Origin of the sequence: Psychrobacillus psychrodurans (assembly GCF_050209195.1) — a bacterium.
GTDB classification, from domain to species: Bacteria; Bacillota; Bacilli; order Bacillales_A; family Planococcaceae; genus Psychrobacillus; species Psychrobacillus psychrodurans.
The window spans coordinates 3,342,479-3,400,149 of sequence record NZ_CP189791.1 but is presented as its reverse complement, the minus strand read 5'-3'; the positions used below and the strand labels follow the sequence as shown (position 1 = coordinate 3,400,149).

Annotated in this window: 62 protein-coding genes and 2 pseudogenes (2 of these 64 running past the window's edge); 46 read left to right on the top strand and 18 right to left on the bottom strand. The window is 34.7% G+C overall.

What is annotated here, in order from left to right; genetic code table 11:
- Positions 1-21, bottom strand: partial view of an acyltransferase family protein gene (locus ACQCPR_RS16770; protein WP_427137609.1) — the start only. It extends 1,026 nt beyond the left edge of the window; only the first 21 of its 1,047 coding nucleotides appear in the window; the start codon lies at positions 19-21; its stop codon lies beyond the left edge, outside the window.
- Positions 22-132: 111 nt separating this feature from the next.
- On the opposite strand from ACQCPR_RS16770, the gene ACQCPR_RS16765 reads away from it, so the two are divergent.
- The 9 genes from ACQCPR_RS16765 to ACQCPR_RS16725 all read left to right on the top strand — a co-directional run bounded on the left by ACQCPR_RS16765 (position 133) and on the right by ACQCPR_RS16725 (position 6,724).
- Positions 133-744, top strand: coding sequence for an SGNH/GDSL hydrolase family protein (locus tag ACQCPR_RS16765; RefSeq protein ID WP_427137608.1), 612 nt, complete (start codon positions 133-135; stop codon positions 742-744).
- Positions 745-804: 60 nt separating this feature from the next.
- Entirely contained in the window at positions 805-1,215 is a 411-nt protein-coding gene (locus ACQCPR_RS16760; protein ID WP_090568897.1) for a YugN family protein, read from the top strand.
- 381 nt (positions 1,216-1,596) lie between these two features.
- A complete protein-coding gene (gene tsaE / locus ACQCPR_RS16755) occupies positions 1,597-2,049 on the top strand; it encodes a tRNA (adenosine(37)-N6)-threonylcarbamoyltransferase complex ATPase subunit type 1 TsaE (protein WP_427137607.1) in 453 nt (150 codons plus the stop codon).
- Positions 2,046-2,732, top strand: coding sequence for a tRNA (adenosine(37)-N6)-threonylcarbamoyltransferase complex dimerization subunit type 1 TsaB (gene tsaB / locus ACQCPR_RS16750; protein WP_090568903.1), 687 nt, complete (start codon positions 2,046-2,048; stop codon positions 2,730-2,732). Before tsaE ends, tsaB begins: the two co-directional genes overlap by 4 nt.
- On the top strand, positions 2,722-3,177 hold the full coding sequence (gene rimI / locus ACQCPR_RS16745; RefSeq protein WP_090568906.1) for a ribosomal protein S18-alanine N-acetyltransferase: 456 nt from the start codon (positions 2,722-2,724) through the stop codon (positions 3,175-3,177). The genes tsaB and rimI overlap by 11 nt, the downstream gene beginning before the upstream one ends.
- The gene (tsaD, locus tag ACQCPR_RS16740; protein ID WP_427137606.1) at positions 3,174-4,193 is read left to right on the top strand and encodes a tRNA (adenosine(37)-N6)-threonylcarbamoyltransferase complex transferase subunit TsaD; all 1,020 of its coding nucleotides are present in this window, start codon (positions 3,174-3,176) and stop codon (positions 4,191-4,193) included. The genes rimI and tsaD overlap by 4 nt, the downstream gene beginning before the upstream one ends.
- A 549-nt stretch (positions 4,194-4,742) precedes the next feature.
- Complete coding sequence (locus tag ACQCPR_RS16735; protein ID WP_093495944.1) at positions 4,743-5,228, top strand: DinB family protein; 486 nt, start codon at positions 4,743-4,745, stop codon at positions 5,226-5,228.
- 412 nt (positions 5,229-5,640) lie between these two features.
- On the top strand, positions 5,641-6,483 hold the full coding sequence (locus ACQCPR_RS16730) for a serine hydrolase domain-containing protein (protein WP_427137605.1): 843 nt from the start codon (positions 5,641-5,643) through the stop codon (positions 6,481-6,483).
- Positions 6,443-6,724, top strand: a complete 282-nt coding sequence (locus ACQCPR_RS16725) for a hypothetical protein (protein WP_427137604.1) — start codon at positions 6,443-6,445, stop codon at positions 6,722-6,724. Before ACQCPR_RS16730 ends, ACQCPR_RS16725 begins: the two co-directional genes overlap by 41 nt.
- A gap of 57 nt (positions 6,725-6,781) precedes the next feature.
- Here the strand turns inward: ACQCPR_RS16725 and ACQCPR_RS16720 are convergent, their stop codons facing one another.
- Positions 6,782-8,713, bottom strand: coding sequence for an ABC-F family ATP-binding cassette domain-containing protein (locus ACQCPR_RS16720; RefSeq protein WP_340880522.1), 1,932 nt, complete (start codon positions 8,711-8,713; stop codon positions 6,782-6,784).
- 130 nt (positions 8,714-8,843) lie between these two features.
- Here ACQCPR_RS16720 and ACQCPR_RS16715 point away from each other — a divergent pair, with 130 nt between their 5' ends.
- Positions 8,844-9,485, top strand: coding sequence for a redox-sensing transcriptional repressor Rex (locus ACQCPR_RS16715; protein WP_093495947.1), 642 nt, complete (start codon positions 8,844-8,846; stop codon positions 9,483-9,485).
- 45 nt (positions 9,486-9,530) lie between these two features.
- On the opposite strand, the gene ACQCPR_RS16710 is transcribed toward ACQCPR_RS16715, so the two are convergent.
- A complete protein-coding gene (locus tag ACQCPR_RS16710; RefSeq protein WP_090568926.1) occupies positions 9,531-10,268 on the bottom strand; it encodes a CPBP family intramembrane glutamic endopeptidase in 738 nt (245 codons plus the stop codon).
- A gap of 187 nt (positions 10,269-10,455) precedes the next feature.
- Here ACQCPR_RS16710 and groES point away from each other — a divergent pair, with 187 nt between their 5' ends.
- From groES to ACQCPR_RS16680, 6 genes are all read left to right on the top strand, one after another.
- Positions 10,456-10,740 (top strand): co-chaperone GroES, encoded by a 285-nt coding sequence (groES, locus tag ACQCPR_RS16705; protein ID WP_090568929.1) that lies wholly within the window; start codon positions 10,456-10,458, stop codon positions 10,738-10,740.
- Positions 10,741-10,778: 38 nt separating this feature from the next.
- A complete protein-coding gene (groL, locus tag ACQCPR_RS16700; RefSeq protein WP_090568932.1) occupies positions 10,779-12,413 on the top strand; it encodes a chaperonin GroEL in 1,635 nt (544 codons plus the stop codon).
- Positions 12,414-12,506: 93 nt separating this feature from the next.
- Positions 12,507-13,418 carry a tyrosine-type recombinase/integrase gene (locus ACQCPR_RS16695; protein ID WP_427137603.1) on the top strand — a complete coding sequence of 304 codons (912 nt, stop codon included), beginning with the start codon at positions 12,507-12,509 and terminating at the stop codon, positions 13,416-13,418.
- Positions 13,419-13,892: 474 nt separating this feature from the next.
- Complete coding sequence (locus ACQCPR_RS16690; RefSeq protein WP_427137602.1) at positions 13,893-14,861, top strand: hypothetical protein; 969 nt, start codon at positions 13,893-13,895, stop codon at positions 14,859-14,861.
- Between the two features lie 599 nt (positions 14,862-15,460).
- On the top strand, positions 15,461-16,636 hold the full coding sequence (locus ACQCPR_RS16685; protein ID WP_427137601.1) for a DUF262 domain-containing protein: 1,176 nt from the start codon (positions 15,461-15,463) through the stop codon (positions 16,634-16,636).
- Between the two features lie 150 nt (positions 16,637-16,786).
- Entirely contained in the window at positions 16,787-17,026 is a 240-nt protein-coding gene (locus ACQCPR_RS16680; protein ID WP_427137600.1) for a hypothetical protein, read from the top strand.
- A gap of 343 nt (positions 17,027-17,369) precedes the next feature.
- Here the strand turns inward: ACQCPR_RS16680 and ACQCPR_RS16675 are convergent, their stop codons facing one another.
- From ACQCPR_RS16675 to ACQCPR_RS16650, 6 genes and pseudogenes are all read right to left on the bottom strand, one after another.
- A complete protein-coding gene (locus tag ACQCPR_RS16675; protein WP_427137599.1) occupies positions 17,370-17,891 on the bottom strand; it encodes a hypothetical protein in 522 nt (173 codons plus the stop codon).
- A 175-nt stretch (positions 17,892-18,066) separates the two neighbouring features.
- On the bottom strand, positions 18,067-18,408 hold the full coding sequence (locus tag ACQCPR_RS16670; protein ID WP_090565145.1) for a cell division protein FtsK: 342 nt from the start codon (positions 18,406-18,408) through the stop codon (positions 18,067-18,069).
- Between the two features lie 661 nt (positions 18,409-19,069).
- Positions 19,070-19,783: a hypothetical protein gene (locus ACQCPR_RS16665; RefSeq protein ID WP_427137598.1), complete on the bottom strand. Its 714-nt coding sequence runs from the start codon at positions 19,781-19,783 to the stop codon at positions 19,070-19,072.
- Entirely contained in the window at positions 19,764-20,294 is a 531-nt protein-coding gene (locus tag ACQCPR_RS16660) for an RNA polymerase sigma factor (RefSeq protein WP_427137597.1), read from the bottom strand. Before ACQCPR_RS16660 ends, ACQCPR_RS16665 begins: the two co-directional genes overlap by 20 nt.
- Before the next feature lie 758 nt (positions 20,295-21,052).
- Positions 21,053-21,244 (bottom strand): annotated as a pseudogene (locus ACQCPR_RS16655) (CPCC family cysteine-rich protein); the annotation flags it as partial.
- Positions 21,245-21,322: 78 nt separating this feature from the next.
- Positions 21,323-21,601 (bottom strand): hypothetical protein, encoded by a 279-nt coding sequence (locus ACQCPR_RS16650; protein ID WP_427137596.1) that lies wholly within the window; start codon positions 21,599-21,601, stop codon positions 21,323-21,325.
- A 442-nt stretch (positions 21,602-22,043) separates the two neighbouring features.
- Between ACQCPR_RS16650 and ACQCPR_RS16645 the strand changes: the two genes are divergently transcribed.
- The 5 genes and pseudogenes from ACQCPR_RS16645 to ACQCPR_RS16625 all read left to right on the top strand — a co-directional run bounded on the left by ACQCPR_RS16645 (position 22,044) and on the right by ACQCPR_RS16625 (position 27,180).
- Positions 22,044-22,622, top strand: a complete 579-nt coding sequence (locus ACQCPR_RS16645; protein WP_427137595.1) for a recombinase family protein — start codon at positions 22,044-22,046, stop codon at positions 22,620-22,622.
- Positions 22,623-22,886: 264 nt separating this feature from the next.
- Positions 22,887-23,831 carry a hypothetical protein gene (locus ACQCPR_RS16640; protein WP_427137594.1) on the top strand — a complete coding sequence of 315 codons (945 nt, stop codon included), beginning with the start codon at positions 22,887-22,889 and terminating at the stop codon, positions 23,829-23,831.
- 504 nt (positions 23,832-24,335) lie between these two features.
- Entirely contained in the window at positions 24,336-25,748 is a 1,413-nt protein-coding gene (locus ACQCPR_RS16635) for a hypothetical protein (RefSeq protein WP_427137593.1), read from the top strand.
- Positions 25,749-26,118: 370 nt separating this feature from the next.
- Positions 26,119-26,262: pseudogene (locus ACQCPR_RS16630) on the top strand (hypothetical protein); the annotation flags it as partial.
- Between the two features lie 348 nt (positions 26,263-26,610).
- Positions 26,611-27,180, top strand: a complete 570-nt coding sequence (locus ACQCPR_RS16625; protein ID WP_427137592.1) for an SF0329 family protein — start codon at positions 26,611-26,613, stop codon at positions 27,178-27,180.
- 204 nt (positions 27,181-27,384) lie between these two features.
- Here ACQCPR_RS16625 and ACQCPR_RS16620 read toward each other — a convergent pair whose 3' ends face one another.
- From ACQCPR_RS16620 to ACQCPR_RS16610, 3 genes are all read right to left on the bottom strand, one after another.
- Positions 27,385-27,888 carry a GNAT family N-acetyltransferase gene (locus ACQCPR_RS16620; RefSeq protein ID WP_427137591.1) on the bottom strand — a complete coding sequence of 168 codons (504 nt, stop codon included), beginning with the start codon at positions 27,886-27,888 and terminating at the stop codon, positions 27,385-27,387.
- A gap of 215 nt (positions 27,889-28,103) precedes the next feature.
- Positions 28,104-29,135: a DUF4030 domain-containing protein gene (locus ACQCPR_RS16615; protein ID WP_427137590.1), complete on the bottom strand. Its 1,032-nt coding sequence runs from the start codon at positions 29,133-29,135 to the stop codon at positions 28,104-28,106.
- Positions 29,132-29,686 (bottom strand): RNA polymerase sigma factor, encoded by a 555-nt coding sequence (locus tag ACQCPR_RS16610; protein ID WP_090568943.1) that lies wholly within the window; start codon positions 29,684-29,686, stop codon positions 29,132-29,134. The genes ACQCPR_RS16615 and ACQCPR_RS16610 overlap by 4 nt, the downstream gene beginning before the upstream one ends.
- 434 nt (positions 29,687-30,120) lie before the next feature.
- On the opposite strand from ACQCPR_RS16610, the gene ACQCPR_RS16605 reads away from it, so the two are divergent.
- Complete coding sequence (locus ACQCPR_RS16605; RefSeq protein WP_427137589.1) at positions 30,121-31,263, top strand: hypothetical protein; 1,143 nt, start codon at positions 30,121-30,123, stop codon at positions 31,261-31,263.
- Between the two features lie 50 nt (positions 31,264-31,313).
- Here ACQCPR_RS16605 and ACQCPR_RS16600 read toward each other — a convergent pair whose 3' ends face one another.
- The 3 genes from ACQCPR_RS16600 to ACQCPR_RS16590 are packed head-to-tail and all read right to left on the bottom strand — an operon-like array spanning position 31,314 to position 33,240.
- Complete coding sequence (locus ACQCPR_RS16600; protein ID WP_427137588.1) at positions 31,314-32,102, bottom strand: ABC transporter permease; 789 nt, start codon at positions 32,100-32,102, stop codon at positions 31,314-31,316.
- The gene (locus ACQCPR_RS16595; RefSeq protein ID WP_427137587.1) at positions 32,099-33,004 is read right to left on the bottom strand and encodes an ATP-binding cassette domain-containing protein; all 906 of its coding nucleotides are present in this window, start codon (positions 33,002-33,004) and stop codon (positions 32,099-32,101) included. Before ACQCPR_RS16595 ends, ACQCPR_RS16600 begins: the two co-directional genes overlap by 4 nt.
- A complete protein-coding gene (locus ACQCPR_RS16590) occupies positions 33,001-33,240 on the bottom strand; it encodes a PLD nuclease N-terminal domain-containing protein (protein WP_241600244.1) in 240 nt (79 codons plus the stop codon). Before ACQCPR_RS16590 ends, ACQCPR_RS16595 begins: the two co-directional genes overlap by 4 nt.
- A 123-nt stretch (positions 33,241-33,363) precedes the next feature.
- On the opposite strand from ACQCPR_RS16590, the gene ACQCPR_RS16585 reads away from it, so the two are divergent.
- The 24 genes from ACQCPR_RS16585 to ACQCPR_RS16470 all read left to right on the top strand — a co-directional run bounded on the left by ACQCPR_RS16585 (position 33,364) and on the right by ACQCPR_RS16470 (position 54,975).
- Complete coding sequence (locus ACQCPR_RS16585; RefSeq protein ID WP_427137586.1) at positions 33,364-33,903, top strand: helix-turn-helix domain-containing protein; 540 nt, start codon at positions 33,364-33,366, stop codon at positions 33,901-33,903.
- Between the two features lie 33 nt (positions 33,904-33,936).
- A complete protein-coding gene (locus ACQCPR_RS16580; protein ID WP_427137585.1) occupies positions 33,937-34,401 on the top strand; it encodes a hypothetical protein in 465 nt (154 codons plus the stop codon).
- Positions 34,402-34,410: 9 nt separating this feature from the next.
- A complete protein-coding gene (locus ACQCPR_RS16575) occupies positions 34,411-34,944 on the top strand; it encodes a hypothetical protein (RefSeq protein WP_427137584.1) in 534 nt (177 codons plus the stop codon).
- Between the two features lie 186 nt (positions 34,945-35,130).
- Positions 35,131-35,949: a class I SAM-dependent methyltransferase gene (locus ACQCPR_RS16570; RefSeq protein ID WP_427137583.1), complete on the top strand. Its 819-nt coding sequence runs from the start codon at positions 35,131-35,133 to the stop codon at positions 35,947-35,949.
- Positions 35,950-36,104: 155 nt separating this feature from the next.
- Entirely contained in the window at positions 36,105-36,464 is a 360-nt protein-coding gene (locus ACQCPR_RS16565; RefSeq protein ID WP_427137582.1) for a helix-turn-helix domain-containing protein, read from the top strand.
- A 286-nt stretch (positions 36,465-36,750) separates the two neighbouring features.
- Positions 36,751-37,449: a peptidase E gene (locus tag ACQCPR_RS16560; protein WP_340931116.1), complete on the top strand. Its 699-nt coding sequence runs from the start codon at positions 36,751-36,753 to the stop codon at positions 37,447-37,449.
- An 18-nt stretch (positions 37,450-37,467) separates the two neighbouring features.
- Positions 37,468-37,797 carry an antibiotic biosynthesis monooxygenase family protein gene (locus ACQCPR_RS16555; protein WP_427137581.1) on the top strand — a complete coding sequence of 110 codons (330 nt, stop codon included), beginning with the start codon at positions 37,468-37,470 and terminating at the stop codon, positions 37,795-37,797.
- Positions 37,798-38,527: 730 nt separating this feature from the next.
- Positions 38,528-39,631 (top strand): sugar ABC transporter substrate-binding protein, encoded by a 1,104-nt coding sequence (locus ACQCPR_RS16550; RefSeq protein WP_093495965.1) that lies wholly within the window; start codon positions 38,528-38,530, stop codon positions 39,629-39,631.
- Between the two features lie 83 nt (positions 39,632-39,714).
- Positions 39,715-41,235 carry an ATP-binding cassette domain-containing protein gene (locus tag ACQCPR_RS16545; RefSeq protein ID WP_427137580.1) on the top strand — a complete coding sequence of 507 codons (1,521 nt, stop codon included), beginning with the start codon at positions 39,715-39,717 and terminating at the stop codon, positions 41,233-41,235.
- Positions 41,236-41,248: 13 nt separating this feature from the next.
- A complete protein-coding gene (locus ACQCPR_RS16540; protein WP_269922467.1) occupies positions 41,249-42,424 on the top strand; it encodes a sugar ABC transporter permease in 1,176 nt (391 codons plus the stop codon).
- Between the two features lie 298 nt (positions 42,425-42,722).
- Positions 42,723-43,703, top strand: a complete 981-nt coding sequence (locus tag ACQCPR_RS16535) for a substrate-binding domain-containing protein (RefSeq protein ID WP_427137579.1) — start codon at positions 42,723-42,725, stop codon at positions 43,701-43,703.
- On the top strand, positions 43,700-45,163 hold the full coding sequence (locus tag ACQCPR_RS16530) for a sensor histidine kinase (protein ID WP_090568984.1): 1,464 nt from the start codon (positions 43,700-43,702) through the stop codon (positions 45,161-45,163). Before ACQCPR_RS16535 ends, ACQCPR_RS16530 begins: the two co-directional genes overlap by 4 nt.
- Positions 45,138-46,685 (top strand): response regulator, encoded by a 1,548-nt coding sequence (locus tag ACQCPR_RS16525; RefSeq protein WP_090568987.1) that lies wholly within the window; start codon positions 45,138-45,140, stop codon positions 46,683-46,685. The genes ACQCPR_RS16530 and ACQCPR_RS16525 overlap by 26 nt, the downstream gene beginning before the upstream one ends.
- A 12-nt stretch (positions 46,686-46,697) precedes the next feature.
- On the top strand, positions 46,698-47,759 hold the full coding sequence (xylF, locus tag ACQCPR_RS16520) for a D-xylose ABC transporter substrate-binding protein (RefSeq protein WP_090568989.1): 1,062 nt from the start codon (positions 46,698-46,700) through the stop codon (positions 47,757-47,759).
- Positions 47,760-48,243: 484 nt separating this feature from the next.
- Positions 48,244-50,148: an endonuclease MutS2 gene (locus ACQCPR_RS16515; protein ID WP_427137578.1), complete on the top strand. Its 1,905-nt coding sequence runs from the start codon at positions 48,244-48,246 to the stop codon at positions 50,146-50,148.
- Positions 50,149-50,238: 90 nt separating this feature from the next.
- Positions 50,239-50,415 (top strand): hypothetical protein, encoded by a 177-nt coding sequence (locus ACQCPR_RS16510; protein ID WP_175496323.1) that lies wholly within the window; start codon positions 50,239-50,241, stop codon positions 50,413-50,415.
- Positions 50,416-50,567: 152 nt separating this feature from the next.
- Positions 50,568-51,275 carry a nucleotidyltransferase domain-containing protein gene (locus ACQCPR_RS16505; protein ID WP_090569001.1) on the top strand — a complete coding sequence of 236 codons (708 nt, stop codon included), beginning with the start codon at positions 50,568-50,570 and terminating at the stop codon, positions 51,273-51,275.
- Between the two features lie 16 nt (positions 51,276-51,291).
- Positions 51,292-51,615 carry a hypothetical protein gene (locus tag ACQCPR_RS16500; protein WP_090569003.1) on the top strand — a complete coding sequence of 108 codons (324 nt, stop codon included), beginning with the start codon at positions 51,292-51,294 and terminating at the stop codon, positions 51,613-51,615.
- Positions 51,616-51,630: 15 nt separating this feature from the next.
- Complete coding sequence (locus ACQCPR_RS16495; protein ID WP_427137577.1) at positions 51,631-51,963, top strand: NUDIX hydrolase; 333 nt, start codon at positions 51,631-51,633, stop codon at positions 51,961-51,963.
- Between the two features lie 130 nt (positions 51,964-52,093).
- Positions 52,094-52,549: an SRPBCC family protein gene (locus ACQCPR_RS16490; RefSeq protein WP_427137576.1), complete on the top strand. Its 456-nt coding sequence runs from the start codon at positions 52,094-52,096 to the stop codon at positions 52,547-52,549.
- 73 nt (positions 52,550-52,622) lie between these two features.
- Positions 52,623-53,255 (top strand): lysozyme inhibitor LprI family protein, encoded by a 633-nt coding sequence (locus ACQCPR_RS16485; RefSeq protein WP_427137575.1) that lies wholly within the window; start codon positions 52,623-52,625, stop codon positions 53,253-53,255.
- A 104-nt stretch (positions 53,256-53,359) separates the two neighbouring features.
- A complete protein-coding gene (locus ACQCPR_RS16480) occupies positions 53,360-53,824 on the top strand; it encodes a hypothetical protein (protein ID WP_427137574.1) in 465 nt (154 codons plus the stop codon).
- Between the two features lie 66 nt (positions 53,825-53,890).
- Entirely contained in the window at positions 53,891-54,373 is a 483-nt protein-coding gene (locus ACQCPR_RS16475) for an N-acetyltransferase family protein (protein WP_427137573.1), read from the top strand.
- 71 nt (positions 54,374-54,444) lie between these two features.
- A complete protein-coding gene (locus ACQCPR_RS16470; RefSeq protein WP_427137572.1) occupies positions 54,445-54,975 on the top strand; it encodes a D-glycero-alpha-D-manno-heptose-1,7-bisphosphate 7-phosphatase in 531 nt (176 codons plus the stop codon).
- A gap of 154 nt (positions 54,976-55,129) precedes the next feature.
- Here ACQCPR_RS16470 and ACQCPR_RS16465 read toward each other — a convergent pair whose 3' ends face one another.
- The 3 genes in view from ACQCPR_RS16465 to ACQCPR_RS16455 are tightly spaced (at most 16 nt apart) and all read right to left on the bottom strand, a layout consistent with a single transcriptional unit that may run on beyond the window.
- Entirely contained in the window at positions 55,130-56,227 is a 1,098-nt protein-coding gene (locus ACQCPR_RS16465) for a GerAB/ArcD/ProY family transporter (RefSeq protein WP_427137571.1), read from the bottom strand.
- Positions 56,228-56,243: 16 nt separating this feature from the next.
- The gene (locus ACQCPR_RS16460) at positions 56,244-57,407 is read right to left on the bottom strand and encodes a Ger(x)C family spore germination protein (RefSeq protein WP_427137570.1); all 1,164 of its coding nucleotides are present in this window, start codon (positions 57,405-57,407) and stop codon (positions 56,244-56,246) included.
- Positions 57,408-57,671 carry the 3' end of a spore germination protein gene (locus tag ACQCPR_RS16455; RefSeq protein WP_427137569.1) on the bottom strand. 1,233 nt of this gene lie beyond the right edge of the window, so the window shows 264 of its 1,497 coding nt (coding positions 1,234-1,497); its start codon lies off the right edge, out of view; the stop codon is at positions 57,408-57,410.

The window sequence follows — 57,671 nt, the reverse complement described above, 5'->3', positions numbered from 1 at the left end:
TGTTAAACGTTTGTTAGCCATAAAACTTCCTCCAAAACATTAATTTCTATGTTTGTTTATCCGTTTTTGGGTAATTATAAACGTATAGTGTGTTTCAATTATATTACATATTGTTAAAAGGAGTTTTGTTATATGTTGGAAATAATTTGTTTTGGGGACAGTATCACTGCTAGAAAAGAGGGCAATCCATCCCCCATTTTAACTCATAAATTGACGTCAAAAATGCCTAATTATGAATTTATTAATGCCGGAGTATCTGGAAATACAACGGAGCAAGCAATGTTCCGTTTCAATAAAGATGTGTTATCTAAGCGCCCTGATGCGGTGACTGTACTTTTTGGAGCGAATGACTCAGCGACTCATAAGTTTGTAGATTTAGAAACGTTTAAGCGTAATATTTCTTTATTTGCAAAGCAGGTGGGTCCTGAAAAGACAATATTGATCAGCCCTGCTCCTGTGGATGAGTCTCTTCAGCAGAATAGGACGAATGAACGTATGGAGCAATATGCACAGGCTGTTCAGGAGGTTGCCGAAGAAACGGGTAGTTATTTTATCGATTTCTTTCATATTTTTTATTCCAAACCAAACTACAGGGATCTACTAGTCGGGGAGAAGAATGATGGTCTGCATTTTGGTGAAGCTGGCTATGAATTGCTTTCTGATTTAATAGTGCAAAAAGTGGAGGAAATGGAGATTGAGGATGGTTTCTTTAAAAAACTAGTAGACAGATTAATGAGAGGCTAGTATTTTTAAGCCGATTCTTGGAGATGATAGGATGAAGATTCGAACGAGGAGTGGATTATTTTGCTGCAATTACAAACAGAGTTGGAAGGAAAAGAAATTGGTTTCGGTGATTTAAGAAGTAGAATAGATAGCCTAGGCTACACGATTGGCGGAAATTGGGATTACCATAAAGGTAGTTTTGACAATGTATTATGGAGAGATGAAGCGGAAACAATCTACTTGCGACTTCCATTCGAAGTGGTGGAGGGAGAGCTAGACAATTACGATGCCCAAATTAAGTTCCAAACCCCTTATGTCATCAAGCATGTAGTTAATATAGGTTTAGACGAGGATGAAAATTCTTTGCTTACATCGACTGGCTTCAATCAATTCCAAGATCCAGTTGATAAGGACGGTCAAATTGCCAACAAAAATAAATGGACAGTAGCTGGAGAGCAAGCAGTTGAGAAAATCGTACGGTTAGTCCAATAAAAAAGAGATCATTTCGTAGTGGATGCGAAGTGATCTTTTTTAATAGATAGCGTATATAAAATTGTCTTGTGAACACTGGGATTTGTGGCATTTTTAAGAATGAATATAACGACTGATTTCCGTTTTAGGAAGTAAAATAGCGAACGAAATTGCATCTTCGAGAGCAATAGGAAAGTAGCTTTTCTCTAGTTATCCAAAAACGTACTTACCGGTTTCTAAAAGTTGTAGGAGGGTGTGGACACTGGGCTCAGAGGACCGGGCGTCTTTTTATGGGGTTTTTCTTAGCCTACTAAGCTACCCTAAAGACCCCACACTTACAATATTAGATATATTTCATTATAATAGAAGCATTAGAGATGTAACTGGAAAGGAAAGCAACCGATGAAATATGAACGAATGATTAATTCGGAGCAAGAAACAAAGGCTCTTGCTGAGCAATTGGCAGTCCGCTTACATGCTGGAGATGTACTGACTCTAGAAGGCGACCTAGGAGCAGGTAAAACGACATTCACAAAAAGTGTGGCGAAGGGTTTAGGAATTACACGAAACGTAAATAGCCCAACGTTTACTATATTAAAGCAATATGAGGGCAGGCTGCCGTTAAACCATTTAGATGTCTACCGACTTGCGGATAGTGATGAGGATTTAGGCTGGGACGAGCTGTTTTACGGCGATGCGGTAAGCATCATTGAGTGGGCACATTTGATAGAAGAGGATTTGCCAGCAGAACGACTGGCGATTCAGATTCTTCGTCTAGATGAGAATGCTAGAAAATTTACGTTTATGCCCTATGGCAAACGATATGAACAATTATGTGAGGAGCTTTTTGAATGATTTGGTTAGGAATAGATACATCAAATACACCTCTTGCGATAGCTATTGTAAAGGATGAACAAGTACTTGCTTCGTTTCAGTCATCAATGAAAATTACGCACTCGATTGGCACGATGCCAGCTATTGAAGAATTAATGGAAAAAGCAAATATTAAGCCAAATGAAATAGAAGCGATTGCTGTAGCGAAAGGACCGGGTTCCTATACAGGAGTTCGTATTGGAGTAACGATTGGAAAAACACTCGCTTGGACACTAAAAGTGCCAATATATTCGGTGTCAAGCTTACATGTACTTGCTGAGAATGCTCCGTATTTCCAAGGTGTTGTTTGTTCCATTATGGACGCGCGTCGTAGTAATGTATTTGCTGGAATTTATGCAAACGGTGAAGTAGTAAAGGAAGCGCATATGTCATTAGTAGATTTACTAACAACTCTAGATAATCTGGAACAGCAAGTGTTATTTGTCGGCATGGACGTTTCGATTCACTGGGAGCAAATAAAAGAAGTACTTGGAGATAAGGTTCAGCGGGTGAATGCCGCTTTTGATTTACCAAATGCAGCTGTTTTAATAGAAATGGCGAAAAAAATGGAGCCTTCTGAAGTGCATACAGTAGTGCCTGAGTATTTGCGTATTACCGAAGCAGAGGCAAACTGGATGAAAGAGCAGAAGAAAAATGGAAACTAATATAACGTATCGAAAAATGACTTTAGATGATATAGATCAAGTACTGTTGATCGAACAGGAGGCATTCGACACACCTTGGACGAGGGAAGCCTTTGAGCACGAAATGACGACAAATTTGTATTCACATTATCTTGTTGCTGAAACAGAAGCAAAAGATATAATCGGGTACTGTGGCATGTGGGTAGTGATGGATGAAAGTCATATTACTAATGTGGCAGTAGCTGAACGTATGCGTGGAAACAAAATTGGTGAAGGATTGATGCGGGAGGCTATCCGTGTAGTAACAGAGCAAAATGTAGTACTCATGACACTTGAAGTTAGAGTATCAAATGATGTGGCGAAAAACTTATATTATAAACTTAACTTCCAAGACGGAGGCATACGGAAAAATTATTATTCAGACACCGGAGAGGATGCACTTGTGATGTGGGTGGAATTTAAATGAGAAAAGACCAATATATATTAGGAATTGAAACGAGCTGTGATGAAACAGCAGCATCGATTGTAAAAAATGGGCATGAGATTATATCCAATGTAGTAGCATCACAAATCGAAAGTCATAAACGATTTGGTGGAGTAGTACCAGAAGTCGCATCGAGACACCATGTGGAGCAGATTACAATTGTTGTCGAAGAAGCATTAAAACAAGCGGATATGACACCGCAGGATTTAGATGCAGTTGCAGTTACAGAAGGCCCAGGGTTAGTCGGAGCACTTCTGATAGGTATAAATGCTGCGAAAGCATTCGCTTTTGCAAATGGGCTTCCACTAGTTGGAGTCCACCACATCGCGGGGCATATTTACGCTAATGCACTAGTACAGAAGATGGAATTCCCACTTTTGGCATTAGTTGTTTCTGGAGGTCATACGGAGCTTGTATTAATGAAGGAAGATGGACAGTTCGAATTAATCGGTGAGACTAGGGATGACGCTGCAGGTGAAGCGTACGACAAAGTAGCTCGAGTATTGAATCTTCCATATCCAGGAGGTCCACATATCGATAAACTTGCTAACGAAAGTGATGAAGCATTGCAATTCCCTAGAGCATGGCTAGAGGAAGGGTCATATGATTTTAGCTTCAGTGGATTAAAATCTGCAGTTATCAATTATCAGCATAATGCCGAGCAACGTGGGGAAGAAATAAACCCGAACCACCTAGCGGCAGGATTCCAGCAAAGTGTAGTGGAAGTGTTAACGACAAAAACTATACGTGCAGCACGTGAATTTAAAGTGAAGCAAGTTATTGCTGCGGGTGGAGTTGCTGCAAATAAAGGACTTCGTAATTCACTAGAGAAAGCTTTTACAAAAGAGAATATACCTTTTTATGTACCGCCCATCAAACTGTGTACAGACAATGCTGCCATGATTGCTGCCGCTGGAAATTCTAAGTATTCAGCAGGGCATTTAAGTGATATGTCGATGAATGGTAGACCAGGTCTAGAATTAAATAGTTGGAATTAAGAAAAACAAATGCGCCTATTTTAGTTCCGAGATTCTGAAACGAGTCAAAGCCTATTCGCTTGTAGTCTAGACTCTAAACAACTAAATGAAATACTCAAATCCTCTTTTCTTCGACAAGAAAAGAGGATTTTTATCATGGAATTTAGAAGTTGTCAATAGAGAACATTCGTACTTATGCACATTTTGTGGATAACATGTGCGTAACTTAGACGCAAACTATATATAGTATGATTGTTATACACATCAATGTGGACAACTTATTTTTAAAATTGTGGACAATGTGGATAAACCTGTTGATAGATTGATATAACTAGTTTTTCTTTGTGAATAAATATGTGGAGAAAAGTTATTATAAAATAGTACTTGACCAACATATATGTATACTATTCGACACTGCAACAATTATAAGATTAAAACATAAGAAGGATTATCGCTGAAATTGTAGAATTCTAGTAATAGGTGGAAAATATCAGAATAGGTTGTAAGGTTTCATTCTGGCCAATAAAAATAAGATAAAATATTATTACTCAATTTTAGGGAGGAAACTTAGTGAAGATGTTTTTTCAGTATAATTGGTTGGTTAGGGAAGACTGGTATCTATGGTGTGAGAGATTAAGTGAAGAAGAACTGTTATGCAAACGCACAGGTGGAGTAGGAAGCATTTTAGAAACATTATTTCATATAGTAGATGTGGAATGGAGTTGGATTCGTGTTTTGCAGGATCAGCCCGATTTTCAGGAGAGTTTTGAAAATTATAGTACTCTGGAGAAAGTAAGGCAATTAGACGCAAAATTTCGATTGGAAGTCGAAGCCTTTGTAAACAACTGGAATGATAGCATGGAAAGTCGCATACTTTACGATACGTTGCCAGATGGAAGAATTGAACGGGATACTTGGGGTGAAGTTATTCGACATGTAATTGCTCATGAGATACACCATATCGGACAATTATCTATTTGGGCAAGAGAATTAGGAAAAAAACCGATATCTGCTAATGTAATTGGACGTGGACTTGCTGATTCAGCAAAAGAATAAATGATTCACAAGACAAACGGAGTTGTAATTTACCGAACATATTCGATGAAGTTTTATCTTTATCGGAGGCATCTGATTACCTTAAAAATAAGTGAAAAATCTATTGAGGCAATTATAAGTCAGGATAAAATACAATTGAATAATTATGGTTCATTTTTAGGTATGATGTTCCCTTATTCAAAAGTATATGAGGAGGTTATCTTTTCAAAAAAGCCCTTAGATGCTTGGGTAAATGAGACAGCAAAAAAAGGAACGAGTTTTCTAAAGATAATTAGGAAGAATCAGTTATGTTCTATACACATATTTTTGGATTCAAAGGATTAGGTCATTTTTAGAAAAGGTAAAAGAGTGCAACAGCTAAAATATTTTTCTAACAGCTTTTTTCAAATGTTGTAAAACGATGGAGGACATAATGTTGAATACGACAAGTATAGAGGCCGTAAAGAGGCATTTCGATAAATACTTTAATAAAATTCATCAAAAAAATGCTCAATCAAGCATCCAAATTCTGATTGATAGTGAAAAGTTAGATTTTCAGTATAACTATTCATCAGAAGATTCAAACCAACCTTTCCATATTGCAAGTATTGGTAAAATGTTTACTGCTACTTTAATAATGATTTTAATAGAAAGAAATAGTTTATCCTTACACGATCCGATATCAAATTATTTTACAAATATAGAACTTGAAAATCTCTTTATATTTAAGGATAAAGATTATATGAAAGAAGTTACCGTAGAACAATTATTAGCGCATACTTCAGGAATCGGTGATTATTTCGAAGATCCAGTAAATTTAGGTAGTCCGATGTCTAAATTGATCGTTTCCGAATCTGAAAAGAAATGGACTCCCTATGAATTAGTTGAATTCACACGGAAAAGGCAAAAAGCTGCAGGGATACCTGGGAAGGTCTTTCATTACTCAGATACTGGTTATATTTTAATTGGTTTAATCATTGAAAAAGTTTCAGGAAAACCATTTCATGAGAATCTACATGATGAAATCTTTACCCCACTTGGAATGCAGGACTCTTATATGCTATTCTATTCGGAACCTAAAAATCCCCTACAAAAATTTCAAAAGATTTGGCTTAACGGCACAGATGTAAAAGACTTTCAAAGTCTAAGTGTGGACTGGTCGGGAGGTGGAATAATATCTACTCCAAATGATCTTCTTTCTTTTAATAGAGCTTTTAGAGAAGGAAGATTATTTCATGAAGAAAAAATACAGTTTATGGAAAAAATTCAAACATAAATTCAGAACTGGTATTCACTATGGAACAGGGCTAATGGAAATCCGATTTGAAGAGTTCTTTTTTCTATTGAAAGGGTTACCAAGAGTAAGAGGGCATATTGGAGTTCTTTCAACTCATTTGTTTTATGACCCATCTACTGAGACCCATATTATTATGAATTTTGGATCGAGTAAACTAATGGTTCAAAGTTTCAAGGCATTAATTGAAATTATTAGACAACTAAAAAGAGTAAAATCATAAGCAATTAGAAAAGGTAGTGAAGCCAAAAAAACGAATTGGTTTCACTACCTTTTTTCTTTATGGGGCTATTTCTTCTAATTGTTCCTGTAATTCTAACCATTCATTTGATAGGTCATCTTGTTTTTCCTTCAACTGATCTAGTTCACGCTGTAATTGTTGGACAGCTTCGTGGTCTTGGAAAATTTCAGGGTCACATAACTTTTCTTCGATAATAACAATTTCCGCATCAACAGTTGGAATCTGACTTTCCAATTCCTCTAGCTGGCGTCGAAGCTGACGTTCTTTTTTCTTTGCTTCTTTATCAATAGTGGATGTGTTCACTTTTGTAATTACTGTATTTTCAACTACTGCATTTTCTAAAGCAAGCTCTTCCATTTCTTCTTTTTTCTCTAGGTAATAGTCATAGTCTCCAAGGAATAGAGTTGCATCTTCGCTTGCTAACTCAATAACCTTTGTTGCAATTCGGTTTATAAAATATCGGTCATGGGATACGAATATGATAGTCCCGGGGAAGTCGAGTAATGCATTTTCGAGAACTTCTTTACTGTCTAAGTCTAGATGGTTGGTAGGCTCATCGAGTACGAGGGTGTTCGCTTTTAAAAGCATTAGCTTTGCAAGAGCGAGTCTTGCCTTTTCACCACCGGATAGTGTAGATACCGTTTTTTGTACATCATCTCCTGAAAACAAGAAACGACCTAATACAGTGCGGACATCTCGTTCATTCATTAACGGCCATTCATCCCATAGTTCTTGTAAAGCTGTTTTGTTGCCAGTTAATGCTGCTTGTTCTTGATCATAGTATCCAAATTGGACATTCGTACCATACTGGATTTTCCCATCAGCGGCATTTAATTGTTTCATAATTGTTTTTAGTAAAGTTGATTTGCCCACCCCATTTGGTCCAACGAGTGCAATGCGGTCTTGCTTGTACACAGAGAAGGAAATATTCGATGAAACAGTTTTGTTTGGATAGCCAACTGCAATTTGCTCCAGACGAAGTACGTCATTGCCACTTGGTCGATCGATAGTAAATCCGAAAGAAGCAGATTTTTCATCACCATCTGGGGATTCCATCCAGTCTGTTTTCTCAATAACCTTACGTCTAGATTGAGCCATTTTAGTTGTAGAGGCACGGGCAAGATTTTTACTGACAAAATCCTCGAGCTTTGCTTTTTCTTCTTGCTGTTTTTCATACTTCTTTCTATCTAACTCATAGTTTTTTGCTTTTTGCGTTAAGTACGAACTGTAGTTGCCAACGTATCTTACTACATTATGCCGAGATACTTCGTAAACAAAGTTGACTACTTGGTCTAAAAAGTAGCGGTCATGTGAGACGATAAGAACTGCACCGCTATAATTTTTCAGATAGTTTTCTAAAAAGCTTAGCGTTTGAATGTCCAAATGGTTGGTAGGCTCATCGAGGATTAGTAAGTCTGGCTTACTTAGAAGCATTTTTGCAAGTGCTAGCCTCGTTTTTTGTCCTCCTGACAATGCTTGGACAGGCTTATCATAATCATCTGGGAAAAACTGCATGCCGTGTAATATAGAGCGTATATCTGATTCGAAGCGATAGCCACCTGCCTCATTAAAGGCTAACTGTAATTCATCGTACGTTGCTGCCACTCTTGCATAAGCTTCAGTATCTTCATATATAGTAGGGTCTGCCATTTGTGATTCTAGGGAACGAAGCTCTTTTTCTGAGTTAATGAGATGACTAAAGATTGTCTTCATTTCCTCCCAGATTGTCAATTTAGATTCGAGACCTGCATGCTGTTCTAAATAGCCAAGACGAATATTTTTTGGCATAATTATTTCGCCTGAATCATACGACATTTCACCTGCTATTATTTTAAGTAGTGTAGATTTTCCGGCACCGTTTCTACCAACAAGGGCAACCCGGTCTCGATCCTGAACCTCTAGCTTTACGTTAGTTAATATATCTTCACCGTTAAAGGATTTTGTTATTTGATTGACTTGTAAAACAATCACAATTATTCGCACCTCAATTCTATCCTTAGTGTAATAGATAGGGCTTGTCGTTGCAACGCTCTAGGTTTACAATGGTAGAAATGTCTAGTAAGATAATAACGATTTGTTTGACTAAACTAGGAGGATTTTTATGAAGCCAGAAATACCGAGAATTCCTCAAGCAACTACGAAAAGACTTCCATTATATTATAGATTTTTACAAAGCTTTCATAATGCTGGACACAAACGAGTTTCTTCGCAGGAATTGAGTGAAGCGATGAAAATCGATTCCGCAACAATTAGGAGAGATTTCTCTCATTTTGGTGCGCTTGGAAAAAAGGGTTACGGTTATGACGTTCCGACTTTACTTGAGTTTTTCCGTAAAACACTCGATCAGGATGAGGCTGCGAATGTTGCGCTCATTGGAGTTGGAAGTTTGGGAACTGCTTTTCTAAAGTATAATTTCCAAAAAAACCATAATACAAAAATTGTCGTGGCTTTCGATACAAAAGCTCCGGTAGAAGGAACGACCATAAGTGATATTCCTGTGTATCATTCGAGTGTTATGCTTGAAAAGCTAGAGGAATATGGAATTGAACTGGTCATTTTTACTTTGCCAAGTCGGTCTGCACAGCAAGTAGCCGATCAATTAGAAGCTTCTTCTATTAAAGGGATATTAAACTTTACACCAATACGTTTACAAACAACCGATGCTATCCGTGTACATACCATCGATCTTTCTGTAGAATTACAGACTCTTATTTATTTAATAAGAAATGAACTGACTGAATAACAAAAAAAGCCTTTGACCATAATGCTAACAGGTCAAAGGCTTTTATTAATGAAAAAATAGGAACTGCATATTTGAATATTGTTTAAGAAACTGTTGAATTTCCTCACCGTAAAATTGAACTAGCACAACAAATCCATTTAATAACATATGGGAGATAATTGATGCGATAATTCGCTTTGTCTTGTAATAGATAAATGCGAATATAAATCCGGAGACCGCATATAGTAGTATGTGCGTAAAGTCAAAGTGAATAATTCCGAACACAATTGCACTTACAGAAGCGGCTACAAAGAAATTCGTTTTTGGCAACAGAGTTCCGAAAATGATTCTTCGGAATATCAGCTCCTCTAATATAGGGGCAAAAATGACAATTGAAAAAATAGCTAATGGTACGGTATGGGCAATTTCTATAAACTGAGTTGTATTTTCTGATCCAGGATCCACACCAAATTTAAGCTCGATGCTTGCTGCAATACCCTGTCCTACAAATACTAGAAAGAAACCAGCAATTCCCCAACCGATCGTTTGGAGGGTTGGGCTTGGCTTACCATTTAGTGGCTTCAAGTAAGTCTTGTCTTTACGGATGATTAGTAGGGTGATCAATGTAGCGATTCCCATGCTAAGAAATACCCACCAACCAGAAATGAAAAGTGCTGGATTTTCCACTCCTTTAGCTTCTAATAGGCTATAAAGCTCTGGTAGGAACGGGACAAGTATACCTGAAGATAGTTGCATTATACAGTAAACGATTAATATGTATATACCAGTTTTTTGTTGTTTCATAAACAGTTTTATTCCTCTCTATATGTACCTTCTTTTCTTATTGTATCGGAAATAGAAAATAAAAGAAAAAGATAGCTTCTTACTTGCAAAATGTTCTGTGATTAATTATTATTATAAGTGTGTTAGCACTCAAAGAGTAAGAGTGCTAATAATATTACATTTTACTATTTTAGGGAGGTAGTTTCACTTGTTAAGACCATTAGGTGATCGTATCGTAATCGAATTAATCGAAGCTGAGGAAAAAACAGCATCTGGCATCGTACTTCCAGACTCTGCTAAAGAAAAACCGCAAGAAGGAAATGTTGTTGCTACAGGGACTGGACGAGTACTTGAAAACGGCACTCGCGTTGAACTTGACGTAAAAGAGGGAGACCGCATCATCTTCTCTAAATATTCAGGCACAGAAGTGAAATATGAAAACAACGATTATTTAATTTTACGCGAAAGCGATGTTCTAGCTATTATTGGCTAATAAAACTTTGGAAAATATATTCAGGAGGTAACTAACACATGGCTAAAGAAATTAAATTCAGTGAAGACGCACGTAGCGCAATGTTACGTGGAGTAGATAAACTTGCAGATGCTGTTAAAGTAACACTTGGACCAAAAGGACGTAACGTAGTTCTTGAGAAAAAATTTGGTTCACCACTTATTACTAATGATGGTGTAACGATTGCAAAAGATATCGAATTGGAAGATGCATTTGAAAATATGGGTGCTAAATTAGTGGCAGAGGTTGCTTCTAAAACAAACGATATCGCTGGTGACGGTACAACAACTGCTACTGTATTAGCGCAATCGATGATCCGTGAAGGATTGAAAAACGTAACAGCTGGTGCTAACCCAGTAGGAATCCGTAAAGGTATTGACCTTGCAGTTGCTGCTGCAGTTACAGAGTTAAAAGCAATTTCTAAACAAATCGAAGGCAAAGAGTCTATTGCTCAGGTTGCAGCTATTTCTTCAGGAGATTCTGAAGTAGGTGAACTAATTGCTGAAGCAATGGAGCGCGTTGGTAACGACGGTGTCATTACAATTGAAGAATCTAAAGGGTTCACTACTGAACTTGACGTGGTAGAAGGTATGCAGTTCGATCGTGGATATGCATCTCCTTATATGGTAACAGATTCGGATAAAATGGAAGCTATTTTAGACAATCCATATATTTTAATAACAGATAAAAAAATTACAAGCATACAAGAAATTCTTCCTGTGCTTGAGCAAGTAGTACAACAAGGCAAACCACTTTTACTAATCTCTGAGGACGTAGAAGGGGAAGCTCTAGCTACTCTAGTATTAAACAAATTACGTGGAACTTTCAATGCTGTAGCTGTTAAAGCGCCAGGATTTGGTGACCGTCGTAAAGCGATGTTAGAAGATATCGCAGTTCTTACTGGAGCTGAAGTAATCACAGAAGATTTAGGTTTAGACTTAAAATCTGCTAACATTACTCAATTAGGTCGTGCATCTAAAGTTGTTGTATCTAAAGATAACACTACAATCGTAGAGGGTAACGGAGAGTCTGATCGCATCGCTGGTCGTGTAACACAAATCCGTTCTCAATTAGAAGACACTACATCTGAATTCGACAAAGAAAAACTACAAGAACGCCTAGCTAAATTAGCTGGTGGTGTAGCTGTAGTTAAAGTCGGAGCAGCAACAGAAACAGAACTAAAAGAACGCAAGCTTCGTATTGAAGATGCTCTTAATGCTACTCGCGCAGCAGTTGAAGAAGGTATCGTAGCTGGTGGTGGTACTGCACTAGTAAACGTATATAACAAAGTTGCCGAATTAGCAGAAACAAAAGAAGGCGACGTAGCTACGGGTCTGAAAATTGTACTTCGTGCATTAGAAGAACCAGTTCGTCAAATCGCTAACAATGCAGGTCTTGAAGGATCTATCGTTGTAGATCGTTTAAAACGTGAAGAAGTCGGTATCGGATTCAATGCTGCAACTGGCGAATGGGTGAATATGATCGAAGCAGGTATCGTTGATCCAACTAAAGTAACTCGTTCAGCACTTCAAAACGCTGCATCTGTAGCAGCATTATTCTTAACTACAGAAGCAGTAGTAGCAGACATTCCAGAACCAGCAGGAGCTGGCGGTATGGGTATGCCTGATATGGGCGGAATGGGCGGCATGATGTAATTTTTTATACATCATTTCTGTGAAGTAGTGTAAATCACAATTAATTAGTAAAGCTATAACCACTTCTCATAAATAGAGAGGTGGTTATTTTTTATGCTTTTGAAATTTGCTTATCAAGACTTTTTAGCTGACAGAAAGTTTAAGAACACAACCGAGACGAACATTAAAAACTATGAAATGACTTTAGGACAGTTTATCAAATATTGTCTTGAACATGGTGTCATTAACATTGAAGAGGTTGGTCATCATCATGTACGTAATTATTTGTTAGATTGTCAGGAGAGAGGAAATAAACCAAATACTGTTAATACGAAGATTCTCAGAATCCGAGCATTCTTCAATTACCTCATCGAAGAAAAAATAGTAAGTGAAAATATGGGGCGAAGAGTAAAGTTACAAAAAGAAGATGTAAAGATTGATGTTTTTACAGATGAACAGATATATCAGATGTTAGCTTACTATCGAAGCTTAAGACGCAAGGAGAAGAGTTATTTTAGTTATAGGGGTTATCTGTTAATTATGATTTTATTAGGAACGGGATTACGACGCAAAGAGGTTATTAATCTAAAATGGTCAGACGTTGATATGCCAAGTTTAACGCTGAATGTATACGGGAAAAACCGTCAATATGAAACAGTATTTATGACCGAAAAGCTTTCTAAAGAGCTTTCAGTGTACCAAGTTTTTTGTAAGAATCATTTTGGACAAGGAAATGAATATGTCTTCTTGAAGCGTGATAATACACAGATGACCGATAATTCAATAACACAACTATTTAACAACTTACAGAACCACATGAATTTTAAAGATGTTCGTGTGTCAGCACATACTTTTAGACATTCGTTCTGCCACCGTCTGGCGATGAGTGGTATGTCAGCCTTTGCCATTCAAAACATGATGCGACACAAAAATATTAGTGTAACTATGAGGTACGTTGCCATGTGGGGCAGTGAATTAAAAGAGCAAAATGATAAACATAACCCATTGAATAACTTAAATATTTAAAAAAGAGAATTCAATTTAAAACAAGCCTATTAAGAATCTAATTTCACTAGATTGGGTTCTTTTTTATATTTCTCAAAAGAGCAGTGGTTCCTACACAGTCAACGTCATACCTACCTGCCAGAAGCCATTAGAATTAATTATAAGCCTTCTGTTTAGTGAAATGACAAATATATCCATAGATATTCTATGATGGTTGTAACGCTCAATATAAAGCTTACAGTAGGTGAGCTGTTGAATATTTGTTTAAATTATTTTTAAAGCTAGTTGGCATATTCCGTATTTTCTTCTTACAATTAAATAGAAGGTAAAATAATCCTTTTTAAGGGTATATATAAAATTTTAACAATTCATGTTATAGAGGAGGATTTGGGAAATAAGTTATAAAAAGTAGAATATTAAATTATCAAGAAAGTTAATTAATTGAAAGACACCAAGGAAGAAAAATATGAGAAAAAGTGAGGTTATTATTAACACATGATGACTAAAGAGGAAATTTACAAAAATTTAAAATTAAAACAAAAATACGAAGTGAAAGTATATATGCCAAATGAGATATTTGATAATCTTATTTCATTAAAAGGACATACCTCTAAACATATTGCATTTGCATACACATATTATTATTTCATCACATGGTTATACCGTTATGCGAAATATGACCAGTTTGTAATTAATAAGCAACAAATACTAAGTTACCTAGGGTATAACGAAAATACTAGCAGATTAGATTATATAATAAAAAAAAATGGTGTTCTTGATAACATGGGTTTAACAATTACAACTACAAATTATCCTGTCTATGCTTCATATGAAACAGATGGGGCAGAGCTGAATTTTACTTTGCTAGAAGATATTGATAAAGAATCTCAAAAGCAATATAAGAATAGACATAGTAATAAATATACAATCAAATATCCTGTATTAGCATTTGAGAGACCACAGGTATTAAAATCAGACGAAGAAGAGAGTAATCTAGGGACAGAATATGAGATAGTAGAAGGGACATTCTATGATATATCAAACACTCATTTAGTAGATTTCAGAGTATTCCTTTTTTGTATGAGTAAAAATGATTTAGGATGCACAGCATTTTATATTTGGTCATACTTACAAATGAAGAAGCAAATATTTAACAAATATGATGCTGTTCTTCAGCGAATTGCTGATGAAACATATTTATCTGAAAAGACAGTTGAACGCTATCACAATGCAATGAGAGGATACAATATGATAGAAGTTATTCATAATCAAAAATATTTTTCATTAGCTTTAGAAAATAGAAAAGCTAATAGCCATATTACGAACACATTTGAATCTTTTAAAAAGGATAAAATAGAGTACAAAAAGATGGAGGTAGTTTCAGTAGAAAAACATCTTAAGTTAGAAGAAAATAAAAAACAAAATAAAAAACGTCAAAAAGAATTAGATGATTTTATAAATTAAAACCAATTAATAAAGAACGTTTTGACGGTACATATAATATAATTATTATATCTATTAATTTATCAATTTATTTATTAATAAAAGTAATATCTAAAATTTTTATATTTACCGTCAATAAGTGTGTTATTAAAAATGTGTATCAAAAGTTATTAATGAGTTAATCTTACCAAATAAAGCGACATGAAATTTTTAACAAAATAATAGTTTGAGAAAATAATTAAACTAGTAAGTTTAGATGAAGTCTCCACATTCACGGAGTATTGTATTACCAGCGGCTATTAAGATGAAATAAAATAACAACTAGAAAAAGCTTGAAGAACATATATATGGGTCTTCAAAGCTTTTTTTCATGAAACCAATTTTTATACTAAAAAAAGTCACATTTATTTCCATATAATTATCAATAACTTCTTGTTTTATATTTATTAAAATTTGTTTTTTGGTAGCAGCTATTTTAATAAGTGCTGTTTTGACGGTATTATAATGTTTTTTTTTATATAAATGAAGTTAAAAATTCAAGCTGCTATAATTAGCAGCTTGACTTTTTTTGAGGGAAGATATATTGTAAGATTATCAAATATAGAAATGAGGAAATAGAAATGAGAATTAGTAATAAAGTTGAAGTAGCAACTAGTTTCAACCCTACAAAAAAAACACATCAGATGGATATAGCTACTATGTGTGAAAGAATTAAAAACAATAAAATTACTTTGCCTTTATATCAACGTGATTTAAGTTGGACTCTTCAGAAAGCAGTGGATTTATTTGATTTTCAACTATTTGGTAAAGCGCCAGTTTCTCCGATATCTATAAATGAGATTAGCGATGCAACTGAAGATGATGTTCCTCAAATTTCTTTTTTAAGTCGTGAGATTGTAAATTATGCAGATATTAAAGGAGACCATCAATCTGTTGTAGATGGTCAGCAGCGTCTAACTACAAATTTTAAAGCTTTTATTAATCATGATAGTTTTCGGAATATCGTTTTGGATTTTTCACGAGGAACCTTTAGAATTGTAGAGGGAAATATTACAAACTCGCAAATTCCAGTTGGTATACTTTTAAATGATAGTGAAAAAGTATTAATGAGTTACCTACAGGAAAAAGGGAGTTTTAATGAATTGTTTGCAATTGCATTACGTGTACGTACTAAAATTAGAAGTTACAACTATACAGTTAACATTGCAGAAAATTTAACTGAAGATGAGCAAATTGAATGGTTTGAAGTATTAAATAATGCTGGTAGTAGAGTAACGGCATTACAAATGAGTTTTTCTAAATTAAAGGTTTATAATTTAGATATCTATGTAGATTATACAGAGCCATTTAAACAGAAGGCTAATGAATATGGATATGAAGAGTTATTTTCACCTTTTACTACAAACGTTTCTTATCCAATCGCAGCGTTAAATCCTGCATATGAAGTTATTGAAAAAGGTGGAGCACATAACACAAATTATGCTCCTATGCCTTCGGATACTAAAGAGACTGTTTTGACAAAATTAAATCCTGCTGTTTTTAAATCAATAATTGAACTAACATTAACTGCTTTAGAGGAAGCGTTAGTTTTTGTAGAAAATAATGGTTTAAGAGATTATATCTCTAGAATGGACTATATATTATATTTAACTGGCTTTTTTGCCTATCAAAATTCAGAAGAATTGACAGGGGAGTTAGAGGGTGAATTAGTTGAATGGGTAAGAAAGGTTAATTTTACAAACAAATCTAATAGTGCAAGACGTGAAATATTCACAGAATTATTAGAGTTGCGATAAATTCAGTAGAATATTTAGTTAAAACATAGCAATATTAACTAGTGTTGCTATGTTTTTTAATTAAAATATGCTTCGGAAGAACAAAAACAAGTTGCTGAATTAATGAAAAATGGTTCTGACTTTTTACCATAAGTTGAAGCTTATTTTAATTTGTCAAAAGACCAAAAGTCTGTAACATGGGATGATTTTATAGCTAAAAATATCGTGACTTGGTCTGGAACAATTGCAGACATAGAATCTATAGGTGATAGCATTGTTGTATATGGTGGAGATAATTATAACGGCGAAGATTGGTCAACGATTAGTACAGAAAAGAAAGATATGATGCCCTTTACTTTCATTGTAGAATTAAAAGATAGTTTAACTGGAAATTGTATGAAGGTGAAGTAATAAAATAAGATTATCATGTTACCGAAGCATATCAGCCACAATAGTTGATATGCTTTTTAGTATAGCTGTATATTTAGTTCCAGTTAAATGACGATAGGGGTACTAAAAATAATATTACTATTTGATAAAAACCCTTATATACCAGCTGTTTTCTGCAATCTGCTCCTCGAATATTTCACTTCTATCGAAGTAAATTAGAGCTCGAGAGGTTTTTAGTTTATTTAGCTGTTTTAAAAACCCTATAAATCAACAGTTTTGAATACACCAATATAGCATTTTCAGCTTCGATAGGATTCGATGGGGGAATATTGATATGTGACATTTAGTATTTGGACATAATCTTTTAATCCCACTCATTAGGAAGACGACTAATATTTGCATCATCAAAACGCTCATCAATAACCACATCTACAATATTTGTATTCTCATTTAGTTCATAATCTACTGCTTTAGACAAACCTAACTCAGATAACACATCTTCTTTAGATACTCCGTCCTTTAATTCCAGTTGAGCTTCAACAAGTTGACCATCTATAAATATACCAGTTGCATAATCAAAGGTTTTCCCTTCTAAATAAAAATACCAATCTGCATATACAATAGAACCATCTTTCAATTCAAATTTGCCATTTATAAACGGTTCACTATATTCCGTATCAAGTTCATAACGATTGTTAAAATCGTCTAAAGTTAATGGTGTTAATTCACGTACCTCTGTTACTGGCTCAATAACATCAATTTCTTCAGATGACTCAGATACTTGTGTTTGTTCGTTATCCACTGTAACTTCTTTACTTATGGATGGTTTTGAATCACTACAAGCAGCTAATACCATGGCGCTAATTAAAATAAAAATCCATTTCAAGATAAACCCTCCATTTTGCAATATATAGATATTTAGCTGATAGTTAGTAGAGCTTGTAGAAGCATCACAAAGCTCATTTTCTCCTGCCTTTTTTTACTAAAGCACACCGTTACTTTAAGTGAAGTCCTTCACAAAAAAACACCTTTTTTTCTCTTCTGAAAACAAAAACATTATACTAGATTATTAATTGATGAACTTCACCTGTAATATACATTAATAATCCAACTAAAGATAATATTATTCCCATAATAAACGTCCAAGGATTATCTTCTTTTTCCTTATCAAAAGTAAAAAAAGTTACTATACAAAAGATAAGAGTAATAATAGAAAAAGGATATTTGGGAAATACGAAAGCAAATCCACTAATAATCATTCCTACCACTCCATACGGATTTTGAGATGGAATGCTATCCATATATTTTATATCATCATCGGATAAACCCTCGTTCCTGTCTCCCCATATGTCTATGTTCTTCCATCTGTTGAGAAAGTCGATAGTTTTTTTAAATATCTTCATAATTCACCACTTTTCAAATAACGAACTTTTTCTTCAAAAACCTACAATGTCATTTGAAACCACTGTAGTGTTCATCATAAATTATTTTATAAAACTAATCTGAGGCTTTACTTGAATACGTTTAAAACGAGTTGAGGTTCCATTTTTAAATAAACTTTTCATTTAAACAAGCAAAAATCCATTTTCCTTATTGAACTAACCTGCGGCTTTACTCCATCTTGAAGTAAAGCACCCGTTAGCCATCCATGCAGCAAAAAAACGCTGCACCACAGAGGATGAAAATTGTTTCAGAACGGGTATAGATCAGTATGGTTGGCGAAGAAGGTCGATGAACTATGGTGCCATAGAGCCCATCCGTTAGTCTGACTCCAAAGACCACGGTGCATCACAGACTGTCGCACTCTATACGAGTAGCACTCATGGGATATTAATCCTACTCTGGTTATTGCACCAGCCTTGCCTTTATTTATAGAAGAATGGAGTTGGTTCCTGATTTACCTTTTAACTCAATATAAACATTCTGAAGGCTCAGCCTTTTTTTAAAAAAGCTTTTTCTGAGTCTCTTTTGTTATGCAATTTTATAGATTTTGAGTATTTTTTAATTTTCATGGGAGTTGAAGAACGGATTTTTAAAATCATCAAATTATACTTTAATCTTACGTTATCGAATTACATACTCATAATTTTCCCCGTTGGCTGTTATTACTGCTTTTAATGGTTTACCATCTTTTTCTATACTTGCTGGAACAGAGGTTAAAAAATGAACCACTCTAGTCTGCAACGGTTTAATACTTGAATTGTTTAAACTAGTAAATTTACTCTCTCCGACTTTTTCAAAACTAGTAAATGAATTAAATTCTTCCCTCTCATCATAGATGATTTTAATACTCATAAAATCATCTGCCTCAGATAACTCAGTAGATGATGTGTTTCTTACAGTTACTAAAATATCTAAATAAATTTCACCCTTATTCCCATTAAACTTATAATTAGGAGTTATAGTAGGTCCTGAATTTGATGGATTGATTATTTTACCAAAATTATTACTTTGTATCGTAAATTCAATATAATCTTGTACTACTACTTTATCCATCATCTTAACTTCTGTTGGTTCAAGTATCTCATCACTATATGACACCTTAAATGCAGTATGTCTTAATGTATCTAATGACTGTGTAGCAAGAAATATTATGACGGCTGCTATTAATATGACAGTAATAGTATTGTATTGCCAAACCCGATTATTTTTAAGTTCACGTTTTTTGATTGTAACTGTATTCTGCAATAATTTATTCCTTAAATTACTTTTTGATTTGTCTGTCATCTTTAATTCTTGTTCCAAATCACTAAATTCTTCATCTAAGAAAGTTGTCATAGGTAAACCCTCCATTTAACAATTCATGTTTAAGTTCTACTAAAGCTCTTTTTAAAGTCATTTTCACTTTACTTTCGGACCAGTTTAGAACGATAGATGATTCCTCCGTAGAGAACTCTTTTAACTTCCGCAAAATGATCACATGTCTGTAGGAAGGTTTTAATTGTTGAATGGACCTATATAATTGTTCAGTTTGATCATTCATTACTACGATTTGTTCAGGAATTGGCTTGTAGTCTTTTTCTGCTATAGTTATACCCAAATAATGTTGTAACGGATGTTTTTTTCGAAAATAGTCATTTATCACATTAAAAGCGATAGAGAATAACCACGTTTTCACCGTAGATTTCTGTTCAAATTTATGTTGATTTTTATAAGCTTTTATAAAGGTTTCCTGCGTTAAGTCTTCTGCATGTTGGTAGTCTTTCACTATTAATAGTATGTAGGTTAAAATGGACTCTCCATATTCATCAATCCATTTCGTTAATTCTTCTTGATCCAAAATGTTCACCTCTTTCTATATACTTAGACGTAAAATAAAATGAAAGCGTCACGTTTTTCAAATTACTTATTTAAGAGTTGAAAATAATCTTTATCATCTCATCAAGTTTTATGATTAAACAAACAAAAAGAGCATTAATCCATTAATGGATTAACGCCTCTAACCCCTCTAAGATATCTAGAATTCCGACACCACTTATTGAACTAAACTGCTTCGTTAGTTAAATAACATCAAGCAAGATATTTTGTATAATCAATGAAGCGAATGAGAAATTCCTTTAGATTACTATGTACTTCTTTTAAATCCCCATATATATTTTCCTCAGCTAAATAAAACCCATCTGTTAAAAAATGTATCTCCATCTCAATCCCTTCATAACTATCTGGTAAATATTCGATTAACTTGTCCAGTTTTTCAATCACGTTAGCTATATCTTCTGGAGTATTTAGATATTGATTTAGTAATCCAAGTATTACCTTAGGAGACAGGTCGTTATCATCAAAATCTCCCCTGATTTCCATTAATCTAAAAGTAATATCCTCTAACTTTTCCTTAGCAGAAAATGACAATTCAATTATTTCATAAGGTGGTGTATCGCATTGTTCAATTACATTGTCAGCCCATTTTATAACATCTTGGATGTTTAGAAGTCCTATTAAAACACCTATTCTATATACCTCTGCACTTAATTTTATATCCAGCGGTTTGGTATCTTCGTCTTTGGTGTAACCCCCAACAACTGGTTTTACATTGTTTTTATATATCACTTCGCTTACTCCAAACAACTTAAAATTACTTTGTGCTTGTCTTAAAGAGACTTCATTTGCCCCACCTTCATAGTCCTCGTCCTCATTTTGTACAAGGTCATCTTCCCAATAACAAACTTTACAAATTTCATAACTATCCCGTGTTCCTTCTGTAAGGGTTTTATATCCACAACATTGGCATGTATATTTCATATAGTCACTCCGACACTTTTTATGAATTTTATCATAGTTCTTGTTCAACTAACCTGCGGCTTTAGTTCAATTAGAAAATTATGATTTTATTTCTTTATCAAGAAGGTACAATAGCTTTCTTCGTGCTTCTTTACTACGAATAATTTTTCTAACACGAATTGTGCTTTGTAAATAACGTCTGACGTGTTTATTTACAAAAAACAAACGGTGATATTCTTCATCCTCGTAAATCTTTTTAAACCAATCGTATTGATTTAACCGTTCAATATTTTGGTCAATTTTTTTCGTATTTAAAGTGTCACTATTTCCAACACTGCCGAATAATCCTGCAATTAATTCAAATAAAAAACTAAACATAGTTTACTCCTATCTACTTTTCCTTTTGAGAATTCTCTCCTGATTGTGGCTAATCCTTGTTCAACTAACCTGCTGCTTTAGTTTAAGTGAACACATTCACAATTTCTATTTATTTTAACATAAATCCCCAGTGGCAAGATTATATGGCGAAACCCATTTCATTAACGATATAGCTATTCAAATAAGAGATAAGTCACCAAATGATGCAAAACAAATAATCATCTAGTACCGTCAAAGGTTAAATGAATTAAATAATGACTATTGATTAGCTCAAGAATAATTTTCTTTTAGCTACTTTAATTTTGTGAAGTTTATTCTCCATTATCAAACGGTGTCATAACTTAAAAGATTCGACACCGAAACGTCGATGTAGTATTATCAGTTTATAGAGCGGTGTCATAACTAAGTGTCATAATCGAATGGTGAAAAGGGGCAAATAATCATGACTATATACGGATATGCGAGAGTATCGACACAACAACAGGAATTAGAAAGTCAACTTCAAGCATTGGAGCAAGAAGGTGCAACTGTATTTTATCAAGAAAAGTTTACAGGTACGAAAACAGACAGACCAGAGTTAAACAAGTTGCTAGAAAAGTTACAAGATGGAGATATGCTAATCGTAACTAAATTGGATAGATTGGCACGTAACACAAAAGAAGGTATCGAATTAGTAGAAAAATTGTTCGCTAAGAATATTAAAGTAAGAGTATTGAACATTGGATTACTTGAAAATACTTCAATGGGAAGGTTCTTCTTACAAACTTTATTAGCAGTAGCAGAAATGGAAAGAAACACTATCATTGAACGTACACAAGAAGGTAAAGCTATTGCACGACAAAACGTAGATTATAGAGAAGGAAGAAAGAAAGTATACACTAAGAAGCAACTAGACCATGCAATTGGTTTACTAGAAACTAATTCATATAATCAAGTAGCAGATTTAACTGGAATATCTAAGAGCACTTTAATCAGAGAAGTTAAAAAACGAAGAGTAGTGGAAATAATTATGAAGGTGTAGCTATATGCTACATCTTTTTTTCTCTAAGATTATAAAAGAGTCTACTAGTATCTAATAGTTAAGTTTAAATATACTGTTTATTACATAGTTAAATTCAATAAACACAAAATACTTTAGTTAATATTACCTATCACTTGTGTTTTTTAAATGGTACTATTGAATTGATAGTTTTTGAAGGATTCATATGAAGAATTAACAAATTTGTTATCCTATTAGAAATTTTCTGAGAGAATAAATTGTATGCGTAAGGAGGAAAAAGAGAGAATGAAATATGATACTAACATAAATAAAAATTATAATAGTAAACCTGCAACTAAAGGCGACACTAATATTAATAAAAATGTTAAAAAGTATGACACAAACATCAGCAGAATGATAGGTTTGCAAAATAACAATAAACATGGTAATAAGAATGCAATCAGAAAAGTAAATAATAAAAAACATAAACCTTTAAATCGTAAACCAGGATGCTTGTTTCTAATTGTAGCAGTCATAGTGGTCGGGGGAATATGGGGGTTAGGTTTATTTTTTGACAATTTAGAAGAAAAAGAAGAAAAATTGAAAGTTGAATCTTATAATGATGAGGAATTACTTCTCATTGAAATTAAGGACACAGACCATGATGTGTCAATTAAAGTCTTAATTGAAGAATATATTAATGAGAATTATATGGATGGTGACTTTAATACTTCAGAATTAGAGGATAATCTTGGAGCCGAAGATTTTAATTGGATAAAAGAGCAGTATAATAACGCATTAGAAAAATTGTACTTTGGTGAAGATAATAATAAATATAGTGAATATGATTTAATTAAAGTAGTAGAAGATGCTGAAAATGGAATGAATGATTTTGAAAGTTCTGCTATAGAAAATTTTATAGAGATTAAAAGGGAGTTACTTACTTCTGAATTAGATAGGAAATTATTTACAAATGAGACGAATCAAGTAATGCATCATGTTGAACAAAATAACCTTGCAAAGGAATTAGAACGGAAAAAAGTAAATGAAAAAGTAAGTGGAGAAGTACGTGACGATGAAGAAATCTATGATTATATGAAGAACGAATATAATCAGATTACTAATTTTGGTGAAAGTTATGTGCCAGAGATACATGATAATCTAGTTGCTGAGTTAGCGAGTGAAAAGTTTGGAATTTCAAGTTTTGAAGCAGGGAATATTTATGTGAAAATGGAGATGCGGGGATACTAAATATTTGTTTGATTCTCTCTTATATAAAAAGGGCATTAACTTTATTGGAGAAACCGATAATTGATGTAAATCGTAAGAATTTTAATGTTGAAGTTTTGCTAATTTTATTATTTTCAATAGAATATAAATATTATAAAGCGACTGTCTTTTAATAATTTCTCTTATAAATAGTAAAATAATGATTTTATTAATATGTGGATAGTGTTTTAAAAAGAATTAAATATTAGGGTTTTTGTGAGTAGATACGGGGTATTTTCCAATTTTTGCACTCTCTTTTATGATACATACTATTAGGCACTTATAGCTACAGAGAACAATATAAATTTTAAGAGCAGGCAAATATAATGGGACTGCTCCATTTTTTATTTTCTCTCATATTATTCAAATAATCAAAAAAATAAAATGTTATAATAGGTTTGTGACCTCATAAAAGATTTTGTTTAATATAAAGTGAGTAACGGAAAACGAAGGTGAAAATATTAATATAATAATTTGGAGGAATTTATGAAGCTACAAATCGAAAAGTGGGTTGAGGAAAATAAGCCTTTTAAGGAAAATGAAGCTGCTAATGACCTTTTTGAGGAATCAGTACGCTGTTACAAAAATGGAGCATATAAGTCTGCTTTTATTATGTCGTATCTTTCCTTTAAAGTTACTTTAAGAGGAAGGATTTTGGAGTGTACTTATGGTAAAGAGCTTGTTAAACCTAACCCTAAATTTTGGGAAGATGAAATTATAAAAAAACTAGAAGATGATGGTAGTTGGGAAAATTACTTAAATACAATTGTAGATGCATCTTGTTCAAGTAGCAACAAAAAGGAGATAGCGATTTTAGATTTCACAAATGGTGAACAGGTTAAAACAGCCTATAATTATTGGAAAAATATCAGGAATGATTGTGCTCATGCGAAAGGACGTATAACAATTGATAGTTCAACTGTAGAAAGTTTTTGGAACTATTTGATGGATAATTTAAGTGATTTTTATGTTCTTGGTGGTGAGGAATACTTATTAAGGGAATTAAAGAATCTATATCAATACTATCCATTTCCAGAGATAGTTGAACAAGACTCCGTAAAGATAATAATGAATGATGTAAATGCAGTTTATAAGAAAAACTCTAAGGATTTCTTCCAAAAACTATTTAAAAAATTAGAGGGTCGTCATAATAGAAAGGGACAATTCGTTAATAATTCAAATAAGAAGTTTTGGAAAGATATATTGGAAGCAAATCATGAAAATGTAAGACAAGGCATAGTAGAAGTCATTTCAAGTGATGCAATGCATTTCTTAAATTTCTACAGCTATTATCCTCAATTACTCGAATTGTCTGTGTCTCTCAATTCAAAGTTTGTTGTGAACGATTTATGCAAGTGGTTAAATAGTTCAGATTATTTTACATATGATTTCAAAAAAAACTTTTGGATTGTTTTGGTTGAAATTTTAGATAGATATACATCACATGTAGACATTAAAAAAGTTGTGAATAGACAAACGCTAGAGCTAATTGATTCATTTGAACAAGATGAGAGAAATTTGCGGATACTTAATTGCAACGGTGTGTTCAAAGAATATATTTTTGAAGTTTCAAGTTGGTTCTTTAAGACTGATGCAGGTTCTCAATATGATAATTATAGTAGGTTTCAATCTAGAGAGGCTGAATTGATAGAACTTTCTTTTGAATATTTGGAATGGGATAGCGAGTGTATACGTATTTTAAATTATGCTCTTGTTGACTTAGAGTCAAGTATGGCTTCAAGGTCTAATATGTACTCCAAAAGTAATGGCTCTAGTTATAAAATAAAATGTGAGCGGATAATTTGTAAAAACAAGGATAAAATAATGAATATCCCAGATATTGATTTAAAGGGTTACAGTGAAGTCTTTAGGATACTTAATAGTTGTAATAATGAATAAAATCAGTTAAGTAAACGGCTAGTCTCCATTAACAAACGTAGAAGTACCTAAATACTTCGGTGGTATTACAAAAGAAGAGCTTATTCAATTAATTTATAAAAAATGGAAGAGTCTGACGTATGTTGGGCTCTTTTTTGATATTCAAACTGAAAGTATGGGAGCTCAATTAGAGCAAAGTAAATAGAAGGTCAACCATAACCACCTCTTAAAAAGTAACATAGCTATTGAACAATATAACAATCGAGTAGGAGTGCTATTTCATCTATTTACAGATACTACTTCACAAAACACAACAGCTACTTCATAATAGAAATATATCAAATATATTGAGAAGTGGTGCTTCTCTAATTAATCGTGAATAAACAGCGCTGTAACTCGTTCAGCACTTCAAAACGCTGCATCTGTAGCAGCATTATTCTTAACTACAGAAGCAGTAGTAGCAGATATTCCAGAACCAGCAGGAGCTGGCGGTATGGGTATGCCTGATATGGGCGGAATGGGCGGCATGATGTAATAAGAGCCAGTAACCCTTTATAAATTAAGGGTTTCCAGTTCGTTTTGCACTGCTTGACCAATTCGATGTGTAAAAAAATGCATATGACTAATTTTAGAGAAGGTCTTTCATCAGTTTGCTAAACTGTTGGGTGGCCTTTTTTCCATGTCTAATGTTATATTCTTATTCATTGTAGTTATTTTTTCATCAGTCTGGATATTTTATTCGTTCACTATTATAGGTACATCAGAAATTCAAGTCACACTTATTCCTTGTATTTAGTTTAATCTATATGTTGGTTATTGTATTATGGATAATAGAACGACTGCCTCAACAAATATTAAAAATATAAAATCTAAGGAGACTTACATGTCCTGGAGCAAATTGAAGCAAAATCTGGAGAGTTTTCTCTGTCCTGCATTATTTGGAAGGGTTGAATACACTGCAACCAGCTATCGTTATTTACCTGATAAAGCAGGACTTTGTTATATTGCGGTAGATAAAAAGAATATACTCAATATGAATGATAAAACTACCTTTATTAGATGGTATCAGTCGGAACAAGAAATTAAGAATGACCCAGATATCCAAATTCCTATCAATGAAGAGGAAATTGAAGCGATAAGAAAACAAACTAAGGGGACAGTTCCGGAGGATCGTCTACTAGTAATTGCAAGGGGGAGGAAATTATCAGAATATGCAAAGGAGATGTTGTTAGCGCAGTCATCATTAAGTAAATCAAATTTTATCGTTGTAGCTAATAACTTCTTATCCACTTCTATAGAGGAAAGCATAGAGAGCGATGATATCCTATTGAATATCCTAGCTTTGGTGGACAGACGTGTTGGAAAAAAACGAATTTTAAACATGACTGAAAAGATGAAGCTAAAGCATCCAATTGTGCAGTATTTTTATGCACTACGACTTAGTACGTTATGATAATAAATAGCTGATCACCTGCATACCTATTGCGAAAAAATTATAGCATATCCATGGGCAGTTAACCTAACTGTAGTAGTTTTTTCATTTTCGAATAATTAAAAAATATTCCGGTTATTTAGAGAAACTATTTTGTACTCTAATAAAAAATATAGCTCCTATTTTGAACAAAGATTGATCAAAAATAGGGCTATTTTTCATAAACTAATTAGTACTATTATTATTGAACCTTCCCATAATTACGGTATTATAATAATTTCCATCTGATAGTAGCTTATCCATCTTTAATAATCCTTCTTCTTCAAAACCATATTTTTTATAAAGCATTATGGCTTTTTCATTGGTTTCAAGTACATTCAAAGTAATTTTCTTAATGTTACTTGTATCGGCCCATCTAATTGTTTCTTTTAAGAAGTTTGTACCAATGCCATATCCCCAGAAATCCTTTAGTACACAAACTCCAAACTCAACTTTATGGGACATTCTTTTCAACTGATTGCCTGCACACCTTGAGAACCCTACAATTCTTCCATTTGATTCGCAAACTAAAAAAAGATTATGGTCACTTTCTGTATCTTCTTTGATAAGTTGTCTAAAGCCTACTTCATCAATGTATGCTTCCCCTTTTTCTCTATCCATATTTTCTGTTTCGCTATCAATCTGCAATCGTACTTCAGATAAGTTTTTCGCATCATCTTCTTTTGCCAACCTTATAACATAACTTAAATTTCGAATATTTAAATCTATAGGATTTTCTCTTATTGTAAACTCCTCCTTTAAATTATACTGGTTTGTTATTTAAGTGGGGCATATGACCATTTTGATATTTTGGTTTTCTCCAATCACATTATAATAAAATTCAGGTTTTTCTAAGAGTTTGAGACACTACAATAATTAATATTTGTATTTATAACTTGATTTTATTAAGGGAAATCATTGCCGTTCTTGTCTTGGATAATTAGCTCATATTTCTGATTCTCTGTCATTCTTTTTACTTCTTCACTATCCAGAAACTCAGTAATTTCTTTTCGGATTTTAGTTACGATCTCTTTAGTCTCTGGATCTGATGATTTCATGTTAGTCATGATGGTAATAGACACTTTTTCAGGCTTGTAGGAATATCTAATGTCAGCTACCCTGTACTCTTTTTTTAGAAAAAGTCCTTCTTCAATGCTTGTCTTGGCTGACATCCATTGACTCTCAATTTCCTCTTCCGTAACGTCCCGAGTTATAACCTGAACCTGTTTCGGTGAACCGTTTGCTTCCAAAAGTTCAATTGCGACTTTGTAGATTTCTACTTTCTTTGCCTCATCGGCAATCGGGATATATACATTGACTACAGGGCCAAATGTGTTGACATTCATTATAGGATAGCCTGCTCCCTGTAAGTCCGACATCAACTCCTCGTCTAGTTCGTCCCTTTCTTTATCTATTTCATTTAGTACGGGGGGTACCTCTCTTGCGTCAGAAACCATTAACTCGTAGTTATCATACCCTCTCTTTTCCAAAGTTTCAGTCAATATTCTTAAAACTTTATCCTCTTCTTGCTTAACGTATTCTTCCGTGCCCTTTAGCCTTATGTCAAAAAGTGCCTTCTGTCCCGATATGCCCATGCCGATACCATCTGGTTTATATCCTTCTTTCTCCAAGGTTTCTAACATTACTACTTGTATTGGTTTATGGAATACTTGTCCTAGATACGGGATTTTTGACATTACTTCTGCCATAGCTGGATTTAGGAATGCAGACCCTGTTAAGACGCCAAGACTGATAGCTGCGGCAATTACAAACTGTGATTTCCTCCAACCTCTTTTTCTTCTTGTCGATTTTTCATAATCCGCTCTTTTTTCCGATTCTTCCTTTATGTTTTTTGCAAATTCATACATGGAAGATGGGGCCTGGATTTTCTCCATCTGTTCGTCAATTTCTTTCTTCAACAATTCATCGATCTTCATTGTGAATTCACCCCTATAAACTGATTTTCAATCAACCTTTTTTTCAGAGCGTTCCTTGCTCTGCGAAGATGGGATTTAACAGTCGAATTTTTCAGTCCTAGCAAATCTGATATTTCTTGGATTGCTTGTTCTTGGTAGTAATAGAGGATGAGAACGGTCTGGTAGTCGCTGTTATCAAGGGATGATATGCCCTTTTTAATCTCGTTTTCTTTTTCCTCTTTTAACACGCTTTCTATAACAGCATGTTTTTCTGTCCCAACATCAATTTCAAGCGGTGATTCCTTCAGACGATTGTTCTTTCTCCAAGCATCGATTGATCGATTGGTAACCAATTTATAGAACCATGTGTTGAAATAGGTAATATCCTTTCCACTCATAATATTCCGGTATGCCTCGATCAGCGCATTTTGGATTACCTCTTCTGCCTGTTCTTTCGACTTGAGAATACTAAAACTGGTCCTGTAACCCTTTTCTATCAAGGGGTTGACTAGTTGAGCAAAAGCATCGTCCTCGCCTTTCCGGATCCGTGTCATCAATGTTCTCTGTTCCATGAGGAAAACCCCCTTTGTTGTTTCTATCTTTTAGGCGACGGCGAGGCTGATTAGGATGCACAATTTGGAAAAATAAATCTATACACAACTATACCGATGTGGAAGATGAGATGAATGGATTAATAATGTAGGATCTTAAAATCAACAAGTTTTCTAATCAAAGGGTAAAGGAGATAAATGAATTATTGTATTTCTTCCATTTCTATTTTTAATTCTTTTAGACGCTATCTACAAGTCCTTTAAACATTTATTATAAAGTATTCTACAATTCTATAAAGTTTGTTCTTTTGGTGCTACGTTTTGGTTCTTCGTATTACTAAAGGCACGTTTGTTTCTAAAAAAACGAGATAAAAGACATAGAAACTTAGACTTGAGAAGGAGCGTAAATTATACAAGTGTGAGAATTGTTAAAAGAAAGAAGACGGTGATGTTAAGTGGAAATGCAAGGGGGAGGTAGAAACTTTACTACTAAGCTCCCTAAGTGGGCAAAGTTTCTTCATGTGGTTATTATTGCATTATTTGGAGGGATATTTTTAGGCTCTTTATTATTAATCGGATATGGTTTCTATGTAAAGGGAGTAGAAAATATTATTTTAGGTATTATATTTGGTGTTTCATTTGGATGGTTATGTAAGCTTTCCATTTCGAATTTTGCTTTGTATCAACGATGGACGTTTGAAGTGAAGTTAACGGATGAGGGGTATTTTGCCCATGGAATTGATGAGAGAACAAAGGAAGAACAGACTGAACTAGTCCTCTTTGAACAAATGGAGTCGGTTTTGATTTCACGTATTCAAAATTTCATACCCGATCTATTGGACCAACCGCTTCCTGTAAGAAGGTTCAGAGTTAATGCTCTCTTATTTATCATTTGGAAAGATGACACAGGGAAAAAACAGATTAAACATTTTACTCACTCTAATATGAAGGACTTGGACGAGTGGTTGGAATTATTTGATCAACACAATATCCCGATAGATGTTACTCATATCGACTTAAGGAATATCCCCATTAAAGAACGAATAAGTGCATTAGAAAGTGTAGAAAAAACAAGCTATAGCAGAAATGGGACATTCTCCGAAATTATTCCGGTTGGTTCAATTACAAGAGAAGAACCTATTAAACTAGAAGAGAAGTATAAGAAAGTTCATTCCTTCAGAATACATCCAAGTATTTTCTTGGTTCTATCAAGTTTATTTAGTGTTTGGTTGTTTTTACAAATAGTGAGGGAAGAGAGCTTCTCATTCTCTGTGATTGATATACCAATACATATTCATGCATTGATTGCTGGTGCTTTTATGTATTTTTCGCGAAAACTATCGCTTATAAAAGTCTTACAATATTTATTGTTTGTCATAGTAATCCTTTTCATGTTGTTTATGATTGGTAGTGTTGTGGGCGTTGTTGAATTTGCTTATGATGCTGATTTGTTTGGGCTATGCTTTATGATCACAATGGAATCATTTATAGTATACGCGTTTGTACGAATCTTAAGGAGTTTACTAAAGGCAGATTATCATGAGGAGATTAACATTTACCATAAGAATTTAAAAACTAGTCCTTTTAAAAGAAATTAATAAAATTAAAGACTTCTCATTAGTTGGTTAAACTTTTGAGAAGTCTTTTCTTATTCGTTACTAAACTTTTTATTGGAAATCCAATAGCTTGTTATATAGGTTGCTATGGCGGCACAAAGAAGGGATACTACTAGATTCACCATAGCGTTAGAGTTTACAGATCCTGTTATAAGCACTTCCATTGCATGGTTACTCATACTGGCGGGATTTATTATATCTATCATGGAACTTAATCCAACGATAAGTCGGCAGCCTATTAAAAAAGCAATGGATATTAATGCGATAAGCCCTGGGCTATTTATAAGAGTGCTAATCATTGTCGTAAAAGTGATAATAAAAAGAATCCAAACAAGATAGAATAATAGGGCAGTAAGCATATCGAAAATAGCTACATTTGTGAATAGAAGATTCACGTAAAGATAGGATGCAAGGTATCCAACAGCAACACTAAATGCCGTAAAAATATAATTCGAAGCAATTTTACCTCCTATGTATGAACGAACAGGTACTGGTCTAGTTAATATAAAGGCCAACATTCCGTTAGCTTTATCGGTTTGGATGATTCCCATTAAAGAGATTGCAATTATTATAATCCCAAGCTGATCAAACTGTGCACCTAGTGTGCCAGCTAATATTTCTCCCCCTTGCTGAGCAGCAATATTTGGGTCAATTGTAATGCCTTGACCGCTTCCTAAAGCTTCTAATATGGTAGGCAAGTAATAGGTCATTACAGGCTGGGTGATTCCTAATAGGATAAAGACTAGAGGGAGCCAAATGATTTTAAAATCTCTGACCATCTGGGTAAATTCTTTGTTCATCAAGACTATAAAACTATTCATTTCTCCACCACCAATTTTAAGAAAATGTCTTCTAATGTATCGTTTCCGACTTCAAACTTTACAATATCTACATCATGCTTCAGTGCATGACCGAGTAATAAATTCTTGTTATTTTCTAGGTTTTCAACTTTCACCTTTAGTTGATTCCCAATTACTTCTATGCCTTTCACATAAGGTAATTCTTCTATAGTGCCAATCCATTTTTGATCCTTCTGTGTTATTTCTATATTTAATTTGTTGTCGCTGTTTCTTTGAAGCAGTTCAATAATCGATGTGTCCTCGATTTTCAACCCATTTTTAATAACTATAAATCGCTCACAAATTTCTTGTGCGTCACCTAAAATGTGAGTTGATAGGAGGATGGTTGTTTCCTTTTTTATTTCTTGAATAAGGTTTAATACTTCTCTGCGACCAATGGGATCTAGGGCTGAGACTGGTTCATCCATTATAATTAGGGAAGGCTTATGTAGTAAGGTTTGAGCAATACCAAGTCGCTGTTTCATGCCGCCTGAAAATGTACCTACTTTTGAATCTTCCTCTCCGCTTAATCCAACTTTTTTTAAAATGTTTGGTATAGAGGTGTTTAATCCATTTTTACTTAGTCCTGAAAGCTTTCCCATGAACATAAGTGTTTCTTTGGCAGTCATCCAATTAAAAAAGTTTGGATATTGTGGTAGGTACCCAATTTCTTTTTTCATTGAGGAAATTCTTTTTCCGTTTAAAAGGATTTCACCAGTGTCGGGATTTATAATATCTGCGATCAACTTTATAAGCGTCGATTTCCCAGCTCCATTTGGTCCGATTAGTCCGACACACTCTCCTGATTGTAGCTCCATCGAGAAGCTATCGACGGCAGTTTTGTTTTTAAACGTTTTCTTTACATTTCTGATTTCCAATTTCAAGCTCGCTCACTATCCTTTCTTCCTATAACAAAATACAGAATAGGTCCAATTGTATTGCCAAAAATTATTATTAATGTCCATATGAGTACATTATTTCTACTTTTTTTATTTTTGTACAAATCTATTAAAGCAACCATTGCAAGTATAAATCCTACTAAAATAACTGGAAGTATAATAGGTAGAAACGACATTAAATCAACATCTTTTAAATCATTTATTCCATAATGTAATTGCATAATCCCAACTCCTTCTCAAAGTTCATTTTCATTATTGATAATGATAACATAGAGTGTTATATTTTGCACTACTTATTCTTATTCTTTATAATGAGAATAAGAATAACCAAGTGAGGGGATAGAATGTTAAATAAAGTGGAAGTTCTAATGCATCCAGTACGAATGAAAATTTCTCAAGCATTATTAAGGAATAAAGAAGATGGACTAACACCATTAGAAATGGTCAAAATCATTAAGGATGTGCCACAAGCAACACTCTACAGACATATACAAGTGTTATTGGACTCCGAGATAATTCATGTGATGAAAGAAAAAAAAGTAAAATCCGTTTCTGAGAAATATTATGCTCTTAATGAGGAGAAGCTAAAACTTGACCAAGATGAATGGAATCAAGCATCTTCACAAGAAAAACTAGATTTTGTATCTTTTTATCAATTATCGCTTATGACTCAATATCAAAACTATTTAGAGAAAATAGAGAATCATTCTCATGATGGAGCGACATTTTCTTTAGTCGAATTAAAAATGAATGATGTAGACTTCTTGAAATTTCAAGATGAGCTAAAAGAAATCTTAACTAAATACTATCTTTCTTCGAGGAACCAAGACGAAAAAGATACCGCTGTACGAACAATAGCGGTTACAATTATTCCAGATACATGAAGTAGTAATTTAATTGCGAGGGAGGTAATAATTATGGAACAACTTCAACAAGCTATAGAAATGCGACGAGACGGAAAGATTGAAGAGTCTATAAAAATATTAGAAAGTATCCCTGATAAAGATGGGCGTATATATTTTGAATGTGGATGGAATTATAGTGTTCTAGACAATGCAAATGAGGCCATCAAGTATTATGAGTTAGCCATTGAACTAGAGTTACCAAAGGAATTAAAGCAAAAAGCTTATATGGATCTTGGTTTTAATTATTTTTCACTCCATCGGTATGAAGAGGCAGAACAAATACTCTATAATGGCATAGGGAAATTTCATGATTCGGAAGCATTTCGTGCAATGCTTGCTGTAGTACGTTATAAGCTAGGGGATTCAAGGGAGGGCATGATTGATTTAATGCAGCTATTACTTGAATTATATCCGAATCCGAGTAAGGAAATTGCCAAGTACAGAACAGAACTAATGCATTATGTCCAACAAAGGTAGAGGTGAATTATGACGATAATAGAAAAGGTAAAAGCGGCTTTAACTGGAGTTGGTGTAGGTGGTTTTCATACTGGTATGGTACCTCCATATGACCGCTATGATTTATATTTAAATGATCTGGACATGGAAGTAAGAAGAAGTGCAACTACAGCTTTTACAATGCAACTTGGTACTTGGCATGCTGGTAGTAGTTTTTCGTTTACCCCTCAGCATAAACGTAAGTTTGTCGGTGGTTTTGGAGATGTAAAATGGCATGAATTTCATCACTATATAAAAGCATTTGTCACATATCATCAGGAAATCCAACGAGATTTTCCGATTATGTATGCATTTATTGTATGGTTTTTTATTCATTTGGAGGACGAGAAACTAATATCGTTTGAAGAAAGGTTTCCAGAATTAGACCCTATTTGGTGTAATCGACTTAGGAAAGAAGTTTTACAGCCGAATGCGGACATTAACATACCTCATATGAAACATTTTTTTAGAGAAACAAAGCTAGAGCCATTTTTTAAAGATGAATTTTGGAATGACGAAAACTAAAATAAGACTCCAATCAATTTACTGAACTGATCGGGGGCTTTTTTACATAATACTTAGAAACTCCATTAAGGCTAATTCTTCATTATTAAATTGTAGAGAGGTCTTTATTTATATGAAGACTTATAGAAGGAACTTTCTATCTTTGTGTTGAACTACTAATTAAATGAAAAGAATGTAGGTGCATATATGAATAACATTATTGACTACTACAATAGTTTTGATGAATGGGGAAGACTAGATAGAGAGCCTATCGAGTTCCAAGTGAATTGGCACTATATTAAAAAGTATCTTCCTCAGAATGGGAGTATTCTAGATAATGGTGCCGGACCAGGGAAATATTCTATGAAGTTGGCTAATGAAGGATATAAGGTAACACTAACCGATTTAACCCCAAAGCTAGTAGAAATTGCTAAAAATAAAGCGCATGAACTCAAGGTAGAACAAAATTTTAATGGATTCCATACGGCGGATGCAAGAGATCTTACTATACTGGAAGATGAACAGTTTGATGCTTCATTAATGCTTGGTCCATTGTATCACTTGCAAGAAGAAACTGATCGTATTCAAGCGGTAGAAGAGTTATATCGTGTTACGAAAAGAGATGGTATTGTTTTTGTGGCGTTTATGCCAAGAATTAGGCATGTTTTAACTTCTCTTTTAGACCCTGAAAATTGGAAGCCAAATAACGAGATGGATAATATCGAGCAATTTGCTCAAACAGGCTGCTTTAATCATGAAGATGAAGGACGATTTACAGGTGCTTATTACTTTAATGTAGAAGAAATAAAACCATTTATGGAGGGACAGGGATTTGAAAGTCTAGCACTAATTGGTTCTAATATAGGTGCTCTCGTAAGCAGTGATAATTGGAGTTACTGGCGTGATAAGGGAGAAAATGAGTTTGAGAAAGTTATAAAATTATTAACGGAAAAAGCTAGTGACCCCAATGTTTTAGGAATCTCCTCACACTTACTTTATATTGGAAAAAAGAAAGGCAATATATAGTATATAACGTTCAAATCTATTTAGTCAGTCTAAATAACTATTCTTTCAGTATAGGTACTTTCTAGTCATTATCAGATAATTTACATAATATTTATGAACTGGGGTAAATATTAGTAGGTTACTTATTAAATAATGTTTAGAAAGGAGATTATACTATGCAAATCAAAGGAGAGGTATTACGTGCAGTTCGAAAAGAACAGAACATGTCGCAGGAAGAGCTGGCTCTCGAGTTAAAAGTTACAATCAGTACTGTTTCTAACTGGGAGCGTCAGGATGTGCCAGACGGACGCTATATTAAGCCGATTGCGGAAGCCCTAGATGTGAGTGTTCATAAGCTAACTAGAGTTCCACCAAATGTTTCATCGATTGATGTGAAACCAGTAGATACCTATGAAAAAGAAAATATTTTGCTTGAACGCTTGATGGAATCGTTTGAGGAGTTTGTAAAAGATAAAGAGAAAAATATAGGAAGTGAAAAACAGGAACTTTGGGATGATGAATGGCGAAATGGCTGATAAAGAAGCACTTATCGAAAGCCCGGAAACTATACTGTGAAAGAGTATTTATAGTGAATTGGTGCTATATTTGAAGTTACAGCTACCAATTAACAACTTTAATGGGCCTCACTACATATCCAATGTAATGAGGCTTAAAATTTGTATTTCTAAAAGATAGTTTATATTTGCGCCATACATAAATATTGTCATTAATCTTATTTCTGTAAATAAAATTGTTGGACCAACATAGGGTAACCAGCTAATAAATCTTTAGAGTTGATGATATATAAATGGAGGAAAGATGATGAGACAAATAATTGCTCTAGGTGGTGGAGGATTCTCTATGGAGCCGGACAATCCATTATTGGATTCATATATTCTGCAAAAGTCAGGTAAAGCTATCCCAAAAATCTGTTTCATTCCTACTGCAAGTGGGGATTCAGAGAATTATATTTCAAGATATTACGACTTTTTTGATAAACAAGATTGTGTACCTTCTCATCTTTCATTGTTTAAGCCGCCAACTAGAGATTTAGAAAACTATCTATTAGATAAAGATATTATTTATGTTGGTGGCGGTAACACGAAGAATTTATTAGCGTTATGGAAGGCATGGGGAATTGATACTATTATAAAAAAGGCATGGGAGCAAGGAGTAGTTTTGGCTGGCGTAAGCGCAGGTTCTATTTGTTGGTTTGAAGAAGGGGTTACTGATTCGTTTGGGGATAATCTTGAAGCGATATCGTGTCTTGGCTTATTAAGTGGAAGCAATTGCCCACATTATAACGGAGAGGCGAATAGGAGACCTGCTTATCAGAACCTTGTTGCTACCAATAAAATTAAACCAGGAATAGCGACAGATGACGGTGTTGCCATCCACTATATTGATGAGAAGATATATAAAATAGTAAGTTCAAGACCAGCAGCAAAAGCATATAAAGTATCATATGATAAACACTTGATAGAGACAGAAATAGAAACGGAATACTTAGGTTCGTATTAGATACGGGGGAAGATGTATATGAGTGGAATTGCAAGCACACCAGAACCACCTTATTACGCAGTGATTTTTGCATCACAGCGGACGAAGGGTGACAATGGATATGGAAATATGGCAAAAAAAATGGAGGAGTTAGCATCAGGGCAGAAGGGTTTCTTAGGTATAGAAAGTGCTCGAGATAATGAATTAGGAATTACTGTTTCCTATTGGGACTCTATGGATGCCATAAAGAGTTGGAAAGATAATGCAGCGCACAGGATTGCACAGAATAAAGGTCAGTCAGATTGGTATATCAACTACTCCGTAAAAATTTGTAAAGTAGAGGGAGCTTATTCTTTCGAAATGGACTAAAATAAATTGGATCAAAATACAGATCTAGAACCTGCTTTGTTACTTCGAGAAACAGAATATTCATGAGGCTGGGACAGAACCCCAAAACAGCATTTTTCTCTGTGAGAACAATGCTGTTTTTTTTGCTGTGCACAAAATTGATTTACATACCAGGGACGCTTTCCACGGGCGTGGCCTGAGCCTGTAGTCTCAGGCGTCACGATATTCCTGTAGGAGTCGCCCCTCCATTCCAATCAATCTAATTAAATATCCATTATTTAGTAAAGCTTTCTCCTTATCCAATAAAATTTCTACTTCTGTCCCAGCCTCTTCATTAGTAACTAAAAATATCTCATGAGTACTGGGTTCTTGGGACTTGGAAGAAACCAAGGAACGATGGCTATGAGTATCACCCAAAATAGAGGACAATCTAAGTTCCCCGCGTACAGCGGCAGCTGCATGACCAACCTCCTATTAGCCTACACAGGGTGAGCGATAAGCCTTCACTCGGAAATCAATGGCATATTTAGGTTTCTTTTGAGAGAGGAAAGCATCTTTTTGCCCGATTTTTCATATTGACCTATATAAGAATCAAACCTAAATTCTAGTCCAAAACCCAATATCTTATTCCAAAAGTTAAAAAAGTATAGGTAATGATAAAAGAATACAGTTGATAGCGCTTTCATATTAATATTCTGAATTTATAATTAAGGAGTAATTACTTTTTAGAAAAAGGGAGAGGGATAAAAGAATGAAGAAGTTCAAGGGGTTAACTTTTTTAGTTATTTTGATGGTTTTCGCATTAGTGGCCGCAGGATGTAATAATGGCGGGGACAGTTCGGTAGATGTTGGTATCGTATTACCGACAAAGGATGAGCCGCGTTGGGTTCAAGATGAGCAACGCTTTAAAGATGCTTTAGCAGATTCGGATTATTCTACGGAAATTCTGTTTAGCCAAGGATCTTCAGCGAAAGAAAAAGAAAATGTTGAAGCACTTTTAAATAAAGGAATTAAAGTATTAATCATCACACCTCATGATGGAGCAGCAGCTGCTGCAGCAGTGGAAGCAGCGAAAAAAGAGGATGTTACAGTTATCGCGTATGACCGTTTAATAACGGATACGGATGCAGTAGATTACTATGTAACTTTTGATAGCTTAGCAGTTGGAGCTGCACAAGCACAGTATTTAGTAGACAATGCAGATGGCTCAGATGTACCACTTTATTTGTATGCAGGAGCAGCGTCTGACAACAATGCATTCTTGTTCTTTGAAGGAGCTTGGAAAGTGCTTCAGCCGAAAATTGCAGATGGAACTTTCAAGATAGCTAACTCAAGTGAAGCAGAAGCGTTAAAAGATTCAGCGGATCTATCGCGTGACCAATTAGGTAAAATCATCGGTCAGATTACAACGAACTGGGATGCCAATGATGCTAAAAATAAAGCACAGACACATTTAACTGCAGCTAGTGACGATTTAAAAGGGAATGTTTCAATTCTTGCACCAAATGATGGAACTGCTCGTTCTATCGCAGATGTATTTGCTTCTGACAGCGCTATTACAGATTACTTTGTAACTGGGCAAGATGCAGAAAAAGCTTCAATTCAATACATTATTGATGAACAACAATCGATGACTGTTTTCAAAGATGTTCGTACATTAGTAAAGGACGCAATGGGAATGGCAATAGAAGTTCTAGATGGTAACACGCCAGAAACAACAGGTTCTTACGATAATGGGTCAGTTGAAGTAAAAGCAAAACAAACAGATGTAATCGTAGTTGATAAAGAAAATGTAAAAGCAGAGCTTATCGACTCTGAGTATTACGAGGCAAGCGAATTCACTGGTTTAGAGTAAACATCTGAAAAGGAAGAATAGTGATAGATTCATCTATCACTATTTCTCCATTTTTATTTGTTTTAGTAAGGGGAGGCAATAGTATGAGTGATTATATTTTAGAGATGAATAGTATTTCTAAAGAATTCCCAGGTGTCAAGGCCCTCTCAAATGTGAATTTCAAAGTGAGAAAAGGTGAGATTCATTGTTTGGTTGGAGAAAACGGTGCAGGAAAATCGACTCTGATGAAAGTGCTGAGTGGAGTGTACCCATATGGAACTTACGATGGGGATATTGTATTTGAAGGAAAAGTTCAACAGTTCAATGAAATAACAGATAGTGTCAAAGTTGGTATTGGAATTATTTATCAAGAGCTAGCACTATTTCCAGATTTGACTGTGTATGAAAATATATTTGCTGGAAACGAACTTAAAAAAGGTCCCTTCGTAGATTGGAATAAAACGATAGTTCAAGCAACCGGTTTGTTGGAAAAAGTAAAGTTAAAAGTGACTCCAGAAACATTGATCAAGGAATTAGGTGTAGGGAAACAACAGCTAGTTGAAATTGCCAAAGCTCTAAGTAAGGATGTTAACTTGCTTATATTAGATGAACCAACTGCCGCACTTAATGAGGATGACAGTGAAAATTTATTGGTACTTCTAAAGGAACTGAAAAACCAAGGAATTAGCTGCATTATGATTTCTCATAAGCTAAAGGAGGTCATTTCCATTGCAGATAAAGTAACAGTATTACGTGATGGACAGACGATTTGTACTCTAGACGCGAGTAACGGTGAAGTATCTGAAAATGTCATTATAAAAAATATGGTAGGCCGCGACATAGAAGATATTTATCCAAAGCGTCTGGACAAGAAAATCGGTGAAACGATTCTAGAATTATCTGATTGGACTGCTTATGATTCCCAACTTGGTCGGAATGTCGTAAAAAACGTTCAGCTTGAGGTGAAAAAAGGCGAGATTATTGGAATTGCAGGACTTATGGGATCAGGTCGTACAGAACTTGCGCTCAGCATTTTTGGTAACCCTAAAAACTATAAGCTACAGGGCAACATGAAAATGTTTGGGGAAACAAAAGAACTAAAGCATACAAGTGAAGCTATTAAAGCTGGTATTGCCTATGTGACTGAGGATCGTAAGGGAGACGGCTTATTCTTATTACAGGATATTAAGAGTAATGTTTCAGCAGCGCATCTAAAAGGAATCTCCACAAAGGGAATACTAAATTTAAACGAAGAAGTGAAGATAGGAACTGAATATAAGGATTCGCTTTATATTAAAGCAAGCTCACTTGAACAGATTGTTGGGAAACTCAGTGGTGGAAACCAACAAAAAGTATCACTTGGTAAATGGTTGTTTACTGGACCTAAGATTTTGATATTGGATGAACCGACAAGAGGAATCGATGTAGGAGCGAAGTTTGAGATTTATACAATAATGAACGAATTGATCAACGAAGGAATGAGTATTATTATGATTTCTTCAGAACTAGGTGAAGTACTAGGGATGAGTGATCGAATATATGTCATGGCGGAAGGCTCCGTTAAAGGCGAGCTAACGATGGAAGAAGCGACACAAGAAACGATAATGGAACTTGCGACGCAATAAAAGGGGGATAACGATGAACTTTTTTAAGGAAGCTAAAGCGCTCGTCAAAGCCAACATTCGAGATTATGGAATGTATATTGCGTTAATAGTGATTATGTTAACGTTTACGATTATGACGAACGGATTATTTATGTCTTCACGAAACATTAGTAATTTATTGGATTCAGCAGGCTATATCGCTGTATTGGCAGTAGGGATGACGCTAGTGATTGTCATACGTCACATAGATTTGTCAGTTGGATTTTTAGCAGGATTTTTAGGTGCCATTGCTGCGATATTTTTAACACAAATGGGAGTATCGGTATGGATTACTATCCCAGTTATTTTAATCCTTGGAGCACTAATTGGATTGGTTAATGGTGTATTAGTAGCGAAAATTGGAATACCATCCTTTGTAGCAACACTTGCAGGAATGCTGATTTTCCGTGGGGCTTTGCTTCAGGTTACGGAAAAGACAGGAACTATTATTATTAAAGACGATCAGTTTAATGCGATTGGGAATGGATTTATCCCATCTATTATGCAAATAAATGGCTTGCATCTTTTAACATTATTAGTAGGTTTAATAGGGATTCTTTTATTTGTTTACAATGAAATTTCAAATAGACGTAACAAAATGACCTATGGTTTCGAGGTTATGTCTAGTGGATTATTCAGTGCAAAGCTTGTATTAATATCCGCAATTATTGGATATATTACATGGATTTTAGCAGGGTATAACGGTTTGTCTTGGACAGTAATCATTATGATTGTAGTAGTAGTTATCTATCATTTCTTATCGTCGAAAACTGTACTTGGTCGCCATATTTATGCAGTCGGGAGTAATCCAGAAGCTGCTCATTTAAGCGGTATCAATGTACAAAAGATTACATATATCGTATTTGGGTCGATGGGAATGCTCGCTGCATTATCTGGGATTCTATTTACTTCTAGGCTTCAATCAGCAACGACAACAGCAGGAACACTATTCGAGCTAGATGCTATCGCTGCAGCATATGTTGGAGGGGTATCTTCTGCTGGAGGTGTCGGTAAAGTAACAGGTGCTATTATTGGTGCCATTGTTATGGCTTCCTTATCAAGCGGGATGAACTTACTTGGTGTTGGTATTTCTTATCAATACATGATTCGCGGAGGGGTATTAGCTGGGGCAGTTATCTTTGATGTGATGACACGTAAGCAACGGGCTTAATATAATAGGATATGTTTTGTGGCACCCTTTCTTTTTGGGGGTGCCTTGTATTATATATAAGGGATTATGGAGTTTACTTGCTTTTATTAGTAATTTACTTGTGCTCTGTAATCGTTTACTCACGGATAGCTAAACAATACTTGCTTACAATCTATATTTATTTGCTCCCATGTGTGAAATACTTGCGGAACGGATAATTTTGTAAAAAAAGGCGTGGAAAGCATCTAGAAATACGATTGGTCAATTTCATTCCTGATGTTAATATGGAAGAAACAAGCCTACGGAAAGGGGAAGGTAAATGCGGAAAAAAATTGTTCTTCTATTAGGAGCTCTAATCATTGTTTTTAGCTACTTAACTATTGTATCTGCAACAAAGGCTTTTCGATCCACAAGTGAATTACCTGCCACCCTTTCCGAGATGGAAGATACTATTCGTCTTGTATTAATCACCCAAGAACTGGATACTCCTTTTTGGAATAAAGTCGGACAAGGAGCAAAGCAGCAAGCGAAGGAAGAAAATGTTGAGCTTGAAGTATGGGGAAGTTACGGAAATGATCAAGAAGAATTTTTAAAAAAGATGGAGATTGCCATTCATTCCAAAGTCGATGGAATCATCGTGCAGGGCTTAGATACAGAGGAATTTAAAGAACTGTCAAAAATTAAAGCAGCCTTTTATGGAATTCCTGTCATAACGGTTGCAAATGATGTTCCAGTAGAAGAAAGCTTGCGTAAAACATACGTCGGCTCCGATCAGTTCTGGGCAGGAAAAATGATTGCCCATCAGCTTATTAAAGAAATGGGCACATCTGGGGAAGTGATAATTCTTGGGGATGAAGTGCAAGCATATTATCAACAAGAACGTTTAGCAGGGATACAAGATGTTCTCGAGGGATACCCAGATATTAACATAATTATAAGAGGGACAAAGGACACTAATGAACAAGTGATTTCGACAACCCAACAGCTTATGAATGAGGTACCTAGAGCCACAGCATTTATCGCGGTCAATGCAAAATATGTGGGTCCTATGATTCAAGAAATAGGAAGGCGAACACAGGTGGAGCCATATCATATTTATACGTTTGATGATGGAGTTGAATCGACGGCCCTTCTAGAACAAGGAAAGCTAGATGGTATTTTAGAGCAAAAACCAGTGGAAATGGGCAAGGAAAGTGTGAAGTGGCTCATGGAATGGATTACAGGAAAGACGGTTCCTCTTAATTCTGATGGGTATTTAACAGAAACAAATATGCTTGTGTCGGATGGTGACATGCCTTGACCACCATTCAACGAAAGATTTGGTTACTCGTTTCCGTTATGCTACTTATCATGGGAATTATTTGGATGATGCTGACTTATTACAACCAGCAAACACAAGAACAAACAAATACCATTCTACAACGTTATTTACGTATGAATGAAGTAACGATTGCTAGTCAGAAAATTATAACCGATTTAAATAATTTCTTGCTGGACCCAACAGAAATGAATAAAGCCAAAATAGAGAAAAGTATTAAAACCATTGAGGAAGTTCAACAGGACGTAGCAAAACTTCGCAATGAAGAAAATGCCTTTTCTGTTACAAACTATATACATTTAATAGATAGTTTAGTGGAGACGACAAATCGTTCTATACTATTTTCAGAGGAGCAGGAATTAGAAGGTTCTACGAATGAATTCAATGAAGCGAATCGTATATCGATGTACATATCTGAAATGACATTAACAATCTTAGATCGAGAATTAAAGACCTATAATCTATTTTACCGAGAAATTATTGATCAGTCCGAGGAGTTAAAAAAACTAGGTTTTTGGATACTCCTGTTAGTAACTTCTGTACTGCTTTTGGCTACCTATTGGTTCTCGCTCAGTATTACAAAACCTGTTCATCAGTTAACGAAGGCTGCAAATGAGTTAGCTCGGGGCCGTTTCAATCAAAGAATAAAAGTGGAATCTAACGATGAAATTGCATTCTTAGCGCAAACATTTGATGAAATGCGTATTAATATTAATGACTTAATATTGGAGATTCAACAAAAGGCGCAGCTTGAACATGAACTTCAGCAAAGTAAGTTGCTACTGAAGGAGAGCCAGTTAAGAAGTTTACAGAGTCAAATTAATCCTCATTTTCTATTTAACACATTGAATACCTTGTCTAAGAAGGCCTATTTGGACGGTGCAGAAGAAACGAGTGACCTATTGGTTAGTGTAGCGGGATTGTTGCGTTATAACCTAAAGCGGATAGATCGTTCGGTTACATTATATGAGGAAGTACTTGTGCTCAATCAATATATGGAAATACAAAAAGCACGGTTTACGGACCGTTTAAATTTTAAAAAAACTATCGATGAATCATGTTTGCATGTCAATATACCTGGTCTTACACTTCAACCTATTATTGAAAACGCAGTCATTCATGCAATCGAGCCAGAAGAAAATGGAGGTACCATATCGTTTAAAATTTTAAGAGATGGTTCCTGGATTATTATTGAAATAGAAGATAGTGGAAAAGGGATATCACAGGAAAATATTGAATTGTTACTAAGTGGACAAATGGGTTCCAACGAAGGGCACTCCACTGGTATTGGTTTTCAAAATGTAGTTAAAAGGCTCCAGCTATTTTACGGTGTAGATAATTTAGTATCTATTGAAAGTGTAGAAGGTATTGGAACGAAGGTAATCATACAAATCCCAGAAACTAGGGAGGAGGTAAGTGATGAGACTTTTAATCGTAGATGATGAACCAATTGAGCGAGAAGGAATGAAGGCCATATTGCAAAAGGCATTTCCTAATCTTTTAATAGAACAGGCGAAAAATGGAAAAAATGCAATTGAAAAAACTGATAGCTTTCAGCCTAATATAGTATTAATGGACATAATGATGCCTGGGATGACTGGGTTAGAAGCCATTGAAACTATTCAGTTTTCACATCCTACTACCAAATTTGTAATGGTAACTGCTTTTGATATGTTTGATTATGCAAGACAGGCCATCAAACTTGGGGTGAAAGATTATTTATTGAAGCCAAGTAAAGCTAGTGAAATAGTTTTAACGGTAGGAAAGGTACTGGATGAGTGTCAGCAGGAGCTAGAGGCGGCAAGTAATAGCGAGATCCAAATCGAGAAGTGGGAGCAGGCACTAGCCTTGGCTGAAACAGACATTGTCACTCAATTACTATTTGACCACGTACATGAGGTTCATATTGATATGCTAGTAGAAATGCTGGATATTCGCACTTCACTTGAAAAATTCGTTGTAGTGGTTGTTTTACCTGAAGGTGCACTACATTATTATTTATCGATTAAAGAGAAGGTTAGGGAATACGGAGATGCTTGGGTTGGTGCTTTAAATGGGAGGCAGCTTCCTCTAATCATTTTTCGAGATTCAAAGAGAAGCTTTCGTTCCCAAGCGATAGCTTTAGCAAAAGGAATCTTATCTTTGGATAAGGAGAAGCAGGGAACAGATTGGTTTTTGGGGATAGGTCAGGTGTGTGAAAATCTAGACGATATCCGCCTATCTTACCAAGATGCACTTATTGCAACTATGGATACATCATTAGCAGTTAAGTATAGATTTTATATGGATGTGCCAGCGCTTACTTTAGAAACAGATAATCAGATTATCAAGCAGCAGCAGAAAGATTTCTTTGATCATATCCGGCTCGGGGATTGGGTGACAATTCGTACTCGTTTGTTGGATGTGATTCAGCAGTATGAAAATGTCGGGAATTCATTAATCTATACGCAGCAGAGAATTCTTGAGTTGCTTTGGGTAGCAAATCGTGTAATGGATGAAATGGGAATGGAAACAAGTGCATTATTTTTCTCCTTTCAAGCAAATGATTATAGACAGCTGCGAACAGAGACATTATTACTGCTTGAACAGATGAATTCTGTATATAATACACATTACGATCAAATAGAAGCCGATAAGATACATCAGATACAGCAGTATATTAGAGAACATTCACATGAGGATATTTCTTTAGATGCGCTAGCATATCGAGTGAATTTGAGCCCGATTTATATTAGTAAAATGTTTAAGGAAAAGCTTGGAGTCAACTATATAGATTATTTAACGGAGTGTCGCATAGAAAAAGCAAAGAAATTATTGAATAATCCAGAGAAAAGTTTAAAGGAAATTACCTTTGAGATTGGCTACCATGAGCCGAATTACTTTAGCAAGGTTTTTAAGAAAATGTGTGGAGTATCTCCGAAGGAATATAGAAAAACATTATGGAGTAAAAAAGCTGAAGTGTAGAGGAGGAGTCAGATGAAAAGTAAATTCATTGCCGTTTATCTGTTAGGCGTAATTATGTTTCTTTTTGCCTGTACGGACTCATCTGCACCTAAAACTCCTAGACCAGAAGATAGTCCGATTGTCAAAAATGCCGACCCTGTTCGGATTGGATTTTCCATGGATACATTGCTAGAGGAACGTTGGTTGAAAGACCGTGAGTTGTTTAAAGAAGCTATAGAAAACCTCGGAGCAGAAGTTGAAATAGTTGCTGCAAACGGAGATGATGCGTTACAGATTTCACAAGCAGAGACACTCATTCAAAGCGGCATTGACCTATTAGTAATTGTTCCTCATAATGCGGCTGCTACAGCGGCAATTGTTCATAAAGCTCATCTTGCAGGTATTCAAGTCATTGCCTATGATCGTCTTGTCAAAAACGCGGAGCTTGATATGTACATATCCTTTGATAATGAACAAGTTGGCAAAATGCAGGCAGAGGCTATGACAGCGCTTGTTCCAAAGGGAAACTATGTCTTTATAGGAGGAGCTATCACAGACAACAATGCTCACCTCTTAAAAGATGGCGTATTCAAGGTGTTACAACCGTATATTGAGCGTGGAGATATCCATGTTGTCTATGATCAGTGGACGAAGGATTGGACTCCTGCAAATGCACAAGCTAATATGGAACAGGCTATTCGTACTACGAATGGTCAGATTGACGCAGTAATTGCTGCAAATGATGCCACAGCAGGTGGTGCGATTCAGGCACTCGAGGACCATGGCTTAGCTAGTAAAATACCAGTAGCTGGCCAAGACGCAGATTTAGCAGGTGTTCAACGGATTGTAATTGGAACACAAACAATGACTGTTTATAAGCCTATTCAAATCCTAACACAGAAAGTAGCAGAAATAGCAGTGGCCATGGCAAAGGGAGAACCCGTAACCGCGAACCAACAAGTAAATAACGGCAAGAAGGAAGTGCCGTCAGTTTTGCTAGCACCAATTGCAGTAAATATAGACAATCTCGAAAGCACTGTTATTGAGGATGGCTTTCATACAGCAGAAGATGTTTATGAAAGAAGTGAGGAATAAATTATGGAGAACCGTGTTTCAACAAAAGTGGCGCGGGTTCAACCCATCGTCACGATACCAAGTTCAATTCCCGATTGACTCTCATTTTGAATGATGCTATAGTGTAAATATTCTAATAAAAGGTGTGGTGGAGTATGTCTGAAGTAGGTATGAGCTAATTTACATTAGTTTAATAAGGTGTGTAAAACCTGGTTATAAACCAGCTTTTTTAGTACGCCTTGTTCTACATTGTATTTCAATGTAGATACCTACCTGAAGACTGCTTCCGCATTCCTTATTCGTTTAACATATTGGTATGTTAAGGCGAAGAGTGTAGTGGGATTTGTCCTGCTGCGCTCTTTTTTTACCTCTTTTTATAAACGATTTGTATGTCATGTATTTATATACGTGGCAGATGCCCGCAGGAGCTTTCTATCCATTTTTAAAATGGAGTGGTAGGAGACTTCTTTGCGGGCATTTTTAAATTATTTTAGGAGGTAAGAAAATGAATAAGATGACATATGAAAAATTACAATATAACGAACTTAAAGAAATGGTGAAATCCTACTGCGTTAGCAGCTTAGGAAAGGAACTATTGAATAATCTTTTTCCAAGTCCAAACATTAAAGTGGTGAAAAATAGACTAAACGAGACAACTGAGGCAAGAAAGTTATTAGATGCAGAAAATCATCTTCCGTTAAAGGGTATCTCCAATATTAATCACCTCATGGAGAAACTTGAGAAAGGGATTATTTTAGGACCGTCTGAATTAGTAGCAATATCAGATTTCTTAAGAGGGTGTAGGGTGATTAAGAAATTCATGTTAGGAAAAGAATTTTTTGCCCCTATTCTTCACTCTTATGCTTATTCCATGATGGAGTTTGCGACTATTGAGGAAACGATTAATGCTTCTATTAGAGGGAATATGGTGGATTCTGAAGCGAGTAGAGAGTTAAAGCGTATAAGAAATCAAATAGCAAAAACCGAAGAAAAAATAGAAGAGCGGCTGCATAAATTTCTCAAAAGCAGCGCAAACAAAGAATATATACAGGAATTTTTTATCAGTAAAAAAGACGACAGATTTACTATCCCGATTAAAGCTTCCTATAAAAACCAAGTACAGGGAACGATTATTGAATCATCTTCTAAAGGATCTACAGTATTTATCGAACCAGCAACAATTACTAAATTTAACGGAGAGCTAGCTACTCTTAAATCAGAAGAATCGAAAGAAGAGTATCAAATTTTAGCTACTATTTCTGGAATGATTCAGGAGGAAATTAGACAAATTCATATTAATATTGAATTGATCGCTCAATATGACATGATCTTTGCAAAAGCGAAATTTAGTAAGAGTATCGATGGTATTGAACCAAAGTTAAACAATCATGGGTTTATCCATTTAAAAAATAGCAAGCATCCACTTTTACCTGGCAATATAGTACCTCTAGATTTTGAAATTGGTAAGGATTATCGTAGTTTGATAATAACTGGACCAAATGCGGGAGGAAAAACGGTGGTGCTGAAGACAATTGGTATTTTAACTCTTGCTGTTATGTCTGGTTTTCATATTGCTGCTGACGTTGGGACGGAAATAGCAGTGGTCGATAATTTATTCGTCGATATTGGAGACAATCAAAGTATTGAAAATTCACTAAGTACCTTTTCATCTCATATGAAAAATATTTCAGAAATTATGCGTGTTTCCACGAATAATACATTGCTTCTTTTCGATGAGATAGGAAGTGGAACAGAACCAAATGAAGGGGCAGCACTAGCAATCGCAATCTTGGAAGAATTTTATCAAATGGGCTGTATTACCGTCGCAACGACCCACTATGGAGAGATAAAGCGCTACTCAGAAATCCATAGTGACTTTATGAATGCGGCGATGCTGTTTAATAGTGAAGCATTGGAGCCAATGTATAAGCTACTCATTGGAAAATCAGGGGAAAGTAATGCGCTATGGATTTCTAAAAAAATGGATATTCAAGAGAAAGTTCTAAAAAAAGCACAAAGTTATATGGAAAACAAAACATATGATTTAGAACGTGTGAGAGAAAATAAGATTAAAAAACCAACTACTCATAGGGAATCGGAAGTAGAAACATACAATTTTGAAAAAGGTGACAGAGTTAAATTACTTGAATTTGACGATTTTGGGATCGTGTATGAGAAAAAGGATCAACAGAATAATGTGTCCGTTTTCTATAAAAATGAAGTAATAAAGCAAAATGTAAAAAGAATGGTGTTGGAGAGCAAAGCATCCGACTTATACCCCGAAGGATATGACCTATCTACATTATTTGTAAGCTATGCGGAAAGGAAATTCGCGCATGACATGGAAAGAGGGTCCAAAAAAGCTTTGAGAAAAATAGCTAAAGAAATAAAAAAGCAAAAGAATGAATAACAAGAGAGTAAGTGAACTTGAATATACACTTACACAGTAGGCATAAAACCATCTAGCTAGAGCAAATTATACTCTAGGAGGTGAATATTCATGAGTAAAAATAACAAAAAGACAATCAATGTAAGAACGCATAATAGTTACGAGCTTTATAAAAATCCCACGAATAATCCTGACGAGGAATTTTCAGAAGAGTTTGTGGAGATTTCAAAAAATAAGATAACGAATGAAATTAATAAAAACCCATCTAACAAAAGAAAAAATAATTAGTACACGTAAGGTGAGTTCAATACGAGCTCACCTTTTTCTTGCATCAATTTATCGTCGTTTAACAGTAAGTGGTCTGAGAGAATACTAGATTTTACGTATTTTAAAGGTTTTCCTCCCTGCTATAGAAATTATTAAGGAGGAGGTTGATAGACATGAATAAAGATAAACCAATTGAGGCAGCCCAAAAGTTTATACATAAATATTTTCCAAATTGTAACGGAGCTTTGTTAGCAGGAAGCGTCGTTCGGGGAGAGGAAACAGATACATCAGACTTAGATATTGTGATTTTTGATGAAACAGTTCCTTCTTCTTATAGAGAATCGCTTATCGAATTCAATTGGCCAATTGAAGTGTTTGTACATAATACAAGCTCCTATAAGTCGTTTTTTGAGAGTGATCGAGAGCGTGCACGCCCTTCTCTGCCGAGGATGGTGTCGGAGGGAATTATCTTAAAAGATGATGGAGTAATTGAAATTATAAGAGAAGAAGCCATAGAATTGCTAAAGGAAGGTCCGGAAGAATGGTCCGAAGTAACTTTACAAATAAAACGTTATTTTCTTACCGATACACTTGATGATTTTATAGGATGCACAAATAGAGGAGAAGAAATATTCATCGCAAACGCATTAGCAGAACTTGTAAGTGAATTTGTTTTAAGGAGCAACCGTCATTGGATAGGAACTTCTAAATGGATTGTTCGCTCTTTAAGGGCATATGACGAAGACTACACTATTCAATTTGTTGAAGCATTTGAGACATACTATACAACAGGTGCTAAAGAAAGGGTAATTCACTTAGTTGAGGCAGCAATGGAGCCTTTTGGGGGACGATTGCTAGAAGGTTTTTCGTTGGGGAAATAAGGAATTTGGAGGCTGTATGAAAACTTTTATTGGTGTAATATCCATACTCTTTGGAGTGTTATTTATAAATGTAACAATTAATTCATTTGAAAAAGCTGGAAATATTATGCTAACTCTCTATGGAATAACATTATGTGCACTTGGTGCTATTATACTTAGCAATCGAAAAATAACAAATGGTAGAATTTATACAAGGGTTATAGGTCTAGGTATTACGATGATTTTATTTGGAATTGCATTCGTATTGAAACCGGGAGATTCGGGAAGTAGTTTTGGAATGCTCCTAATTGTTTTAGGTTCGTTATTTTCCATAGTAGATTACTTTTGGACTAAAGGATAGAGAGTGGGTGTGAAATTGCTAACTAAAATAGATGCTTTGCCGACTGATAAAAAAATTGCAGGAGTTCATTGTGTTCCATTTACGGAAAATGGCAATATTCTTATGTCGTGGGATAGAGATGAACAACTTTTGACGACAATAGGAGGAAGGTTAGAAGGAAATGAAAGCATTGACCAGGCTTTAGAACGTGAGGCTATGGAAGAAGTGGGAATTTTATTAGAAGAAGAGAAAATCCCTTTTGCTTTATGGTATTGGGATTCTACAGATTCTTATACAATATGGTTTTTAGCGAAAGTGAAAAAGATGGAGCCATATTCCGTTGATTTTGAAAAAACGGGCTATGTTTAGTTTAACTTTGAAACAGCCTTGCAATTAATAGAGAAGATTGAACCTAACAATCCCAAAAGAACTAACCTCATAAAGTTAGCGGAAGAATCTGCTAAGGAACATAATTGGCTTTAAAAAAAGGGGTGAGTACTTGCCTAAAATTGTACATAAACTAATCATAAATGCTCCGAAAGAAACTTGTTTTGACTTGGCAAGGAACGTAGAAGTCCATACAAAAACAACCTTCCACACAAATGAAAGAGCAGTAGGAGGAGTGATGTATGGTTTACTAAAGCAAGGTGATACAGTTACCTGGGAAGCTACACATTTCTGTATTCGACAAAGACTTACTGCTAAAATAGTATGGATGGAAAGGCCAAATCAGTTTAAAGATATTATGGTAAAGGGTGCTTTTCAATCATTCATTCATACACATGATTTTCTAGAAGTACCTGAAGGCACATTAATGGTTGATACATTTGAGTATAAATCTCCTTTAGGTATTTTAGGAGTTTTGGCAGATAAATTATTTTTAGAAAGATATATGGAAAAATTTATTATTTCCCGTTCTATGGAACTAAAGAAAATAGCGGAAAAAAATAGTTGAATTACCAAACTTTTTAACCTCGTGCAACGTCTAATAAATAACGACTTTAAAGAACATACATCAGGAGGAGACAATGAAGAATTTACTAGTTTTTTTAATACCAATGGTTTTATTGATTGGGTGCAATAATGAGGAGACAGAACAGACTCCAGAAACGGATCAGCTAAGCAGTGAAACGGAAACAGAAAAGTCAAGTGTGGATGAAGAAAATAAATTAGAAGAAACTACAATTGTTGAAGAAGATAAAAGCAATGATATAGTAGAGGAAAATAAGAATACGAATGAAAAGCCAGTAGTGAAGGAAAAACCTGTAACTAAAGAAAAAACAGAAACTGTAAATCTCCATAGCACAAAAGAGAAATATTTAAAGCAGCTAAATGACATTGAAAATAGTCTAAGTGATTTAAACAATCAATACAACAGTGGTACACAAACCGAGATGCACGAAGCGAAGTCTGAAATTCTCAGAAAATGGGATAATGCTCTTAATGAGATTTATGGAGTATTGAAAAAACAGCTATCTGCAAATGAAATGAGTAGTCTAAAAGAGGAACAGCGGAATTGGATTAAGCAAAGAGATCAAAAGGCAAAAGAGGAGTCTTCTGTTTTTGAAGGTGGAACGATGGAGGCTACTATATATGTTGCTACACAGGCACAGCTGACGAAAGAACGCTGTTATGAATTAGTACAAAAATATATGAAGTAAAAATAGAGTTGAAAATCAGCGGATGTTGGTTTTCAACTTTTTTGGTAGAAATATGTAACATTATTTGGTATGAATAGTCTAACTTTTATAAAGGGGGAAATCCAATGAAAAGAATTTTAGCAGTCACTTTGTTAGGTTTATCATTAATAATGACAGCTTGTTCGGAGGAGTCAATTGAAAAAGAAAGTGAAGATGATTTCCCACCTACCATGGCAGGAATAATAGAAGTTAATGGGAAACAATATGATATTGCAACAGGGAATTACAAGTGGGAAAGAAATGAAGGAATGGAGACACAAGTTATAGCAACTGATGCAGCTTCCCCCTATCAAATTGCAGATGACTTTAAGGCAATTCTAATCGGTCAAAGTGAGACCATTCATATTAATGTAGAAGCTGAACCAACAATAACTGTTTATCTTTGGGATGAAAATGGAAGACAAAAAAAGGTTTCAGTAAGTAATAACCATATTAAAGCACCAGAAAATGCCGGGAAGTATGTATTCGAAGTACTTGCGGAATGGTCAAATGGGGAAGTATCTTATACATTTGTTGTAGAGATTAAATAAAAACTTGCAGGGATAATTATAGATTTGTAGAAGTAAGCAATAGGCTGATATAGAGGTGATTATACTTTGATAATTATTAGAAGTATCAAGAAAAACGAACTCGAATTCATGAAGGATATGTTATATGAATCTATTTATATTCCCGAAAACGTTAAGAACAAAGAAGAACTATTAAATTCCCCCTCTATTAAAAAATATTATGAAGAATGGGGAAGAAAAGGTGATACTGCATTAATAGCAATAGATGAAAATAACCAAGCTGTAGGAGCAGTTTGGTATAGATTATTTGATGAATCAAATAAGGGATATGGCTATGTTGACAATAGAACTCCCGAATTAGGAATAGCAGTAACTAAAGAAGCTAGAAAACTAGGAATAGGGATATTACTTATGAAAAAGATAATGAAACAGGCTTTGGAGGATGGATATAAATCTCTATCCTTAAGTGTAGACCCTGAGAACACGAGTGCAGTTTATATCTATAGGCAATTAGGTTTTATAGACTACAATGTATCGGGGACATCCATTACGATGATTTACCGAGGATAATAAAATAAACAGAGCAAGTTTGGGGAATAACTAAATGGGAGTAGAAAAATTTAAACAAAGGTGTGTTGCACATGAAGACTGCTGTATTCTTGGACCGCGACGGTGTTATAAATGAGGTTTTAACAGAAAGAGTTAAATTTGTGAACAGGCCAGAGCAACTTTACTTTTTACATGGTGTCCCCGAAGCCATTAAGAAATTAAATGCTGTATTCGATCATATATTTGTCGTTACCAATCAAGGTGGAGTAGGATTGGGATTTATGAAGGAATCTCAACTGCAAAAAATCCATGATCATATGATTGCAGTATTAAAAAAGGAAGGTGCCACCATTCATGAAGTGGTGTACTGTCCTCATAAGCCAAAATCTGGTTGTGCATGTCGGAAACCAAATAGCAAACTAATCGTAGACCTTGGTAAAAAATATAATATCGATTTGTCTAAATCCTATATGGTAGGTGACACTGACACAGATATTATTGCAGGAAAAAAAGCAGGCACAAAGGGAGTTTTCTTAGGCAACAGTGACCCTATTGCGGATGCTGTCTTTCCAGATTTAATAACCGCAGTAGATTGGATTTTACAAGATGCAAAAATAAGTTAAAGGAATTTAGTTCCAATGTTTGGACAGGCGGAATAGCTACAGTTATTGATCCAGATGATAAGATTGGGGACAATGTAGTAGTATCTTCACTATCCTACTTAATTGCATGGACAATGTAAAGGTTGGAGTAAACCCTGTTAAAATAACAAAGTGCTTATTGGGTCTTGTTTATTTTATCTTTTATAAAAATTGTTAGGCTGAGAAATAAGGGGAGAATTACCCAAAAAGGTAAAATAAATGGTATTCCAACTACTTGGGGAAACTCGATAGATATATCAACAACATTCCTTGGTAGTAGAGATAGAAAAAATGCTATACCAGCTATATAAAACACCATTTTGTGTCTATTTATTTTAGCTGTATACATTGAAAAACCATAACTAGTTACAAATAAATATAAACAAATTTTCAAGAAGATACTTAATATCCAAACCGTTATCACAATTGCATCTAAATTTTCGATCATCCCGAAGATTGAAATGTACCTTTCTAAAATTAGAAATGGATATAGATGAGTAGAAGCGATTTTAACTCCGAACGTAGCGATAATCGATGTAACAGATAATAAATATAGTAAACCACTTGTAATAATACCCCACACCAAATACTTTATTTTATTTGGATGAAATTCACTAAGATTAAAAATCCATAATATTAATACACAATCTGTTAAAAAAGCAGCAGGTCCTAAGGAACCGGTTATAATAGCTAAAATACCACTGTCATACCAAAAGGGTAGTAGATGTTTTACATCCATATTTACTATGCCGAGAAGTATAGGAGATATAATTCCCAACAAAAGAATGGGTCCAAAAATCTCTGCTAGACGACCTATAACACCTAATCCATGAAAGGTTGGATATATGGCAGTGACTAAGATACAAAATATTATTACACTAATAGGAGTATTTGGTAAAACTGTGCCCGATACAAATTCCCCGTATTGTCTAAGCATTACTGCTAATACAATAGTAAAAGAAATTAATAAAAATATGGATAATATTCTACCGATCCATTTCCCAGCAATAGTTTCAATAATTACATGAAAATCCATACTTGGATATCTAGTGCACACTTTAATAGAAGTCCACAAAGTAAGTAAGGAAATTAATATTGCTATTAAAGCGGACAACCAAGCATCTTGTTGGGCTACCATTATTGAACCTGAGGGTGTAAGCAGCATATTCATAATTACCTGCATACTTAAAAATAACCAAAATAATTGTTTGTATGTCAATACATTATCATTCAAAGCAATAACACCTGCTCTACTTATTCTCGATATTTAGGTTTGTAACTCCTGGATTTTTAATTTTTACTTCCACTTGGATGGATACCTTTATATTTTCAAATTGTTCTTCCCAGTTTTCTTTTACATCATCAGTTTCTTTAGGATAGCTTCGATGAAATGCTTCATAAAATTGAAGGACATCAGCTTTTAAATCTTTTTGTATATGATTTATGAATTCTTCTATATCGGCTTTTATTTTCTTAGAAAACTCTTTCTTCAATTGATTCATCACAGTAGGATTATATATGTCAAGAGAAGTGGAATTTTGTAGAATCAATAAATCTGTCTTTACTTTAATTTTTATACTCCATGTTTTATCTTCTAATAATGGGGTTACTTTAGTAGATTTTTTAATCGTTTCTGCAGACACTTTACCATTTTTCCCATCCGGATTAATGTTAATGGGAGTATTTGTCTTCGGAAATAATAGCCATTGACTGCCAATATCTTTTTCCCCGGAGATACTTGAAATCATTTTTCCTTGGTAGATAATAGCGGACCCTTTGACCGCAAAAGAGTCAATTGTATCTGCTGAAGTTTTAACACTGTTAGTATCGCTAATAGGAACGAGGCCAGCTTGAGAATTATTTACAAGCATTTCCTCTATGTCTTTTAATGTAATCGATTTTAAATAACGAGACTTCGGAAGTTTACTAAACAATTCGGCGGTGTTTATACTTACAAACTTATTTACTTCTATTTTAGCTTTGTCTTGGCTAATATAAATTTGAGATTGTTCTCTTGGTTCCGCTGTTCTAACAAGAAAATCTATCTGCTTACCAAGTTCTTTTTTTGCAAGCTCACTTCCAAAGATAAAAATATTTGAGTGACCCCAAAAGATTTCTCTAGGTACTTCAGATTCAAGCTTCATAACAGCATCTGAAAATGTATCTCCAGTCATTGAAATTGAATATGAGTTTTTACTAGAGCCACTTACTTCTCCACTCGCAGCCCCTGAAGGATTAGGTACATATAATAAAAAAGTTACTTCTATTTGTTCATCCTCTATTTGATCAATACCTGTAGCAATTACTATTGCTAAATCGTTGACTTCCATAACGTCCCAACAACCGGAGAGAATAATTGAAGTTAATATAAGAGTAATATATATTTTTAAAGAATTAAGATGTTTTCTGCGCATTTATTTCCCTTCATTTCGTCGATTAGGATTAATGGATGAATAGATACTCGGTCTTTTTTTCATAAATTTAAGAGGTACTCTTATTAATACATCCTTTAACAAAGAAGAATCATTTGGAGCCAAGGGTGCTAAATAAGAAAGACCGAATGATTTTAGTGAACAAAGATGGCTAGTAAATATTAATACTCCTAGCATTAGCCCCACTAGTCCCAACATTCCAGAAAGAAACATTACCGGAAACGGAATCCATCTAAGTACGATACT

Bases quoted from the DNA above. Each gene is read 5' to 3' on its own strand.
- ACQCPR_RS16575 (WP_427137584.1), top strand. From the start codon at position 34,411: ATGACGATAATAGAAAAGGTAAAAGCGGCTTTAACTGGAGTTGGTGTA.
- groL (WP_090568932.1), top strand. From the start codon at position 10,779: ATGGCTAAAGAAATTAAATTCAGTGAAGACGCACGTAGCGCAATGTTA.
- tsaD (WP_427137606.1), top strand. From the start codon at position 3,174: ATGAGAAAAGACCAATATATATTAGGAATTGAAACGAGCTGTGATGAA.
- ACQCPR_RS16610 (WP_090568943.1), bottom strand. From the start codon at position 29,686: ATGGAACAGAGAACATTGATGACACGGATCCGGAAAGGCGAGGACGAT.
- ACQCPR_RS16635 (WP_427137593.1), top strand. From the start codon at position 24,336: ATGAAGCTACAAATCGAAAAGTGGGTTGAGGAAAATAAGCCTTTTAAG.
- ACQCPR_RS16505 (WP_090569001.1), top strand. From the start codon at position 50,568: ATGAATAAAGATAAACCAATTGAGGCAGCCCAAAAGTTTATACATAAA.
- ACQCPR_RS16650 (WP_427137596.1), bottom strand. From the start codon at position 21,601: ATGTTTAGTTTTTTATTTGAATTAATTGCAGGATTATTCGGCAGTGTT.
- rimI (WP_090568906.1), top strand. From the start codon at position 2,722: ATGGAAACTAATATAACGTATCGAAAAATGACTTTAGATGATATAGAT.
- ACQCPR_RS16615 (WP_427137590.1), bottom strand. From the start codon at position 29,135: ATGAAGATCGATGAATTGTTGAAGAAAGAAATTGACGAACAGATGGAG.
- ACQCPR_RS16555 (WP_427137581.1), top strand. From the start codon at position 37,468: ATGAGTGGAATTGCAAGCACACCAGAACCACCTTATTACGCAGTGATT.
- ACQCPR_RS16485 (WP_427137575.1), top strand. From the start codon at position 52,623: ATGAAGAATTTACTAGTTTTTTTAATACCAATGGTTTTATTGATTGGG.
- ACQCPR_RS16570 (WP_427137583.1), top strand. From the start codon at position 35,131: ATGAATAACATTATTGACTACTACAATAGTTTTGATGAATGGGGAAGA.
- ACQCPR_RS16695 (WP_427137603.1), top strand. From the start codon at position 12,507: ATGCTTTTGAAATTTGCTTATCAAGACTTTTTAGCTGACAGAAAGTTT.
- ACQCPR_RS16600 (WP_427137588.1), bottom strand. From the start codon at position 32,102: ATGAATAGTTTTATAGTCTTGATGAACAAAGAATTTACCCAGATGGTC.
- ACQCPR_RS16460 (WP_427137570.1), bottom strand. From the start codon at position 57,407: ATGCGCAGAAAACATCTTAATTCTTTAAAAATATATATTACTCTTATA.
- ACQCPR_RS16765 (WP_427137608.1), top strand. From the start codon at position 133: ATGTTGGAAATAATTTGTTTTGGGGACAGTATCACTGCTAGAAAAGAG.
- ACQCPR_RS16710 (WP_090568926.1), bottom strand. From the start codon at position 10,268: ATGAAACAACAAAAAACTGGTATATACATATTAATCGTTTACTGTATA.
- ACQCPR_RS16500 (WP_090569003.1), top strand. From the start codon at position 51,292: ATGAAAACTTTTATTGGTGTAATATCCATACTCTTTGGAGTGTTATTT.
- xylF (WP_090568989.1), top strand. From the start codon at position 46,698: ATGAAAAGTAAATTCATTGCCGTTTATCTGTTAGGCGTAATTATGTTT.
- ACQCPR_RS16515 (WP_427137578.1), top strand. From the start codon at position 48,244: ATGAATAAGATGACATATGAAAAATTACAATATAACGAACTTAAAGAA.
- ACQCPR_RS16730 (WP_427137605.1), top strand. From the start codon at position 5,641: ATGTTGAATACGACAAGTATAGAGGCCGTAAAGAGGCATTTCGATAAA.
- ACQCPR_RS16590 (WP_241600244.1), bottom strand. From the start codon at position 33,240: ATGCAATTACATTATGGAATAAATGATTTAAAAGATGTTGATTTAATG.
- ACQCPR_RS16535 (WP_427137579.1), top strand. From the start codon at position 42,723: ATGCGGAAAAAAATTGTTCTTCTATTAGGAGCTCTAATCATTGTTTTT.
- ACQCPR_RS16645 (WP_427137595.1), top strand. From the start codon at position 22,044: ATGACTATATACGGATATGCGAGAGTATCGACACAACAACAGGAATTA.
- ACQCPR_RS16560 (WP_340931116.1), top strand. From the start codon at position 36,751: ATGAGACAAATAATTGCTCTAGGTGGTGGAGGATTCTCTATGGAGCCG.
- ACQCPR_RS16510 (WP_175496323.1), top strand. From the start codon at position 50,239: ATGAGTAAAAATAACAAAAAGACAATCAATGTAAGAACGCATAATAGT.
- ACQCPR_RS16480 (WP_427137574.1), top strand. From the start codon at position 53,360: ATGAAAAGAATTTTAGCAGTCACTTTGTTAGGTTTATCATTAATAATG.
- ACQCPR_RS16545 (WP_427137580.1), top strand. From the start codon at position 39,715: ATGAGTGATTATATTTTAGAGATGAATAGTATTTCTAAAGAATTCCCA.
- ACQCPR_RS16665 (WP_427137598.1), bottom strand. From the start codon at position 19,783: ATGACAACTTTCTTAGATGAAGAATTTAGTGATTTGGAACAAGAATTA.
- ACQCPR_RS16715 (WP_093495947.1), top strand. From the start codon at position 8,844: ATGAAGCCAGAAATACCGAGAATTCCTCAAGCAACTACGAAAAGACTT.
- ACQCPR_RS16585 (WP_427137586.1), top strand. From the start codon at position 33,364: ATGTTAAATAAAGTGGAAGTTCTAATGCATCCAGTACGAATGAAAATT.
- ACQCPR_RS16640 (WP_427137594.1), top strand. From the start codon at position 22,887: ATGAAATATGATACTAACATAAATAAAAATTATAATAGTAAACCTGCA.
- ACQCPR_RS16685 (WP_427137601.1), top strand. From the start codon at position 15,461: ATGAGAATTAGTAATAAAGTTGAAGTAGCAACTAGTTTCAACCCTACA.
- ACQCPR_RS16725 (WP_427137604.1), top strand. From the start codon at position 6,443: ATGAAGAAAAAATACAGTTTATGGAAAAAATTCAAACATAAATTCAGA.
- ACQCPR_RS16470 (WP_427137572.1), top strand. From the start codon at position 54,445: ATGAAGACTGCTGTATTCTTGGACCGCGACGGTGTTATAAATGAGGTT.
- ACQCPR_RS16550 (WP_093495965.1), top strand. From the start codon at position 38,528: ATGAAGAAGTTCAAGGGGTTAACTTTTTTAGTTATTTTGATGGTTTTC.
- tsaE (WP_427137607.1), top strand. From the start codon at position 1,597: ATGAAATATGAACGAATGATTAATTCGGAGCAAGAAACAAAGGCTCTT.
- tsaB (WP_090568903.1), top strand. From the start codon at position 2,046: ATGATTTGGTTAGGAATAGATACATCAAATACACCTCTTGCGATAGCT.
- ACQCPR_RS16670 (WP_090565145.1), bottom strand. From the start codon at position 18,408: ATGAAGATATTTAAAAAAACTATCGACTTTCTCAACAGATGGAAGAAC.
- ACQCPR_RS16625 (WP_427137592.1), top strand. From the start codon at position 26,611: ATGTCCTGGAGCAAATTGAAGCAAAATCTGGAGAGTTTTCTCTGTCCT.
- ACQCPR_RS16565 (WP_427137582.1), top strand. From the start codon at position 36,105: ATGCAAATCAAAGGAGAGGTATTACGTGCAGTTCGAAAAGAACAGAAC.
- ACQCPR_RS16690 (WP_427137602.1), top strand. From the start codon at position 13,893: ATGATGACTAAAGAGGAAATTTACAAAAATTTAAAATTAAAACAAAAA.
- ACQCPR_RS16580 (WP_427137585.1), top strand. From the start codon at position 33,937: ATGGAACAACTTCAACAAGCTATAGAAATGCGACGAGACGGAAAGATT.
- ACQCPR_RS16540 (WP_269922467.1), top strand. From the start codon at position 41,249: ATGAACTTTTTTAAGGAAGCTAAAGCGCTCGTCAAAGCCAACATTCGA.